The organism is Limimaricola cinnabarinus LL-001 (assembly GCF_000466965.1).
GTDB classification, from domain to species: domain Bacteria; phylum Pseudomonadota; class Alphaproteobacteria; order Rhodobacterales; family Rhodobacteraceae; genus Limimaricola; species Limimaricola cinnabarinus.
Window position 1 is genome coordinate 1 of record NZ_BATB01000021.1, and the last position, 48,492, is coordinate 48,492.

Genomic DNA, 48,492 nt, shown 5'->3' on the forward strand with positions numbered 1-48,492 from the left:
GGAAGCCGAGGGCGAAGGTGGAGGCACCGTGGAAGCCGAGGGCGAAGGTGAGGGCGAAGCTGCTGCTGCCGGCGAAGGTGAGTCCGAGGGCGGCAGTTCGGCGCTCGAGCCGGCTCTGGCCCATGCGCGCAGCCTGCTGGTGATCGACGGGCTGCTGCGCGCCGCCGAGGCGCAGCGCGGGAGCGGCGAGGACGCAGCCGAGCTGATCGAGGAGGCCGCCGAACTGGCCGAGCACGGGCTCGAAGGGGCGCTCGCGGGCGAGCTTTATGAACGCATCGAAGAACTCGAAGCGGCCGCGGACGACCAAGGCTTTGCCGAACTGCACGAGCGTCTGGCTGCCGCCCGGGCCGAGGCCACGGCCGCGGATCGGCTGGAAGCGATCTCCTTGGGGCTGCGCGCGGCCGGCGAGCACTACGCCGAGGCGGTCACGGACGGCGCCGTGAGCGATCGGACGGAATACCTTGAAGCCTTCGGGATCTATGAGGCGGTGAAGGCGGAGGCCGATGCACTTGCGGCATCGGATGAGGCCGCGGTGGCCGAGGTCGGCGCGGAAGTGCGCGCCCAGATCGAGGAAGCCGGTGCCGCGTTCGGCGGATCGGCCGGTGAAGACATCACCACGCCGGAAGCCAGCCTGCTTCATGCCGCCGCCGCGCGGGTCGAGCTCTCCGCCCTGAGCTGCGCTGATCCCATGGTCCATGTGATCGGAGGCGTCCTCGATTCCCACGAGGTCGCCGCGTTGCGCGAGGCGATCGAGGCGCTTGAGTTCGAAGACGGCCGGCGCACCGCCGGCCGCTATGCGAAGGGTGTGAAGAGCAACGAGCAGGCGGCGGACACACCGGCCCGCGAGGCGATCTTCGCCAAGGTGCGCAAGGCGCTCAGTGCCAACGAGGTGTTCACCAGCGTGGCCCGGCCCCGCAAGTTCGCGCGGATGCTGGTCTCGCGCTATGGACCCGGCATGGCATACGGCACCCATGTCGACGACCCGATCATGAAGGGCAGCCGGACTGACATGTCCTTCACCCTCTTCCTGAGCGAGACCGACAGCTACGAGGGCGGCGGTCTCGTCATGGAAGACGCGATCGAGGAGCGGGTGATCCGGCTGGAGCCCGGCGACCTCGTGCTTTACCCGACCAGCGCCCTGCACCGGGTGGAGCCGGTCGAACAAGGCACGCGCGTGGCCGTGGTCGGCTGGGTCACCAGCTGGGTGCGGTCGGCAGAGCGGCGCGAGGTCCTGCACGATCTCGATGTTGCCGCGCGCGCGTCTTCGACAGCCAGGGCAAGTCGCCGGCCTTCGATCGACTGCTCAAGGCCAAGAGCAACCTCTACCGGATGTGGGCTGCCGACTGAGGGCATCTCCGCCGCGGTTCGCTGCGGAGCGGCGGCTCCGTGCTTCGCGTTTGGCGATGGCTATGGTTCCTGCCGGAGCCAGACCATCGCCAGCAGCGCGGCCCCGAGTATCCAGATACCGATCACAGCCGCAGCGGCGATGGCGCTGCGCGGTCGTGCTCGCGACAGGGCGGCCTCCCGGAATTCCTGCATGAGCGGAGCCGGGATTAGCCGTTGCGCCAGCATGATTCCGAGCGGCACGATCAGCAGATCGTCCAACTGACCCAGCACCGGAATGACGTCGGGGATCAGGTCGATCGGGCTCAGAGCGTAGGCCGCAACGGCTCCGGCCACCAGTTTCGCGGCCAAGGGGGTGCGTCGGTCGCGCGACGCGATCCACAGCGCCACGACATCCCGCTTCAGGCTGCGGGCCCAAGAGCCGATCTTTTCCGTCAGAGCGGTCATGGCTGCGCACCTCCCTCCGTTCCATTGCTTCCGCATCTGTCTTGGCATTCGCGAATGACAAATACCGCCCCTCAAGATGGAAAACCTGTAAAACAGGTTGCCCTCGACCAACTTCCCGCCAGTGATCCAACTGATCACACCGAACCCACCTCTTGCCTCGAATGCTCCTCGTCACTGGAGTTTTCGGCAAGGCGTCCGTAGATCGACACTCCGATACTGGCGGACATGCCATGCAACACAACGGAGGCTGTCACGGCGGCGCTGGTGATGGTCCATGTCCGTGGGTCATGCAGCATCTCCTGCGCGTGCAGCGCGTAGTAGATTGCCGCCACGCCCACGGGGCCGAACCAGCCGAAGAAGACGGCATCGCGTCGCTTCACCCCCATGAAGGGCGCCAGCATCAGGAGGGTCAGCGGTCGGCGTAGCGCAAGAACAGCAAGCGCGAAGAGCCCGAGCGCCCAGCCCTGCGCCGTCCACGCGCTCCACGGCAGGAGCGCGCCGGTCAGCACGAACACCGGTAGGGTGAACAGCTTGGATACCGCCTCCTGGACGTTCTCGTCCTCCATCTCGGCCTTGCGGTCCACCAGCGCGTTGAAGGCGATGCCGGCGGCGAAGGACGCGAGGATTCCGTCCGAACCCACGGCACGGGCAGCGCTCACCGCCAGCAGCGACAGCGCCACCGTCATCCCGAGGATCGAGCTTTCTGCCACCCAGCCCCGACGGTCGCCGACCCGCAGAATGATAGCGGCCGCGCCGCCAAGCGCAGCGCCGATGGCAACAGCCAGAAGAACCCCCACCGGAATGGTGTGGGACAGGAAACGGCCCAGCCCCGCCTTGGTGCCTTCCGTCAGAAGCAGCAGCGGCAGGAGCACGAGCAGGTAGGCAAGCCCGTCATTGGCCCCGGATTCCGTCGACAGGATGGTTCTCGTATCCCGTGGCAAGGTGCTCTTGGCGACGTGCCCGGTCACGATCGAGGCCGCGACCACGGGATCGGTCGGAGTGATCGCCGCACCCACCGCGAGGGCCATCAGCGGCGCCAGCCCGAAGGCGAGCCAGGCCAAGCCGCTGGACACGGCCCACATCAGGAGAAGGCCTGGTCCGAGGAGAAGTAGCAACGGTCGCCGCAAGCGCGGCAGGTCCTGTGCCGGAATCCGCAGCGCCACACCCATGACCGAAATGGCCAGCGTCACCCGGGCGGCTTCCTTGAGGACAAGGTGCGGATCGCCCCAGTTCTCGGGCCGTATCAACCCGAGCCCCACCGGGCCCGCAGCCACCCCGATCGCGAGCGCCAGCAGGGGCCGGGACAGCGGCAGCTTCTGCAAGAGACCGGAGGTCAGGCCGAGCCCCATAACCGTCAAGGCCGCGAGCGCCATTGTCAGGTAGAGTTGCTGCATGATCGTCCTTTCGCCACCTCCATCGAAAGGCCAAACGGAAAGCCGCATGAGGGTTCCGTAACTTCACGAGCGGGCTCGCTGCGCACCCCGAGATCCGGGAAGCCGGGGCATTTTAGAACCAGCGGTTCAAGGTTGGGCCCCAAAGCAAGATCACCGTCTTTGTATGGGGCCGCATGGCGGAATGGACGGCACCGTGGAGCTGTCCTGATCCTCGGATAGCCCTGCGCTGGCGCCTTCATTCTGACCGATGGGGTGTCTTGTTGAGACTTCTGCTCAAAGTATCGCACCCGCCCTTCCGCGCGTGGTGGAGCTGCGGAAATCGCGGATCTTGCGAAGACCGCGGGTTGCCCGGTCCGCATCCGAGCCTTCGTGATGCCAGCGTTGCCCCAATGTGCGGATTGCCCACCTCGGCAAGGCGATCCGGGGCCAGGGATCACGAGGAATGAATGCTCCCACCGAGGGACATCAACACGGATGAGAGCTGGCGCTCGGAGAAGGGTTTTTGCAAGCGGGGCTTATTCTCGAAAGCGGGTTCGACCACCGAGTAGCCCGTGGAGAAGAAGTAGGGAATGCCCAAGGCCGCCAACCGCTCGGCAATGGGATAGCTGGTCTCGCGGCCGAGGTTGATGTCGAGCATGGCGAGATCGATAGGCTCCCCTTCGACGATCCTCAGGGCCTGCTGCACCCGAGCCGCCGGTCCGACCACGATACAGCCAAGCTCCGAAAGCATATCCATGAGATCCATGCAGACGAGCATCTCGTCCTCCACCACGAGAACACGCAACCCGTTCAGAGCAACCCCGTTCATTGAAGCTGCCCGTGTTCTGGGACGAAGATGTCCCAACTCACCCCGGAGCGGTCCGCCCTCATCTGCACGTCGCCCCCCAACTCATGCGCCAGCCCATACCGGAGCAGATAGGAACCGAAGCCGGACGCGTCGAACGCTTCGACCGGCGGACCGTCCTTTTCGGTCCAGGATATATGCAAGGTGCCGTCTTCCATGGTTCTCCAGCACAGATCGATGTAGCCGGTATCGCCGCGCAGAGCACCATGCCGGGCTGCGTTGGCGACCAGTTCGTGAAATCCCATGCCCAGAGCCAGAGCGACTTTCGGCTCAAGACAAACAGGGGGGCCGTCGAGCCGGGCGCGTGCCTCCCCCTTTGCCTCGCCCAGAAATGGCGCCAAGGCGGTGTGGGCCAGATCCTTCAGATCGACGGCTTGCCAGTTCTGGCGCATGATCAAGCTGTGGCTGTGCGACAGGGCATGCAGCCGTTCCTGGAACGACCGCATGGCCGCTTCCTCTGCACGTCCCCGGAGGGTGCGGCGCGCGATGGACTGCACGGTCGCAAGCATGTTCTTCACACGGTGATTGAGTTCCTGGATCAGGAGTTTCTGGTGCGCCTCCGCCTTTTGCCGGTCCGCGATCTCCCGCTGCGAGGCCTCGAACAGGGCAGCATTGTCGATCGCCGCGGCCGCCTGCGCGGCAATCGCGGTCACGATGCCCTCGCTCCGCTCGGTGAATACCCCGACATCCTCATGACCGAAAATCAACGCACCATGGATTGTCCCGTTGCACGCCAGGACCGGCACCGAGAGATAGCTTGAAACGGGCAGGTGGCTCTCCGGCATGCCGCGGAACGGGGGGGTTGCGCCCGTAGCGCGGATCGCGCCGGATATCCGGAGAACGAACCACGCGACCCTGCGCGAAAGTCGGTTCGAACACGGCCGTATGCCGCGGCTGCGGAAAGGCCGCGAAGGCGTCGCGAGATGCGCCGGACAGTGTATAGAGCTGGAGTGCCTCGCCGTCTCGGATCACGTTGTAGAAAAACGCACCGAATTGAGCGCCCGCCAACTCGGTGGCCGCCTCCGTGACAGCCTGGACGATCTCCTCGAGATCCAGCTTGCTGGCCAGCATGCTGCCGGTCCGATTGAGGATCTCGAGCATGCGGGTTTCTTCTTTCAGCGCCGCGATGGCCGCCAGATCACCTCCTGTCGGGCGCAGCTCCAGCACCGTGCCCACTACCCCGCCGCCTTCGCACACCGAACTGGCGGTATAAATGATCGGGTGGGCCTGACCGCTCCTGTCCACCAGGACATCGTGCTGTGGCTGCCCGCTGGCGATCGGGAAGCGATCGTGAAGCGACAGATCGGCGCCATCCTGCCCGATCACGTCCCACAGCGACCGGCCAAGCATTTCATCTTGCCCGTAGCCGGTCAGCGCCTCAGCCGCCCGGTTCATGAAGACGCAGCAATTCTGGGCATCGAGAAGCAAGAGTGCCTCGCTCGCACGATCGCAGAGCGCCGCCAGGAGCTGGCCCGAAGGAGTATGAGTTGTTGTTGTTGTCAAGAATGAACTCTGCCCGTTCTTGTTGTTATGGCCCAGTAGACCCCAAGCGCGGGTGAAACTAAGGCCGATGCTGTTCGTTTCCAATGGCTGTAGACATTCCCGCACATGTGAAGCTTGGCCCCCTCGACTGCCCGCCATTCGTCGCATTGCTGTCGGTAATTCCAGCTTGCACCGTTCTTCCTCGAAATGAGATGGTATCTCCGATAACGCTCGGTAGAAGTGGACCGGGTGCTGACAGCCTTGAGCTGTCCGGGATAGGCGATGATCGAGAAAGATCCCGATATGGACAAAGTCCTCGACCGGATTGCAGGCTGCGGAACCTATGAGTGGCATGTCCTCGAGAACCGGCTGGTCTGGTCCGAAGGACTGACAAAGCTCTATGGCCTTCGCCGACCGCCTTCCGCGGAGCGGGGCTTCCTGCAACTCGTGCACCCCGAGGATCGGATACGGATCGAGGCCGAGATATCGAGCTATCTGGAGACCGGAGACAGCTACGAGCACGAATTCCGGATTGTCCGTCCCGACGGGCATGTGCGCTACATTCACGACCGTGGCACCATCGAGCGCGACGCCGAGGGGCGGGCCCGACTTCTGCATGGCCTCAATGTCGATGTCACCCGGGCGCGGGAAATCCAGGCCATGGAACAGGAGGCCCGTCTCGGCACAGCGCGGGGCATCGGTTTCTACGAGTATGATGTGGCGCAGGCGAAGCCCTGGTGGTCCGAGGAGATGTTTCGGGTTCTCGATCTGCCGCCTGAGCGGGACCTCGATCTGGACCGTATCACTGAAGAGCGGGTTCACCCCGAGGACCGTGATCGCCTACGCGACTTGCAGGATACGGCGTATCGCAGGCTGGGCCCCTTCGAGATCGAGTATCGCTTTTTCCAGCAGGACGGCGGAGTTCGGTGGATCAGGGACCGGGGAGAGGCCGTGGGTCCACTGGACCCGGCCAGCGGTCTGGCTTGGCGCATTCGCGGCACGATCACCGACATCACCGAGAGCAAGCGGACCCATCCCGCAACCCCGGCAGGCTCGGTTACCTTTCGACAGGTGATTGAACGGGCGCCCTTCGGCATCTGCGTGATCGATGAGGACTTTCGGCTGGTGCAGGTCAGCGCGGGCGCCGCGAAAGCCTTCGGCGGGATCACTCCACTGGTCGGTCGCGATCACCGCGAATTGCTGCGCGCGATCTGGTCCGAGCCCTTCGTGTCGGATGTTGTCGCCCGCATCCGGAACACCCTCGATACGGGGAAGACGTATCGCGACCTGCTGGCGCAGGAGCATCGACGCGACCGCGATGCCGATGAAACCTACGCATGGGCCCTGGAGCAGATCCGGTTGCCGGACGGCCGGCCCGGGGTGGCCTGCTACTTCTACGACCTCTCCGGCCGCACCGCCCAGGAAGCGGCACTGCGCGAGAGCGAGGAGCGGCTGCACCTCTCCCATGAGGCGGCCAACATGGGGGCATGGGATTTCGATCTCGCCTCAGGCGATGTCGTCTGGACTCCGACGCTCTATAAGCTTCTGGGGCTCGACCCCGCCACGCCGTGCTCGACGGATCTGTTTTTCAGGATGATCCATCCCGGTGACAGGGAGACGGTTCAGGCAGAACTCGAGCGCTCCATTGAAACCGGCAAAAACTTCGATGCCGTGTTCCAGGTCCGGCGGGCCGACGGGGACATTCGCCATATCGCCGGACGCGGCCGGGTCATCCGGTATGAGGGCGGTCGTCCCATCAGGATGATCGGCGTCGTCTTCGATGTCACCGAGCGGCATCGCATGGAACGGCAGACCCGCGACAGCGCCGAGCGGCTGCGCCTGGTGCTCGACAACGCCGTCGCCTTCATCGGCACGCTCGATCTCGACGGGCGGATCGTGGAAGCGAACGCGATGGCGCTCGAGGCAGGCGGCGTCGGGCGGAGCGAGGTCATCGGACAGCTGGCCTGGGAGACATACGGATGGTCTTACGATCCAGAGGTAGTGGAGCAACTGCGCGCGGCTGTCGCGCGGGCGGCCACCGGTGAGGTCGTGCGCTACGACGCTGTGGTGCGCGTTCCGGACGACGGGCGCATGACAATCGACATGCTGCTGTCGCCCATCCTCAACGACGATGGAAGCGTTCGAGAAATCGTCGCCTCCGGTTTTGATGTGACCGCTCGAGAGAAGGCGAAGGAGCACGCTGAGTTCCTGATGCGGGAGATCAATCATCGGGCCAAGAACACGCTCTCGCTGGTTCAGGCGATTGCCCGGCAGATCTGGCAGACCGATCCCGAGGACTTCATGTCTCGCTTTGAGAGCCGGTTGCAGGCGCTCGCGCATTCGCACGACCTGCTCGTCAATGACGACTGGAACGGCGTTCGGCTCGAGGATCTGGTGCGCGGTCAGCTGGCGCATTTCGGCGACCTGATCGGGACGCGCATCCATCTGCAAGGGCCGGAGACCGCGATCACCGCAAAGGCCGCCCAGACACTCGGCATGGCGTTCCACGAACTGGCCACGAATGCCGGCAAGTATGGTGCGCTCTCGCAGGAAACCGGTCACGTCGATATCGTCTGGGATGTCTCCAAGACGGAGCATGGAGACAGGCAGCTGACCGTATGCTGGGCCGAGCGCGACGGACCGCCGGTCGAGGCCCCCACCCGCAAGGCTTCGGAAGCATCGTGCTCGACCGGCTGGTGCAGGGGGCGTTCTCGGGCGAAGTTGAACTCGCCTATCCGCCTGAAGGCTTTCGCTGGCGCTTCACCTGCTCGGACGAGTGCCTGTTGTTTTGACCTCGCCGCTGAAGCCGGCAGATCCGCTGAGCTGCCCCAACTGAGTGCTCCAAGTTAATTGTTAATGCATGGTTGGCCTCCGGTCGACGGGCACGATGCTTTCTGGTGCTGGCGGGCGATAGCCAAGGGCGCTGTGGGGCCGGACGGTGTTGTAGTGCCTCCGCCATCTCTCGATCAGGATCTGTGCCTCGCGCAGCGTGTAGAAGATCTCCCGTCGAGCAGCTCGGTCTTAGGTAGCAGATGCACCAGTTTGCCGGATGGACCGGGCCGGCGAAGTTCGCTGCAATGGCGGCATGGCCGAGCCCCTGATCATCCAGACATTGACGCAGAAGCGCGCCGAGATTCTTGGACAGATCAAGGCCTACGAGACGCAGATCGCCCATGCGAAGCATGACCTTGCGCATGTGAACGCGACGATCGAGCTGTTCGCAGTGCCCGAACGCCGGCGTGCGCGCTACATCGTGAGCCACGGCTTCTTCAAGAAGGGCGAGATTGCCGACATCTGCGTGCAGCATCTGGGGGTGGACGCCGAGCTGACCACCCGGGAACTGGCGGAGCGGGTGATGATCGAGCGCGGCCTCGAGGTGTCGGACACGGCGTTGCGGAACTCGGTCGTGTTCAAGGTCGTCCAGGCGCTGCGGCACGCCAGGCACCGGCGGCTCGTCCGGCTGGTGGAAAAGCGCAAAGGCATGTGCGTCTGGAGCGCCGGAGACGCCGTCACGCTGCGCGTCGTTGCCAATACCCCTTCCACGCCCGGCTGACAGGCGCCGCCATCGCGCCGCCGATGAGACGGTCCGCGAGGCCGCCGTTGCTGTCGAAGCGGTGATCCTCGAGCCAGGCGGCGTGCGCGGCATAGGCATCGAGGTAGTGCCCCTCCACCCGAAGGTGCTGGCCGCCGATCATGCGCCGCAGCCGCGAGAAGTAGCTCTCGGCCAGGTTGGTATGAACGCCCTCGCGGCTGTAGGCCTCGGAATGATTGACGCGTTTCATCTCGAAGTCGGGCTCGAGGACGTCCCAGTGCGCTACCTCGTCGGCCGAGATGACGCTGCCGGAGGCAATCCGTTCCCGGGCGAAATCGAGAGCCTGGCTTCGCGCAGGAAGCTCCGGGGCAGCGTCCTGCCACCGTGCTGGCGCAGAACGACAACCACCCTGCGCTTGCCGCTGCGGTTGGCGAGCAGGCGGCGGTCGACCCGGTCGTCGCGCGCGTTGGCGGGCCGGACCTGGCCACCGAACACGGCCCCGTCCACTTCCACCTCACCCTCGAGCCGGGTCTCCCGGGTCTCGAGTGTCATCGTCTCCCGCAGCTTGTGCATCAGCACGAAGGCCGTCTTGTGCTGCACGTCCAGATCCCGCGAAAGCTGGACCGCGGACAGACCCTTGGCGGCGTTCACGAACAGGCAGACCGCCCCGAGCAGATCGACGAAGGCCAGCTTGCGCGAGGCGAAAACGGTGCCGGAGGTGACGCTGAACTGCCGATGGCAGGCCGCGCATTTGAACCGGCGCCGGGTGCTCAGGTCGTAGATGTCGAGGCAACCGCAGAGCGGGCAGACCGGAGCGCCCTCCGTCCCAGGCCATCGCAGCCGACAGAACCGCCGATACGCGGCGTCCTCCCCTTCCTCGTAGATCGTCCTGAGCGACAGGGTCCGGGCGGCGGCGGAAAGCAGGAAATGCTGGGACATGGTCGCCTCGCTACGCGAAACATGTTCCCATCCTGTTCCCATCCAAGATCCAAAGCAAGGGCTTGGTGCATCTGCTACCTAAGACCGGAGCAGCTCGTTGCGGAAGCGGGCGTGAAACTCTCGCAATAGCCGTTCTCCCAGGGTGATCCCGGTTCGATGAAGGCGGTCCTGGCACCGACGGCCTCGATCCAGTCCCGCACCTTCGTGGCCACGAATTCGGGCCCGTTGTCGGAGCGAATGAACTCGGGCGGCCCGCGCAGGATGAACAGGTCGGTCAGGGCGTCCACCACGTCGGTGGAGTTGAGCTTCCGATCGACACGGATCATCAGCGCCTCCTTCGTGAACTCGTCGATGATGTTGAGGATGCGGTAGGCTCGGCCATCATGCGTCCGGTCCTGGACGAAGTCGTAGGACCAGACGTGGTTCGGCCGCTCCGGCCGCAGCCGGACGCACGAGCCGTCGCTCAGCCACAGCCGGCTTCGCTTTTTCTGCTTCTGCGGGACTTTCAGCCCCTCGCGTTTCCAGATGCGCTCGACCCGCTTGAGGTTCACCTGCCAGCCGGACTGTTTCAGCAGCGCAGTGATGGGACGGTATCCGTAGCGACCATACTGGCGCGCCAGCTCGATGATGTCCGCCGTCAGGCGCGCTTCGTCTGGCCGGCCGCGCGGCACCTTTCTCTGCGTGGAGCGATGCTGGCCGAGTGTGCGGCAAGCGCGGCGCTCGGATACGCCCAGTTCCTGCCGCACATGGTCGATGCACTGGCGTCGGCGCGAGGGGCTCAGAAGTTTCCCCGCGCCGCCTCAGCCAAGATGAGCTTGTCGAGCGTCAAGTCGGAGACCGCCCGCCGGAGCCGCTGGTTCTCCTTCTCCAGCTCCTTCAGCCGCTTCAGCTGAGACCGGCTCATGCCGCCGTATTGCCGCCGCCACCTGTAGTAGCTCTGCTGCGTGATCCCGACCTGGCGCACCGCATCGGCGACCGGCATGCCTTGGCTGTGCAGCACCTCAATCTGCCGCAGCTTCAGCACGATGTCCTCGGGCTTCTCGCGCTTTCCACCCATCGCTTCGTCCTCCTCCTGACGAGATAAATCTATCTCAGTGGGCGGAGCACTTCAGTGGGGGCAGCTCAGGGCGATCATGTATCTTCGGGGCGTGTGATCCGCCCGGTGGGCCCTCCTACACAAACGATATTCTGTGTAGGAAACCTGCCCGGCGCGATTGCTTGACCTCCAGTAAGATTTTTAAAATTTCTGCGTTTTTGGTTTTTCCGGGGTCTTTAAGAAAACTAAATCCAATCTGTGAGGCGATGGCGCCTACATTGATTGGAGAATACGATGAAGAAAGAAATCGCCGCCGCACCAACATTTGGCCTCTATGATCTCAGTAAGTATAAGCTGGACTTCTTCGATGCAAGTGACGGCCACTTCTGCTGCGATGCATTTAACGAATATGGCAAGCAGATCACATGGATCCCCGTGAAGGGTGAGCCTGAAAGCCTATCCGCCGCAGCAATGGCCGCTTGCCGTGAGTGTGGCATATCCAATCATGATCAGCCCGAGATATTGGCCCTCATCGGCTCCAACGATGATACTCCGATGGATGAGCTGGGCACCTATGACTATCTCAATACGACAGGCATCTACTCCGGCATATGGCAGGCTCAATACGTCGAAAAAATGGAGGGCCCGCGTGCTCTGCGTGCGATGGGCGCGGAGGCCTGATCCGATGAAACACTCCCTCCCCCACGCCGTCGAGACGTTCTCGGCTCTGTATCGTCACCTCGAAGACGTCACCCTCCATCTCCATCACTTCGACGATGAGGACGGCATCGCCCGGACTCCGGCATTCGAGGCGGCCGATCTCCGCGTCATTGATGCCGAGCTTATGCTTGCGCGGTTTGCGCTCTCTTTCGACAACGCAGATCTCGACGCGATCCTCGTCTATATCTGTGAAGAGGAAATCAGCATCGGTGATCGCCGAGAGGAGTTTGACCTCGACCGTGGCCTGATCCCATGGGAGCTGTATGACGATCTCTCGGAGGACATCGAGGTCGATTACTTCCAACTCCAGACCGCCCGTTCTGCCGCTTGTGCCGAGATCGCTCGGCGTGAGGCCCTCTCCAATCATCAGCGCCTCGCCGAGTGCGCTAAGCGTCTTGAAGTGGCAGCATGAAGCACCCCATCCCGGATATCGTCGAGACGATTTGCGAGCTGAGCGAGAATATCGAACGTGCCCGAATGGGCTTCGATTGCTTCGACAATGAGGAAATCCTCGCCCAAGCAGATGGGTATGAGTCTGCTGAGCTTCAGGTCGTCATCGCCGAGGCCGCGCTCTCCAATTATGCCTTCGCTCTCGAAGGCGCCGATTTCGATGAGGTCATCGAATATCTGAGCAAAGAGGAGAATCTAAGCAATGATGCGCGCCGAGATTTTTATCTCAAGTATGACGGTACCCTGTGGGCGCAGTATGACCAATACATCGAGGGCCTCGAGTATGATCATGATAGAGTGACGATCGCCCTCCGTGAAACCATCTCCGAGATCAGCCGCCGCGCTAAGCTCTCAGCCCATCAGCGCCTCTCTGAGTGTGCTAAGCGTCTCGAAGCCGCATGACCCTTGGCCTGCCTCCTGAAAAGTGGTCCTCCCTGAAGCAGGCTTTCGAGCCAGTTCGGGCTTCACCCCATTCTTGGTTCAAGAGCAATGCGACCTTTCGGCCTTCTGGCCCCACCCCGAAATCTGGACCGCCTCATCTGAGAAATTCCGGCGGTTGGACGATCGGGAGGTCCACTCCCGGCCTTGGTAGCATGGCGCTCGGCGGCCTATCACCAATTGCGCCATGCGGTCTCACTTCGTTGTATTCCTGACGCCAAGTTTCGAGCTTTTCGCGGGCGTCGTCCAGATCCATGAACCAATGCTGTCCCAAGCACTCCATGCGCACGATGGCGTTGAAACTCTCGGCATACGCATTGTCGGTTGGCTTCCCGGGCCGACTGAAGTCCAGCACGACCCCATTTCCGTAAGCCCATAGATCGAGCTCTTTCGAGGTGAACTGACAGCCTTGATCGACCCGGATCGACCTTGGAAAGCCGTGGCGCTGGCAGGCCTCATCGAGGGCCTCGACGACCTCCATCGCCGTGGCGGAGCGGCAAACCCGTATGCCTGGCGAGACCCGGCTCCAGGTGTCGATCATGGTCAGGACCCAAAGTCGTTTCCCGTCGAAGGTCTCGTCGAACATCCAGTCCATCGCCCAGACTTCATTCGGACCCATGGCATCGCTGCGATCACTTCTGAGCTTGGCCATCACCCGCCGTCGTGGCGGCTTCAGTCGCACCTGAAGGCCTTCGAGGTTGTAGAGGCGCCTGACCCGCTTCACGTTCACGCGCCAGCCCTCCCGGCACAGAAGGATGTGGATGCGCCGGTAGCCATAACGGACATGGGTTTCGGCCAACTCGCGGATACGCTTTCTCAGCATCTCCTGCGGCGGCCGCCGCGCCACGTAATGATAGGTGGAGCGCGGCGCCTGCACCGCCCGGCACGCCCGTCGGATGGATACCCCGAACACGGTCTTCACGAAGTCGATCATCTCTCGACACCGCGTCGGGGTCAGATCTTTTTTCGTATGACCTCGGTCAACATTTCCTTGTCGAGCGACAGATCGGCGACGAGCCGACGCAACCGGGCGTTCTCTTCCTCGAGCTGCTTGAGACGCCGCACCTCGGACGGCATCAGTCCTCCGTAGACCTTTTTCCACCGGTAGAAGGTCGCCTGGCTGACCCCCATCTTCCGGCACACCTCCTCGACGGCGGTGCCTTGCTCCGCCTGTTGCAGCGCAAAGGCGATCTGCTGGTCATTGAACTTGGATTTCTTCATCAGCTCCGACCTCCTCATGTGGGCCATCGTAGCCGGAAACCTCTCACGCAACCTGGTCCAAGAAGTTGGGAGGGGACCAGCGCCTCGCCGCGGGCGGTCCGCGGCGCGGGCGACTTTCTTGCTCATGAACCGAGTTGGTTTGCGGTGCATTCAATTTGAAATAGTCCGCTGCCCTTTGTGACGGACCAGCCAGTTCATGGTGCAGTCACAACCGGCCTCCCGTCCTTGCGCCATTCCGGCAGGCCTCCGTCGAGCCGCCGGGCGTTGAGGCCACGCTTACGAAGCGCCGCAACCGCTTGGTGGGCGTAAACACAGTATGGCCCACGGCAATAGGCGACGATCTCCGCATCGTTCGGGAGCATGATGAGCACCTGCTCGAGATCCGCCAGGGTCGCGTTCAGCGCGCCGGGGATGTGGCCGGCGGCAAATTCGTCTGCCGGTCTGATATCCAGCACCGTCACGGAGCCCTCTGCGAGCCGGGCCGCAAGGTCGGCGCGGCTGACTGGATCAGGGGCTTCTTCGCCCCCCGAAAGGCCGCGCAGGATGCGCTCGACCTGGGCCAGGTTCCGCTCGGCCACGATGCGCAGGAGGTCCATCAGATCGAGCGTCTTCGCGTCGGTCAGCCGGTAGATCACGGCCTTGCCCTCGCGCCGGCTGGTGACCAGCGCGGCACGCCGCAGCTGTTGCAGATGCTGCGAGCAGTTCGCCAGCGTAAGGCCGGTCTTATCGGCCAACGCCTCCACGCCCCGCTCTCCCTGCGCCAGTTGCTCGAGGATCGAAAGCCGCGCCGGCGCCGACAGCGCGCGTGCCACCAAGGCGTATTCCTCAAGAAGGGCTATCTTCGGACTGATTGACATCTGGCACCTCCTGACGATACATCATTCAAGCGTATGATTGAAGCATAGCACTTCTATCGCGTCCCACAAGCCGGAAGGTCGCCTCATGTCCGAGAGCATTCTCGCTGCGGAGCCCGCGATCCGCCTTGCCGCCTTCCTGGGCGTTCTGGTGGCTATGGCACTGTGGGAGTTGGCAGCACCACGCAGGCGGCGCGAGATCCCCAGAGTGATCCGCTGGACTAACAACCTTGGGCTCGTTGTGGTCGATACTGCGATCTTGCGGCTGACCTTCCCGATCATCGCCGTCGGCCTTGCCGCCATGGCCGAGGAGCGCGGCTGGGGGCTGCTCAACAACATCGACGCGCCTTTCTGGGTGGCGGTCGTCGTCTCGATGCTGCTGCTCGATCTCATGATCTACCTTCAGCACGTGATGTTCCACACAATTCCCGGTCTCTGGCGGCTGCACCGGATGCACCATGCCGATCTCGACTTCGACGCCACCACCGGCCTGCGGTTCCATCCCGTCGAGATCCTGATCTCGATGGGGATCAAGCTCGCTGTTGTGGCGGTCCTCGGCCCCCCCGCCGTTGCAGTGCTGCTGTTCGAGGTGATCCTGAACGCCACCGCGCTGTTCAACCATGCCAATATCGACTTGCCGCGCCCCGTCGACCGGGTTCTGCGCCTGTTCGTCGTGACGCCCGACATGCACCGTGTTCATCATTCCATCGACCCGCGCGAGACCAACTCGAACTACGGCTTCAACCTGCCGTGGTGGGACCGTTTGCTGGGCACCTACATCGCCCAGCCTACCAAGGGACATGAGGGGATGGAGATTGGGATCGAGCAGTTCCGCACACGCCGCGATCTCTGGCTCGACAGAATGTTGATCCAGCCCCTGCGCGGGCCAGCATCGGGCCATGCGCTCGATCCCCAGAACACGAAGAAGGAGCCCACCGAATGACCGCAAGCGAGTTCACGCGCGGCATCCGCGAGAACAGGACCCAAGTCGCGCATCAACTGATCCAGGTGATGCTGGTGGGCTTTGCCATCGGCATGACCCGAACGGTGGTTCCCGCGCTGGCCGAGAGCGAGTTCGGGCTGGAGCGCGGCTCGTTTCTGCTGCTCGCCTCCTTCGTGGTGGCCTTCGGCGCGGTGAAGGCGGTGATGAACTTCGTCGCCGGGCGGTGGTCGGAACGCATCGGGCGCAAGCGGGTGCTGTTCTGGGGCTGGGTCGTGGCGCTGCCGATCCCGGTGATGATCTGGTATGCGCCCGACTGGAACTGGATCGTCGCGGCGACCGTGTTTCTGGGCGTCAACCAAGGCCTCTGCTGGTCGATGACGCAGACCGCGAAGCTCGACATCACCAAGGCCGAAGAACGCGGCCTCACCATGGGGCTGAATGAGTTCGCGGGCTACGTCGGCGTGGCGATTGCGGGCATCCTGACCGCCTATGCCGCCGAGTGGCTGGGCACGCGGACGGGGCTTCTGGTCTTCGGGATGGCCGTTGTCCTGCTGGCGCTGCTGCTCACCGTGGTCTGGGTGAAGGACACGCTCTCTTGGGCCAAGGCGGAGACCGCAGCGCACAAGGCTGCGCCGCCGAAGTTCCTGCCGCGCTATCCGCAGGGCGTGTCCGAGCACCCCACCACGGGTGAGGTCTTCGCGCTGATGAGCTGGCGTGACCGCCGCCTCTTCGCGATCTCCCAGGCGGGCCTCGTGGAGAAGTTCGTCGATGCGCTGGTCTGGACGCTCTTCCCGGTCTTCCTCGTGGGAGAGGGGGCCAGCCTCACCGAAGTCGGCTGGATCGTCGGTGTCTATGGCTTTGTCTGGGGCGGCTCGCAGCTGTTCACCGGGCGGCTGTCGGACCATGTCGGCCGCTTTTGGCCCAACCTGCTGGGCATGTGGATATGCGGCGCGGGCGTGGCGATGGTGGTGATGGGCACGGGCGCGCTCTGGTGGTCGGTCTCGGCCGGGGTGGCGGGCTTCGGGATGGCGCTGCTTTACCCCAACCTCTCAGCGGCGGTCGCGGACATCACTCCACCCGCTTGGCGTGGCTCGGCTATCGGCATCTACCGCTTCTGGCGCGACCTCGGCTATGCCCTCGGCGCGCTCGGCCTCGGGCTTGCCGCCAGCCTGACGGGCGCGGCGGAGGCCGCCTTCTGGTTCGTGGCGATCTCAATGTTTCTGTCCGGCGCCGTGCTGCTGTGGCTGGCCGAGGAGACCCACCCGCGGCTGAACCCCGCCAATCCTCGGGGGATCGCAGGTGCCTGACACCCTTGCCCGCCGTCTGGGTCTGCTTTCGATCCTTCTGTTGCCGTGGCTCGCCGCCGCTGCGCTGTGCCTGCTCTGGCACCGTCGATGGTCCGTGAGAGCGGCATGATGCCGGACCATTCGTCTGACGAAGCGGCCTCTGCGTTTGTCCGGTTATCCGCTGATCAGATCGGACGACTGCGCAGGTGCAGCGTGAAGTGAGCAACCGCTGCGAACGGCAGATAGGTTCGCTGAGTGTAAGTTCATACGCCGCGCAGCAAACGGCCGTTTGAGGTAGGATTTGGCACGTAGTCCGACAATCCGCTTCTATGGCTGATAAGACGGGTTATCGGATACGACCGGGAGCAGCTGCGAAAAGAGTTCGTAGCAGAACCGCCCGGACATTCTCCCTCCACGGACCAAACACCGGCGTGGCTCATCTGCCCGGCGCTTTGTCATGCCCTCGACCGCCGAACTCGGAGAGTGCGTCGCAGGAATACCGGGCACATTCCAGCTTCAGCGTCGTGTGCACGGGGTCGAAGCGGTTAGAGACCGCTGCCTTATAGACCCCGATACAGCTCCGCTGCCCATCTGCACGACCGTCGGGCCTAAGCTCACTCCGATTGCGGCAAAGACCCGGCAGTCGCGCAGATGGGGATCGACATGATGGTGATGGCCTATGAAGGTTCCTTCTTCTGATCTGCCTATCACAGCCGCAGCACCGCGCGGTGATACGGAAATCCTCTTCGTAGGATGAAGGTAACGCGACTTAGAACGAGATATTGGAGCTATTCCCCGAATCCGACTTCTGCCGCACGCAACCTGAGCGCGTTTCCCACTACCGAGACCGAGGACAGACTCATTGCAGCGGCGGCGATGATCGGGGAGAGCATCATTCCGGTGAAGGGGTAGAGCACGCCTGCCGCGACCGGCACGCCGAGGCCATTGTAGAGGAAGGCGAGGAGCAGGTTCTGTCGAATGTTGCGGATTGTTGCGCGGCTCAGGCGGCGGGCGGTCACCAGCGCCGTCAGATCGCCGCGCACCAGCGTGATACCGGCGCTCTCGACCGCGACGTCTGCGCCGGTGCCCATGGCGATGCCGACATCCGCCGCCGCCAATGCGGGCGCATCGTTTACCCCGTCGCCGGCCATCGCCACGACGCGCCCCTCCGATTGCAGCCGACGGATCGCGGCCTGCTTGTCGGCGGGCAGCACCTCGGCGATCACCTCATCTATGTCGAGATCGGAGGCCACGGCGCGGGCCGTCACCTCGTTGTCGCCGGTCAGCATGACGATGCGCAGGCCCTCGTCATGCAGCGCCGCGATGGCCCTGGGCGTCGTCTCCTTGATCCGGTCGGCTACGGCGACGAGCCCGGCGGCGTGCCCGTCCACGGCAACGAGGATCGCTGTCTGCCCCTTGCGCCGCGCGGCATCCGCTCGCTCGGACAGGGCGGCGGTGTCGGCGCCCGTCTCCTGCATCATCGCGACGTTGCCGATGGCCACGTGGCGGCCCGCGACGCGGCCCGAGATGCCCTTGCCGGTGGTGCTGTCGAAGCTCTCGACCTCCGGCAGGGTGATGCCGCGCGCGGAGGCGCCCTCGACGATGGCGCGGGCCAGCGGGTGTTCGGACTGCGCCTCGAGCGCGGCGACGAGGCCCAGAAGCTCATCCTCGGCCAGACCTTCGGCCACCACCTCGACCAGCGCCGGGCGCCCTTCGGTCAGCGTGCCCGTCTTGTCCACCACCAGCGTGTCTACGGCGGCGAAGCGTTCGAGCGCCGCGGCGTTCTTGATCAGCACACCGTGGGCAGCACCCTTGCCGACGCCGACCATGATCGACATCGGCGTCGCGAGGCCGAGCGCGCAGGGGCAGGCGATGATCAGCACCGAGACCGCCGAGACCAGCGCGAAGGCCATGGCCGGGTCAGGGCCGAACAGGCTCCAGACCACGAAGGCGAGGATCGCCACGCCGACCACCGCCGGAACGAAGTAGCCGGATACCTTGTCGGCGAGCTTCTGGATCGGCGCCTGGCTGCGCTGCGCCTCGGCCACCATGGCGACAATGCGGTTGAGCATGGTCTCGGCGCCGACCTTCTCGGCACGCATCACGAAACTGCCGGTCTGGTTCAGTGACCCACCGGTGACCGGATCGCGATCGGCCTTCTCAACCGGGATCGGCTCGCCGGTGATCATGCTCTCGTCGATCGTGGAGCGGCCCTCAACTACCACGCCATCCACTGGCACGCTCTCGCCCGGGCGCACTCGTAGCCGGTCGCCGGAGCGGACCATGTCGAGCGGCACGTCACGCTCGCCTTGGTCGTCCACGAGCCGCGCCGTCTTGGGCGCGAGGTCCAGAAGCGCGCGGATCGCGCCGCCGGTGCGCTCGCGGGCGCGTAGCTCCAGAAGCTGGCCCAGCAGGACCAGCGTCACGATCACCGCCGCCGCTTCGAAGTAAACGCCGACCTCGCCCTCGTGGCCGCGAAACTGCGGCGGGAAGAGCTGCGGCGCGACGGTGGCCACGACCGAGTAGACATAGGCCATGCCGACCCCGAGCGCGATCAGCGTGAACATGTTGAGATTGCGGCTCCTGACCGAGGCCCAGCCGCGCTCGAAGAACGGCAGCGCCGCCCACAGCACTACCGGCGTGGCGAGGATTAGCTCGAGCCAGTCGAGGAAAGGTGCCGATATGATGGCGAAGGCTTGGGGCGCGAAATGTCGTCCCATGGCAATCGCAGCAAGTGGGATCGTCAGGGCCGCGCCCAGCACGAACCGGCGGCGGAAGTCGATGTATTCCTCGCTCGGCCCCTCGGTCATGGGGATGCCCTTGGGCTCCAGCGCCATGCCGCAGATCGGGCAGGTGCCGGGACCGACCTGCTCGATTTCGGGATGCATCGGGCAGGTGTAGATCTCGTCCTCGCGTTCGGGCGGCGCGGCCTTCAGCGCCGGGTCGAGGAATATCTCGGGCCTTGTGTCGAACTTCTCGCGGCACTTGGCCGAGCAGAAGTAGAAGGTTTCCCCCTCATGCTCGGAGACGTGCTTCGCGGTCTCGACGTCGACTGACATGCCGCAGACCGGGTCGGTCGCGGTGCGATCGCCGGGCAGGTCGTGCTCCGTATGGTCGTCATGTCTCATCATGCATCTCCATGATTCTGAAATCTTGCGCGGGTCATCCGATCTGGCCCAGAAAAGGCACGGTCTCGAGCAACCAGTAGGAAAAGACGGTCAGCTGGCCGGTCATCATCGCGAGCCCCATCAGCACCATGACCGCTCCGGCAATCCTGTGCAGCCTGCGCCCCATGCCGCGGACCTGCGCAGCCTCGTGCCGGCCTGCTGGATGAAGGCGGCGACAAGCACGAAGGGCACGCCAAGCCCGGCCGAGTAGACCGCCAGAAGCGCCACGCCTTCCCCCATGGTGGCCTGCATGGCGCTCGCCGTAAGGATCGCGCCGAGGATCGGCCCGATGCAGGGGGTCCAGCCGAAGCCGAAGGCAAGGCCGAGGACATAGGACGCCATGGGCTGCCCGCCGGGAATGTCGAGATCGAAGCGCAGGTCGCGCTCCAGCGCACGGATACGGGCCGCACCCAGCATGAACAGACCGAACAGCGCGACGATTGCCCCACCGAGGATGTTCAGCTCAAAGCGCCAGCGCAGCAGAGCCTGCCCGAGCGCGGTGGCGGAGGCGCCAAGCGCGATGAAGATCGTCGAGAACCCCAGCACGAAGCAGACGCTCAGCCAGATCATGGCGGCTCGGCTTGGCGCCTTGCCCGGTCCCGTGCGCCCGGCAATGTAGGAAACATAGCCGGGCACCAGCGGCAGGACGCAAGGCGAGAGGAAGGACACCGTGCCGGCCAGAAGGGCCGCAAGAAGGCCGAGAGTCTGGATGTCAGGCATGGCTCATCTCCACCACGCGCGCGGGGACGTGGCGCCGAGATAGGCCGCCGTGGGCACGACGAGCCATTGCAGGAACGGCGTCAGGCCCGCGTCGATGACCGGGATCACCGGCATGATGTCGCGATAGGCCCACGCCTCCCGCACGACGATATTCAGCCACTCGCTGAAGATGGTGTAGCCCACCCCCATCGCTACGGCGGCCAGAAGCACCGGCATCGACCGCTGTCGTGGCCACTCTGACCGTCCAAACAGGAACAGCGCCACGAGCAGGGTGCTGAAGGCGATCATCAGATCGCCGCCCGTGCAGAGCACGATGGCGAAAATGATCTCGCCGGCGCTGCCCTCGGTCCAGATCGTGTAGAGCGGGATGTGGGCCACCTCCCAGAGCAGATGGCCGATGAGAGAAAACAGGAAATAGCGCCGCAGAACCCCCAGCCAGTCCGGGGTTGCCGCGATGCGCGCCGACGTCGCCACCGTCATTCGAACCACCCCAATACCTTGTCGAGGAAGCCTGCGGGCTCCGGATGCGGATGCGCGTTGGTCAGCCCGTTGATATGCATGAGGAGATTGAGCGGCTCGAAATCAGTCCCATGAAAGATGCCGACATGGCGGCCCTGCCGGTCAAAGATATGGAGCATCGGAGCGTCGCTCGAGCGCTCGGAGACCGCAGCGAGCCGCGCCTCGAGATCCTCGAGGCTGCCCTGCGACCGCACAATCGACCAGTTCTCGGCATCGAGCGTGTCGATGTCCGCCGCATCCTCGGCCACGGTCACGAAGCCGACCATATCGCGCATGGGGCTCGCATTAAGCGAGGTAACGGTCTTCTCCAGCTGCCGGTGTTGGGCGTCACAGGCCTCGGTGCAGGAGGCCGGGCGGAGATTGACCACGAGAATGCGCCCGGCGAAGTCTTCCAGGTCGAGTGTTTCCCCGTCCATGGTGACGAGGTCGAGATCGGGGCCGGGGCGGGAGACCGCCTCGAAGCCCGGTTCCTCTTCCGCCGTAACCTCGTTCAGCCGCTCCCCGGGGTGATCGGCCAAGGCTGGCGAGCCAAGCATGGTAGCCATCATGAAGATGAGGATTGCATGTCGCATCAGCTGCGCCCCTCCTGGTCCAGACGCATCTCGATTTCCTCGGCGAGATCTTCAGGCGGCTGATCCCCCTCGAGGAAAACGGCCTCGAACCGGCCATCGGGGCGCATCAGGTAGATGTGCCCGGCATGAGCCATGGTGTATCCGTCCGGTGCCTGCGCGTCCGCCATGTGCTCGTGATAGACCTTGAAGCTCTGCGCGGCCGCCGCGGCTTGGGTCGGGCTTCCCGTCAGCCCCACCAGTCGTGGGTGAAAGTTCGCGACGTAATCCGCCATGACCTCCGGCGTGTCCCGTTCGGGGTCGACGGTGATGAAGAGCGGCGCGACCCGGTCCGCGTCCTCGCCCAGCAGGTCGAGGGTGGTGGCCATGTAGGCCAGCGTCGTCGGGCAGACATCGGGGCAGTTGGTGAAGCCGAAGAACACGAGCTGCCAGCGGTCGGCATAATCCGCCTCGGTGACCGGGTGTCCCGTGTGGTCGACAAGCTCGAAGTCGGACCGGATGTCCGCCTCGCCGCTGTAGACGACTGTGGGCGCGGCCTGATCTCGCAGGACCAGCAGCCCGGCAGTTGTAACGGTGAGGACGGCGGCTCCGCTCCAAAGGAGGACGCGCAGCCGCTTGTGAAATCTATCGGGAGAGGAAGGGGGCATCTGTCTGTCTTTCTGTTTGGCGCGCCCGGGCCGAAACCCGGGCGCGCCTTCGGTCAGCCCTGACCGGCCTGATCGTGATGGTCCTGCATGTGGGTGTTCATCGTCTCCATCATCTCCATACAGGCCTGCATGTGCTTCATCATCATCGGCATCATGCCTTCCATGCCTTCCATGCCTTCCATGCCTTCCATGCCCTGCATTCCGGCCATATCGCCGCCCATGTGGCCGCCTTCCTTCGTTGTTTCCTGCGGCTCTGCCGGGGTGGTGTCCTGGGCGTAGGCCATCGGCGCGAAAGCGATCAGGGAGAGAGCGATGGCGCCGCCGAGCTTGGTGCTGGTCTTCATCTCTTGTCCTTTCGGAGTGGGGTTCAGTCAGTCGAAACGTCCGGCTTGCTTGCCGGATCGGTGTTGTTGGCGCAGGCGGACGAGCCCCCGCGCATGCAGAGCCCCAGCGCACACATCGCGGCGCAGGGGGCCAAGCTCAGGATCAAGGGGGCTGCGCCGATGGCGGTGAGCCAGCCCCAGTTCAGGGCCATGCCGGTGCCGATGATGGCCAGCGCCACCAGCATCCATCCACGCCTGCCCAGGCCGGAAAACCGGCGTGCGGGGAATGCCTCGATCGCGTTCGTCGATCGCTCGCTCATTTTCTGTTCTCCGTTTGAAGCCGGCCCACGACCGGCAGGATCTCTTCTTCCAGCGCGCGGCGGTCGAACGGACCGACATGCTTGTAGGCAACGCGACCGCGTGCATCGATGACGAAGGTTTCCGGAAGCCCGTAGACCCCCCAGTCGAGCGAGGCGCGCCCGGAGCGGTCGGCTCCGATGCGGGTGTAGGGATCGCCCGTCTCGTCGAGAAAACGAAGCGCCGCATCCGGCGCATCCTTGTAGTTGATGCCGTGGATCGGGACCGTATCCCGCGCGGCCAGCTCGACCAGAAGCGGCATCTCGACCCGGCAAGGCACGCACCAGGAGGCCCAGACGTTGACGATCGACACCTCGCCTTGCAGGTCCGCCGTGGACAGGCCCTCTTCGCGGCCTTCGATGGGAGGCAGGTCGAACTTGGGGACCGCCCTGCCGGTCAGGGCCGAGGGCAGCCGGTCGTCGGAGTTCATCAGGCCCCAGTAGAACGCCGCCGCGAGTGTTGCGAACAGCGCTGCCGGAAGGAGCACTAATACCCGACCACGGGGCCGCTTGCGCGGTTCCTGTTCCGCCGCGCTCATGGCTTGCCCTCGGCACCGGCGGAGACCTCGGCCTGGAAGGCGCGTTCGCGCTCGGACCAGCTGGTCTTGAGATAGGCCAGCACGGCCCTGATCTCGTCGTCGCTCAGCAGCCCCTCGAAGGCGGGCATGTCGCTTTCGTAGCCCGGCACCACCGCGCCGACGCCATGCTTGGTGATCGTGAACAGGTCCCGGTCGGCATGGTGCCAGGTATGGCCGCTGTCGTCGTGCGGCGGCGCGGGCATGCGCCCGTCCTCCGTCCGGCGGCGCCAGTCCGGCTGACCCTCGAGCTTTGCGCCATGACAGGCGGCGCAGCTCTCGGCATAAATCTTGCCCCCTTGGTCGACCATGTCGGACGTGACCGGCTCTCCGAGGATGGAGAGCCCTGCGACTTCCTGCGAGGTCGCGGCCGTGTCTTGCCCGTCTTCCTCCATCAGCCCCTGCGCCACCGCCGCGATCGCGGCGGCGCCGAGCAGAGCCGAGGCCACGCCGATGACCAGCCCGCGTTTCATCGCGGGCTCCTGAGGAATTTGACCAGTGCCATCAGGCTCAGCACGATCAGGGTCAGCACCAGCAGGAGAATGAGCCCGCCTCCGGCCATCATGGCGCCCATCATCGGCCCGCTCATCATCGACATCATGCCCTCCATGCATTCACTCATCCGAGAACACGGTGATGTCGTCGCCTGCGAAGGCGTAGGTCTTGAGCGTGCCGCTCTTGCCGGCCATGCCCGGGGCGTTCATCGGCATGCCGGGCAGGGTGATGCCGGTGATTTCGGGACGCTCCGTGGTCAGGCGTTCCACGATCTCGGCCGGGACCAGCCCGCTGACATAGTAGCCGTCCACTTGCGCCAGGTGGCAGCCAAGGCCCTGCTCGGGCACACCCACCTCGATCGAGCGCTTGTCGAAGTCGCGGTCGTCGATCCGCGTCACGTGGTAGCCGTTCTCCTCCATGTAATCGGCATAGGCATCGCAGCAGCCGCAGTTCGGATCGCGCCAGATCGTCATCTGTCGCGCGGCAGGGACCGTGGCTTCGGTGGCTTCGCTCGGCGTGTCGGCCACGACGTCGGTTTCGGCGGTGGTGAAGGTCGCGATGCCGATGGCGGAAGCGGCGACCAGGGCGAGGGCGGAGCCCGTAAGAAGTTTGCGGTTCATGTCAGCTGTCCTTGGATTGATCGAAGGAGGTCCAGGTGGTTCCGCCGTCGCGTGAGACGCGCAGCCCGGTGGCATCGGTAGTCAGCACGTGCAGCGGGTCGACGGGATCGACGGCCAGAGCGGTGACGGGGTCAGGGGTGGCCTGCGCCCAGTTCACGCCGGCATCCGTCGACAGCCACAGCCCGGAGGGCAGGGCGGCGAGAAGGCGCTCGGGTGTATCGGGTGTTAGGGCGAGGATCGTGACCGGCTCGCCCACGGGCAGCGTTTCGGCATTGGCAGGCGCGTCGCCCGCGACCAATGCATCCATCGCGTCACCCGCGACGACGTCCTGCCAGCGGCAGAAACAGTCCGGCACCCGCGTCAGTCCGGCCTGCGTGCCCGCATAGAGCCAGATGCCGCCCATACCGGTTTCGTTGGCGACCGAGACAAGGCTGAGCACGTCATGTTCCGCGCCGTCGAGATAGGGGCGGTCCATGACGAACGCCCACGTCGCGCCGTCATCCTCGCTGCGCCACAGCCCGTCGCCTTTGATGGAGGCATACAGGGTGCCGGGTGCATGCGCAGCCATGGTGAGGGACAGGATCGGCGCACCGGGTAGTCCGGCATCCGCCGCGGTCCAGCTTGCGCCACCGTCATCGCTGCGGCGCAGGCTGCCGTCCTGCCATCCGGCGTAGATCACGCCCGGGCGGGACGGGTGGGTCGAAAGGCTGTTGGGCGGCCCCACGTCGCCGAGCTTCGTCCAGCTTTTGCCGTCGTGCCGCAGCAGCCCGTCGGGCGTGGCGGCAAGGATGGTGGAGCCATCGAAGGCCAGGGCATTAGCGGAGTCGAGTGCCAGCGACGGGCCTGATCGGGCAAAGCCGGGGGCAAGGATCGTCGCGCCCAGCACGGCCAGGCCGGAGGACAGGACGCGACGACGCGAGAGCGCGCGTGCGGTAAAGGCAGTCATGGAAGGTATCCTGAGAAGGGATCGGTCGGTTGAGGGCCTGCCAGTCCAGATCGGACAGGCATGGCATCACCGGGCCGTCACCTATGCGGTGCGGCCGGTCAGCTCAGGATGGTGGTTCGTGGGGGGGCGGGATCGAAACCCGGTCGACGGGTTCGCAGCGCCGTATCGTCCGAACGTGTCATGCTGCGGGCGGCAACGGTCTGCGGCAGGATCTCGGATGACCCTTCGGTCGACAACAGGGGCGCGGTGCAGTCGAGATCGCAGACCAGTTGCTCACTCGCATTCTGATCACAAGCAGGGCAGAGATCGTCCTGCGCGTCGGCAACCGCCGAGGCCGCCATGTCGAACGACATCCGGGCGCCGGCCGTGTCATGCATCATTACCCCGCCCAGAAGAGCAAGCGAGAGGCAGAGCGAGACAAGGCGAAGCCAGAGGCGCATGGCACAGATCTATGAACGGACGGGGCGCCTGTCTACCGTGCTCGGGGGAAAATCACTCACGAGTCCGTCGACCCGCGGTCCGTCGCCGACGCCGAGGCAACCACGGAACGTCGCCTTGGCCGTAATGGTTTGTCCCGGCACTCAGCCAGAGGAGCAAGACATGCAAGTTCAGGACATCATGACGAGCAACCCCACCTGCTGTGGGGGGAACACCACCATCCAGGACGCGGCGAAGCTGATGGCCGAGCAGTCCATCGGGGCCTTGCCCGTCGTCAACGATACTGGCGAACCGATCGGGGTCGTCACGGATCGGGACATCTGCTGCGGGGCCGTCGCCGAAGGCAAATCCGGTGAGACCGCCGTTTCGGACGTCATGTCCACGGACGTGCTCACCACGACGGCAAACGAGGAGGTCTCGTCCTGCTGCAACAAGATGGAGAAGCGCCAGGTGCGCCGTGCCGTCGTGATCGACAGTGAGGGTAAGTGCTGCGGGGTGGTAGCGCAGGCCGATGTGGCACGCGAAGCAGAAGGGGCAGAGACGGCGGATCTCGTCCAGAAAGTTTCCGAGCCCGAGAGCCGTTCCGGTTGCTGCTGATGAAAAAGGGCGGAGCCTCTCGATGGGGCTTCGTCCTTTTTTCACCTGCCGAACGCTTGAACCTATCGCCTATCCCGGAAGTTGGTGGGCCAGTGGTTTTTACAAGTATTGGTAAGGCTTAGGCACGAGGAAAAAGACATGATGGACGGCGGCATGATGGTCGGCATGGGAATCTGGTGGCTGGTGATCCTCGTTCTGGTGATCCTCGCGATTCTGGCGCTGGTGAAATATCTACGCAAATAGTGCGTCCATCTCTGGCTCCACTTTCCACATTCGGTGCGGTGCGACGATGAAAGCTTTACCCGCCTGAGCCGAAGGGCTGCACCCAGACGACAAGCAGGACAAGGTAGAGCACGTAGACCATCGGCAGGGTAAGGACCTGCCAGAGCCGGAAGCCCTTGCGCCCGCACCAGATGAAGGCGGCATAGAGGGCGGGCATCAGAGCCACGAAACTTAGCGTGACCCAGAACAGCTGGAAATCATTGATCGTCATCCCGACAATCGTCAGCGGTATGAAGGCCAGGGTCATGGTCACGGCATGATCGCCGATGACACTGGTGACGCCCGACGTGATCTGTCCGCTGCGGGCGACATACCAAGTCGCGAAGATCTCCGGCAGTGCCGCCACTGGAGCGGTGATGAAAAGGCCGCCGATGATCTTCGACAGCCCGAACGCGCCAACGATCTTCTCGGTCGAGAAGACGGTGAAGTAGGCGCCAATGGCCAAGGACGCGACACCGGCCGCCGCCAGCCGCTTTTCCTTTGAACTCCACTCGACCTCTTCGCCATCGCTCCGCCCGCGCAACAGGGCCTGCGTGACATAGGCGAGATAGCCCAGCAACAGGAGCCAGCCGTCGAGGGGCTGGAGGCCACGCCAGGGCGCAGGCAGCGTCAGCAGGGCGAAGAGCGCGATGATCCCCCAATAGGGTAGGGCCTGCACCGTGACGGCCCGGCGATCGATCTCCAGAAAATGCGCCTGCCGCTGTTTTGTGTGGTCGTCATGGCCTTCGATGCGCTTCTTGCGAGTGGCGGCGTAGGCCGTCAGCACCATCAGGGGAATGGCGAGCACGTTCGACCCCAGAAGCGCGCCCAGACCGATATCGCCGACACCACGCAGGGCACTCGTGGTGTTGATGCCGATCTCCGGAGAGGCTGCGGCGAGGCCGACGAAAACACCGCCAGCGGCCACCGAGAAACCCCATTGCTGACGTAGCTTCTTCAAAGGCTCCGCCAGATGCTCCGCGCCCCAATGAGCGGCCCAGACGGCGGCCAATAGCACCGGCATCCAGATCAGAAGACCGCCACTCATACCACGTTCTGCGCTTTTCGGGAGGCAATACCCTCGGCCTCACAGGCAGTTCCGTCGGCTCGGAACATCTCTTGGTCGGGATGTCCTGTTGCAACGTTCTCCTTGTCCGGCCGGAAGAACAACAGCCGTAGCGCGTTCAGTGTCACGAGCACTGTCGCGCCCGTATCGGCGAGAATGGCAATCCACAGGCCGGTGATTCCGAGGATCGTGGTCAGGAGAAAGACCATCTTCAGCCCGAGAGCGATGACGATGTTCTGACGGATGTTCGACATGGTCGCGCGCGCGAGCCGGATCGTGCCCGGGACGTCTGTCACCCGGTCGCGCAGGATCGCGGCATCGGCGGTCTCAAGCGCCACGTCGGTGCCCGAGCCCATGGCTACGCCTACATGCGCGGCCGCAAGCGCTGGCGCGTCGTTGATACCGTCGCCAACCATCATCACCCGTGCGTCGGAGGTCAGGTCGCGTATGGCGGCGACCTTGTCTTCGGGCATGAGGCCGGCCTGATGCCCGATGCCGAGCTGGCCCGCGATGGCCTGCGCGGTGCGGGGATTGTCACCCGTGAGCATGACCGGCTCGATTCCGAGCCTCTGGAGTTCGGCGACCGCCCAAGAGGCATCGGGCCGCGGCTCGTCGCGCAAGGCAATGATTCCCAGCGGCATCGTATCGTCGAGCACAAGCACCACTGTCTTGCCCTCAGCCTCGAGGGCCGAGACCCGGGCGCGCACTGCGTCGGTCATCGCGCTTCGTTCTTCGGCCAGCCGGGGCGAGCCGACCGAGATCGCCCTGCCATCGATCACGGCCTCTGCGCCCTTACCGGGAAGCGCCTTGGCGGCGCTGGTCATGGCAGCGTCGATGCCGCGCTCCTCGGTCATGGCGCAGATCGCCCGGCCAAGCGGGTGGCTGGCCCCGCTTTCGACGCCGGCCGCGCGCGCCAGCAACTCCGCTTCGCTTCCAGACAGGGCAATCACATCCGTCACGCGGGGCCGTCCTTGCGTGAGCGTGCCGGTCTTGTCGAAGGCGACATGCGTCGTGCGCGCCACTGCCTCGATCACGGCGCCACCCTTCATCAACAGGCCTTGGCGGGCCCCGGTCGACAGGGCCGAGGATATCGAGGCCGGCACCGAGATGACCAGCGCGCAGGGGCAGCCGATGAGCAGCAGGGCAAGGGCACGATAGACCCAGTCCTGCCACGCCGCGCCGAAGGCGAGGGGTGGCACCAGGGCGACCAGAATTGCCGCGCCCACCACGGCGGGCATGTAAACCCTGCTGAAGCGGTCGATGAAACGCTCGGTCGGGGCCCGCGCGCTTTCGGCTTCCTCGACGAGACGCACGATGCGCGCGATGGTGTTGTCCTGGGCCGCCTTCGTCACCCGCACGCGTAAGGCCGCCTCGGTGTTGATCGATCCGGCAAAAACCGCTGTGCCCGGCTCCTTGAGACGCGGCACGCTTTCGCCGGTCACGGGGCTTTCGTCGACCCCCGAGGTCCCTTCGATCACCTCGCCGTCGCAGGGGACGCGGTCTCCCGGGCGGACCAGCACGGTCTGGCCCACCCGGAGCGCCTGTGCCGGCACCTCCCGCATGCGCCCCCCGGTCTCAAGCAGTGCCACTTTCGGCACGAGCCGCGATAGCGCGCGAATGCCTTCCCGCGCCTTGTTGGCGGAGAGACCTTCGAGCATCTCGCCCACCGCGAAGAGAAACACGACAAGCGCGGCCTCTTCCGCTTCGCCGATCACGAGGGCTCCCGTGGCGGCGATCGTCATGAGCATCTCGATGGTAAAGGGCATGCCCGTCCGAAGCATGGCGACGGCCCGCCGCGTGATCGGTGCGAGGCCGATGAGCGTTGCGAGGATGAAGGCCCATTTGGAAACGTGGGTCGGCATGATCAGGTGCGAGGCCGCGGCGACAGCCAGCAGCCCGCCGGTGCCGATCACCAGCCGTCCCTTCGACGTCTGATACCAGGATGTGCCGCCGGGTCCCGCGGTCTCGTCGCGAACGTCGTCCTCCTGCACCATGTCAGGAAAAGCTTTATTCGGAAGGACGAAGCCGCCTTCGGGCCTCTCGGGCGCCGCACCCTTGGGCGCGATCCCGAAGCCGACGGCTCGCACCGCCGTCTCGACTTGTGCCGGAAGGGTCTCTCCCTCGTCGAGGGTCAATCGCAGTCGCTCGGCCATCAGGGCGATATCGACATCAGACACGCCCGGAAGGCGCCCAACGGCTCCGCGCACCTTTGCGGCGCAGGAGCCGCAATCCATGCCCGTCACCCGCCACTCGTAGTGTCGCAAATCGTCGTCCGCCATGGCGTTCTCCCCGCCGTGATTCCCAGTTTGCGTCCGATATACGACCTACAGCGGCTGTAGCTTCAAGCCTCTCGGCCCGTTTTGGTCAGCCAAGCCAGACATCGAGGAAAAGCATGAGGACGAGCCCGATCGACAAGCCGAATGTCGCCTTGTTCTGATGCCCTCGGCGGTGGGTCTCGGGGATGATCTCGTGGCTGATGACATAGATCATTGCGCCCGCCGCGAATGCCAGACCCCAGGGAAGGAGCGGCTGGGCCAGCGAGACCACGCCCGCGCCGAGGGCACCACCGATCGGTTCCACGAGGCCGGTCAGCGCGGCGATGGTCCAGGCCCGGCCCTTGTCATACCCTTCGCCGAGAAGAGAGACCGCCACGGCAAGCCCTTCGGGGGCGTTTTGGAGACCGATGCCCAAGGCGAGCGGCAGTCCTCCCGAGAGGCCATCAGCCCCGAAGCCCACGCCGACTGCGAGGCCTTCCGGGATATTGTGGATCGTGATCGCGAAGATGAAGAGCCAGACCCGCCTGAGGGATGCGGCTTCGGGCCCCTCCCGTCCGCTGCTGAAATGTTCATGCGGCAAACGCTCGTTCATCCATGCCACGGCGCCGATTCCCAACAGGATTGCCGCGCAGACGATAGCCGCCGGTGCCGCGTCGTTCTCGAAGCGGGTCCGGCCGCATCAAGCGCCGGGATGATCAGCGAGAAGAACGATGCCGCGAGCATGACGCCTGCGGCGAAGCCGAGTGCGAGGTCGCGCGTGGCGCGCGACGGGATCTGGCCAAGCAGCACTGGGCTTGCACCGACCGCAGTCATGGCGCCGGCCAGAAGGCTGCCCACGACGCCGAGGGCGAGCGGGGACATCTCCTCCATCATCGAGTTCCTTGTTCGAGCGGGAATGGAGACAGTCAGAGGCTACCGGTCGCGACGTGTTCAGGCTGTTGCAGCAAGCGGGCTTCGAGCCGGGACCGCGCGTTCAGGAGGCGGGTCAGCGCCTCGCCAGCATCGTCGGCCCCATCGGTCGCTTGAGCCAGGCGCTCGTCCGACAACGGATCTGTGGGGCGGCCGTTCACACGCACTTCGTAATGCAGGTTCGGACCGGTTGCCGTGCCGGTGGCACCTACGAGGCCGATGGTATCGCCTGCGGCGACGCGCTGCCCCCGCGCCAACCCGTTCGGCACCTCGCTGAGATGGGCGTAGCGGGTCAGGGTGTCCGAGCCATGCGCGATCTCGACGACCCGGCCATAGCCGCCGCGCCAGCCTACATAGGCGATGCGTCCGGGGGCCGTGGCATTCACGGGTGTCCCCCGAGCGGCGGCAAAGTCGACGCCGGTGTGCATGCGCACATTGCCATAGACCGGATGGGTGCGCTTTCCGAAGACGGAGGAAAGTCGCGCGCCTTGCACGGGCGGGGCGAAAACCCGCAGCACCTCTCCATCAAGATAAATGGTGGCACGGCCGCTTTCATCGTCGGGCCAGACCACCTCAAAGAGAGCGTCTCCGACATCCAGTGATGCGAAGGCCAGCCGAGGTTCGCCGATGACAGCGTCCTCCACCCTCGACTCTCGCCAAAGCAGGCGCAGGGTCTCGCCGCCACTGAGCTCACGGCGGAAATCCACCGTGCCGCCAAGTATCTGCGCGAGATCGACGGCAAAACGGGCCGGAATGCCCGCCTCCCCAAGCGCCGAGGAAATCGAGGTCACGACTTCGGCTTGCCCGGCCACGATCTCGACCTTGGGCTCCGGTGAGACGACACGGGTGGCCAATCGATCCCCGAAGGTTGCCTCGATACGGGTGCCGTCATCGACCTCCAGCGTGACCCGCTGCGGGGCGCCAAGATCGGTCGTCATGACGGAAACGACGTGACCGGGGCGGAGCTTGCGCAGGTCGTATTCGACGCCCATCGCAAGGGCGACCTCTGCGCGGTCCGCTGCCTCGAGACCAGCGTCCATCAGGACCGCGTCCAGCGTCTCGCCCGCAGCAATCTCACGCGACCATACAGCACGTGACGGCGCCACCTCTGGCGGGGCAGTTTCGGCCACCAATACCTCGGGGAGAGCCAACGGCATGGCGACGGGTGCAACATCGTGCTCCGCAGAGACTTCGACCGGGTTGTCCTGAGCCATCGGCGGTGACGCGATGGGGGCAGGCGCCCAGTCACCGATCACAGTCAGGGCCGGCGGCACCGCCTCCGTCGAAACCAGGGTCGGTATACGAGGATACCCGTCGAAACACCGAGTGCCGCAGCCCCCGCGGCCCAATAGCGCAACCTCATGCCGGACCCTTGCTGACGTAGCTCGAAACCACGGGAATGTCGGTCGCGTTGAGCTGCCCCAGCAGGGAAAAGCGAGCGTAAACGACAGAAGGGTCCGTTGTCTCGGACAGGTCGTCATGTTCCATATGGTTGGTCATGTGCTGTCTTGTTCCTGCGAAGGGCCAATGCGGGGTGCTATCGGCCCGTGGCGGACCGATTCCGGAAGTGTCAGCGCACTGCTAAAACCTCGACCTACTGGAGGTTCAACCCCTATTCGCGTGAACTTTGCAAAGCATTTTGTGATCCTGCGGCACCAGCTTGCCAAACCGCCGCCCCAAACCTACGAAGAGTATAGGTTTGGAGTGCGACGATGCTGACGATCGGTTATCTGGCGAAGAAGACGGGCACAAAAGTGCAGACGATCCGCTATTACGAGCAAGTCGGCCTGATGCCCGAACCGGGGCGGACCGATGGCGGCCAGCGCCGCTATGGCGATGCCGAACTCGACCGCCTGTCCTTCATACGTCACGCCCGGCAGCTTGGCTTCTCGCTCGATGCGATCCGCGAGCTGCTCGACCTCAGCGATCATCCTGCTCGCTCCTGCGAGGAGGCGGATGCCATCGCCCGGCGCCAACTCAAGCAGGTCGAGCAGCGCGTGGCCCGGCTCGAGGTGCTGCGGTTGGAGCTGGAACGCATGATCGAGGAATGCAGCGGCGGGCGAGCGGCCGATTGCCGCGTGCTCGAAGTTCTGCGCGATCACTCGGAGTGCCTGACGGACCACGAGGGCATTGGCGCTTGAGTGCCGGCATCGCCTATCCGCTGGCCGCCATCGCCGAGATCGCGGGATGCTTTGCCGTCTGGGCTTGGTGGCGGCTTGGCGCTTCGCCACTTTGGCTCTTGCCCGGCATAGTCTCATTGGCGCTATTCGGTTGGTTGCTCGCACAGGTCGAGACGTCCACGGCGGGGCGGGCCTTCGCGGCATATGGCGGCATTTACATCGCCGCATCGGTGCTCTGGATGTGGATGGCCGAGGGGCACCGTCCCGATCGGTGGGATCTCCTCGGGACGATGGTGAGCCTGACAGGGGCAATGATCATTCTCGCGGCGCCACGCGGCACGTGAGCGAAAAAGCCTTGAAGCTACAGTCACTGTAGGAGCTACCTCTCCTCCCAACGATTCGTGGAGAGAGTTCGTGCAAACTGTCACCTGCTTGACGGCAACCACCCCGATGTTGGATTTCGAAGTGCCTGCCATCGCCGCCCTGATCGAGGAGCGGGGTTGGGCAAGTTTGCCGCAAACCGATCGGATCGGCGCCATCTACGATTTCGTGCGCGACGACATTCTCTTCGGCTACAATCGAGCAGATGACGTTTCGGCCAGCGACGTGCTGCGGGACGGCTTTGGCCAGTGTAATACCAAGGCCACCTTGTTGATGGCACTCCTACGCGGTGTGGGAGTGCCATGCAGGCTGCACGGATTCACGATTCACAAGACGCTTCAGCGTGGCGTGGTGCCGGAGGCGGTCTATCCATGGGCTCCCGCAGAAATCCTTCATTCCTGGGTGGAAGTCGAACTGGATGGCGATTGGCTGAACCTCGAAGGGTTCATTCTCGACAGTCCATATCTTCAGGCGATCCGAGCCGCTTTCCCGGATCAGGATAATCTGTGCGGCTATGGTGTCGGCACGGATCGCCTTGGCGCGCCGCAAGTCCGGTGGACCGGTAAGGATACCTACATCCAGAAAACCGGTATTGCCCGCGATCTTGGAACCTTCGCTTCACCCGACGATTTTTTCGAGAACCGCAAACAGGCGATCGGCCGTTTCAAAGAGATGCTGTATCGCCATGCGATCCGCTATTGGATGAACGCGCGGGTCCGCAAAATCCGGAATGGCGATGTTCCCCCGGTGCCTGGCCTTGGTGCCAAGAGGAAAGTTTTACGGAAGGAGCATGGACATGCCGCATGATCACAGTCACGCGCATCTCGACCCCGAATCCGGGGATCGGCGTGTTTCCATAGCCATATGGGCCAATGCCCTGCTGACCGTGGCGCAGATCGTGGGTGGCATATTCGCCGGCAGCCTCGCGCTGATCGCGGATGCGCTGCACAACTTCTCGGACATGGCCTCGCTCGTCATCGCTTTCGCCGCCCGAAAGATCGCGCGCCGGCCTGCGGATTCAACGATGACCTTCGGCTATGGGCGGATCGAGATCGTGGCCGCCCTCATCAACTACACAACTCTCATTCTCGTCGGTTTCTACCTGATCTACGAAGGCGGCATGCGGATGATCGATCCGCCCGAGGTGCGCGGCTGGACGGTCGTCATCCTCGGCGGGATCGCATTGATCATCGATGCGCTGACAGCGGGTCTCACCTACTCGATGCAGAAGGGCAGCGTGAACATCCGGGCACTGTTCCTGCACAATCTTTCGGATGCGCTCGCTTCTGTCGCGGTCATCATCGGCGGCACGCTGATCCTCCTTTACGACCTGCGCTGGGTCGATCCTGCCATCACCATCGGCATCGCGTTGTATATTCTCTATCTGGCGCTGACCGAGATCGGCGGCCCGATCCGGACCCTGATGCTCGGCAGTCCGCCCGATCTCGACAGCGACGCCGTCGTTCAAACGATGCGAGACGCTGATGGTGTTCTGGATGTCCATCATGTGCATCTTTGGCAGATGCAGGAGCATGAGGTTGCGCTTGATTGTCACGTGGTGCTGAACGATCAGGGCTGGGCACGTATCGAGATCGTGAAAGCTGACATTAAGAACCGTCTGAAGGATGGTTTTGGCATTTCCCATTCGAGTCTGGAGTTCGAACACGAGGAGCATGCCCACCAGAATGCCGAGCTATATGGGCACGGATCAGTGAAGTCGGCCAGTCATGGAAACGGATCATCCGGTTGATGGTGGTCGACCGGATATTTCGGCATTCAGAGGCACGCTTTCCCGATCTGCCTTGCCGCCTTCCCGCAATGCAAAGCAGTCCCAATGGCCGCAATATTAGCGCGTGACATTCATAGCCGTCGCCATCACCGTCGCGTTGCCATAGTCAGGCATAGATGTCGATGGGCGTCCCGTTCCGCACCATGGCATAGATTTCTTCGATCTGACGGTCCGACACCGAGATGCAGCCTGCCGTCCAGTCGCGGACATTCATGGGGTCGACGCCGGGTCTCGGGCCGCCATGGATGAAGATGTCTTTCCCGGGAGACCGACCAAGCGCCGCCGCAAAAGCAATGTCGGCCTGATTTGGATAGGAAATCCCAATGGAGAGATGGAAGAGACTTTTCGGATTCCTCCGATCTATCAGATACGAGCCCTCCGGCGTCCGCCCATCCCCTTCGAACTGCTTAGGGCCTTCGGGTGCGAAACCCAGACCGATGGGGTAGGTCTTCAAGACACCATCCGCGCCGTCAAGCAGCAGTAGCCGCTGCTCCTTGTAAATCCGCAACCGGGTTACAGGGGGTCCGTCATATGACCGAAACTTCCCGGCACAGCCAGACAGGAAAGCGGCCAGCCGCTCAATAATATGGCACGTCGCGCGGATCTGGTGGCTGCCATCGTTCGTGGCCTATCCTGTGAGGTCTGTTCGACTTCTGGCACTACCTTGGCAAATGTGATGGCTCAAGGCCTGTGGGTTGTACGTCCGGGTTGAGCCACGCCGTCGATCTTCGCCGCGCAGGACACGAAGGTCGGCTGATGCAGGCATAATAGCGGTATACCGGATCGACCATCCGGCTGGTGCTGGTAAAATAATGTAAAGGACAACACGATGCAGCGAAGAAGATTTCTTGCCACGGCAGCTGGTTTCAGCGTGGCGGCTGGGGTGCCGAGCTAGGAGTGGCCCACGAGTTGCCCGAGAAATTCATGCCGCGTGAGGTCGAGATCGCGCCGGGCATCGCCCCAGGGGAGATCCACGTCATGCCGGACGAGTTCGCGCTCTACTGGACGCAGCCGGAAGGCCGAGCAATACGCTACAGCGTCGGAGTCGGACGCGACGATCTCTACCATGCCGGCAGTTACATCGTGCGGGTGAAGCGGGAGTGGCCGAGTTGGAAGCCGACCCCAGCCATGATCCGGCGAGAGCCCGAGAAATACGAGCAATACGAGGAGGAAGGGATGCCCGGCGGCCTCGACAATCCGCTCGGCGCGCGAGCGCTCTATCTCTTCATCAATGGCCGTGACACTTACCTGCGTATCCATGGCACCAACCAGCCCTCGACGATCGGACAGGCGGTTTCAAACGGCTGCGCGCGTCTGGTGAACGATCACATCATCGAGCTCTACGAGAAAGTGCCTGTGGGAACGAAGGTCTATCTCTATCCGAAGGCAGGAAATCCCTACAATCCAGACCGGAATGGGATGGACCCTCATAGCTGAGCGGGTTTTGCCGTAGACAGCGCCAAGCACCGGCGCGTTGCCCTTAGCCACCTGCGGCCTCGCAGGCCGCTCTTGATAGGTGCGCTCGCGCTTGGGTCATGCGGACTTCAGGCAGTCGAGAATCGCTTCGGCCTCGGCCTTGTCCAGCATGCCTGCGAAGCCCGACATGCTACTCTTGTAGCCGATGCCGACCATGCCGATGGTGTCGGCAAGATGATCTCGCGCACCACCCGATCCGGATGGTGCCAGTCATTGGCGCGTGGTTCTATGCGCGAGCGAACCGAATAGCATCGAGTCAGAACTGTCGTTCGCTGCGGCAAGCTTAAAGGTCCGTTCCGGTGGAAAATGCCGACAGACATAGTGGACGGTTTGACAGTGATTTCAAACCAGATGGCCATCTTCCTCCATTGGGGGGGTATGCATCCCATAAGGCAGACCCTCCCAAAAACGGCCGTTTTTGGCCAATGGGTTCTGTCAGGGGGTTTGTGTCCGGTGTGCGGACATTTGAGCCGGGTGCAGCGAATGACGGCTCTCCGCCCTCTTATGTTTGGCCTCCGTCCCCTGAAGCGCTGGGTCGCTGAGGCTGGTCGATACTGATGCTTACGGTTGAGCACACCTCAAGTCCGGACATACCCCGAAGCCGTGCCGGCGGTGGGGCATCACTTTGCGAGAATGCTGGGTGGCCAGACTGGCAAAGGGGCTTTCTGTCTCTTCAGCCCTCTGGCTGGTTCCTCGGGCGAGAGTTGTAAAGAGATAGATAGCTGCCGCTGCGTTATTGGCGTCGTTCTCCAAGTCGGGGCTGGCAAGCACGCCGGGCGATGACTTCAAACTTATCCGTACCTCATTCCTCGACGGTCTTCAGAATGACCTCTGCGGCCTCCGTCGGGCGGTCCCATTGTGGGAAGTGGCCGCATCGCTCGAACCAATGTAGCTGGGCGGTAGGGAAGACTGCTTGAGCACGTTCCGCTTGCCTGGGCAGCAGGAGGCGGTCTTTACGACCCCATCCAATTGTCACGCGGCCCGGAGGTGTGGCCGTCCCCTCCTGCAACGGACCGTTCGCCAACTCGCGCAGCATCGCGTCGAATACTTCGGTCCCGGCTATGGCCGTCAGCTCTTTCTGGACCAACTGGGGATCGAGGGTGCCGGGTCTCGCCGACAGTTGCATCAGAAGCGCTGTCCGCGCGGCCCTGTTCTGCGACAATGCCGAAATGCGCGTGCGCAAGCGGCGTACCAGCCGAACCGAGGCGGACAGTGTGTAGCGGAACCAAGCCGTTTCCCAGCCCCGCCAGAAACCGCCCGGATCATAGGCAACCGTGTGGCCGCCGACGCCCCGCCGCGACAATTCCAAAACCAAGCGTGCGCCGACGGAACTGCCGACCGTGTCAACTCCTGTAAGCCCATTCAGGTCGATGAACTGCTCGAGCGCGTCCGCATAGGCCGCTATTGTCTGGCGCCCCAAAAGCGCCGGAGATTTTCCGTGCCCCGGCAGATCGATCAGCACGATCTCGCGCGCATGGGATAGCATCGGGACGATGCTGTCCCATGACCGGACACTTCCCCCGAGCCCGTGAACCATAAGCAAGGGTCGTCCCGCACCATGACGTTCGCAATTCAACTCCATGCTGCAACAACGGCCAGAACTTCCTTTAGTTTCACTGTCAGCTGTCAGGACATTGCATCGGCGTCGCATTCCGTCGGACGACTCCGTGTAGCTCCCTCGAATCTGCGACGGCTTTGTGGGCACCGCTCGCTCTTGTGACAGGTGCGGCGAACGACCGCTTCCCGCTTGTCTTCGACGGATGCTGCGATTGTCACCGATGTCGCGGAAGGGCTCGGAGCGGACCTCCTCGACACCGCAGGATGTGACAAAACTCAACCATTTCTGTCACCGGCGATAACGGCCGTTTGTGGAGGAGTGGCATTGCTTGGAGGTCGGCAGGAGCAGGACCCTCCAGTAACCCCATTCAGAACTATGGAAGTTGTTGAAGGTTTCTGGAGACAGGGCGCTCAAAGGCCTCTGGACTTCTACAGCCCCGCGGCCCTCGTCAAGTTCACCCGGAACCGGTCCCGACGGCGCTGGTAGCGCCGGGTCATCTCGGCCGAGGCGTGACCGAGCTGCTTCTGCACGTGGCGCTCGTCGACCTCCGCGGACGACGCCAGCCCGGCACGTAGCGAATGCCCGCCGAAGAGGGTTCGGCGCTCGGCCTCCGGCAGATCCGCCCGCAGCCCGGCGCCCATTGCCGTGCGCTGCACCAGCCGCGCCACGTGGCGGTCGTTCAGGCGGCGCTCCAGCGCGCGTTGACCATCGCGGCTGATACCGGTGAAGATCGGGCCGAAATCGATCTTCGCGAAACGCAGCCAGCGCTCCAATGCATGGACCGGGCAAGTGGCGTCGCTGGATCCCCGCGCGATCTCGACCGCGCGCCAGCCGGTCTTGCCGCGCAGCGTGACGAGGGCGCCGGCCTCGAGGATCTCGACCCAGCCGGTCCCGTCGAGGGTGTCGTTCTTGTTATGGTCGAGCCCGACCAGCTCGGAGCGTCGCAGCGCGCCCGCGAAGCCCACCAGCAGCATCGCCCGATCGCGCAGCCCGCGCAGGTCATGGCCGAGGGTCGCCAGCATCGCCCGCAGGTCGTCGGGCCCGATCGCTTCCTTCTGCACCGGTGGCCGCGCATGGCGGCGACGGATGCCAGCGAGAACGGCGGCGATGTGCCGGTCGCGGCGGTTGAGCCGCATACCGCGCTGCGCGTAGCCCCAGGACAGTCCCGCCAGCCGCCGTTCGATCGAGGCCACCGACAGCGCCCGGGCCGGGCCCGACGGCGCCGCGAGATCGGTGATGTAGAGCCCGACCAGCTCGGGCGCGGGGGGCAGGGGGTCGGCGCCCTTCAATCGGCACCAGCGCGCGAAAGCCGACCAGTCACGCGCGTAGGCCCTACGGGTGTTCTCGGCCAGCGCATGGTCGGCGTAGCCACGGGCGGTGTCGACGAGGCGGTCGAGCCGGCCGGAGCCCACGACATGATCAGGCAGGGCGATTTGGGCGGGGTTTCCGGGCGTGTTCGGCATGGCGACGGGCATAGCACACTCATGTCCGATAAGTGAAAATTATCGGACATAACATAGGACCACACAGTGCGGCGCTTGTAGCGCCATGGAATGGACAAAAGCGCCGCGACCTGGTAGCGCGGGGCATGTCCGTCCTCCCGCATTCTTCTCTTCCCGCGTCCGCCTGGCCCGCCGCGCCGCGCTGGTCCGTCACGGGCCGTGCCACCGATCTTGAGGAGGCGGCGTTCCGCGCCGGGGCGGCACTGGCGCATCTGCACGGCGTGAGAACCCAACCTGGCTTGCCTCTGGCGCTGTGGCGCGCCCGGCTGGCGCTCGAAGCCGCCGCGGCAAGTGTGAGGTTTTCGGGGCGGTCGGAGGGCTTGGCGGAGCTGCGCGACGCGCTGTGTCTGGCGCGGCCCGGCGATCCGCTCGGGCCAGCGGGGGAGATCGGCCAGGCGTGGCACTACGCAGTGACGCGACCGCTGACGACGCGCGGCTTGGCACCGGTGCTGCCCGGCGTCGCGCCGGATCTGGTCCAGCGGTGCCTGGCGATGCCGGGGGCACCCGTCGCGCGAGCCGCGCAGGTGCTGGAGGCCGTGCTCGCCGAGGCCCCCCGCGCCGAAACGGAGGTGCTGATCCTCGCCGACGCGGCACTGGCCAGAGCACTTGGCTGGGACCGGATCGTGCCGCTGCTGGCAATCGGGCTGGCGCCGCGGGACCTGCGACGCAAGGGGGAGGATCTGCGGCGGGCCTGCCATCATGCCGTAGCCCAGGCCGCAGCCCGGGCGGCCGGTCTGGTGCAGGATCTGGCCCCGCGCGCCGCGCGGCTGCACGCCGTGGCGCCGAAACTGCGGGCCAAGGGCGCGGAAGCGGCCCTCGCGCTGTTTCTCGCGCAGGACGCGTTGGCGCCGGTGGCGCTGACCCCCTTGATGTCGGACCGCGCCGCACGGCGGCTCTGCGACCGCTTGGTAACCCTGGGCGCGCTGCGCGAGCTGACCGGGCGCGACAGCTTTCGCCTGTATGGGCTCTGACCATGGCGAAGCACGACGACATTGATCGCGAGCTGGCCGACCTGCCGCCCGAGCTGCGCTGGCGCGAATGGATGCGGCGGATCGAGGCGGTGCTGTTCGCCTCCGCCACGCCGGTGCCGCGTGCCGGTCTCGCGCGCGTCGTGGGGCAGGGGGCGACGCTCGACCTGCTGCTCGATGACCTCGCCGCGGAGCTGGCCGACCGGCCCTACGAGATCGCGCGTGTCGGCGACGCCTGGATGCTGCGCACCCGGCCCGCCTACGGCGCGGTGATCCGCGCCGTAGGCGATGTCGGGGACCGGGAGGTCGACCTCTCCGAGCGCGACCTCGCGGTGCTCGCCGCCATTGCCTATCACCAGCCGGTCACCCGCGACGGCCTCAAGGACATCTTCGGATGCGAGATCTCCCGTGATCTGATCGGGCGGTTGGTCGCACGCGCGCTGATCGCGCCGGGGCCGCGCGCGCCGCGGCGGGGCGCGCCCTATACCTATGTCACGACGCGTGGTTTCCTCGCCGCCTTCGGACTGGCGGATCTGCGCGACCTGCCCGATGCCGAAGCGCTGCGCGATGCGGGGCTGGCGGGGGGATAGTGTGGGGCAACGGCGGGATCGTTAGTCGCCTAACATTCTCAGTTACCGGCCAATGGCTGTGTTCGCTCTCTATCTGTCTTATCGGCAGTCCCGGGCGTGGCCGATATCGGTCAGCACATGCGGCGGCTCGAGGTGCTCCTCATCATGCGTGATCGATCGGCAGCCCTGGCCGGCCAGCCCCGCAGGCCGGACAGCGTCGCTGAAAGATGTCCGAGCCGTTCGCCCCGTAGCATTCGCCGCAGCGCTGGCATCGAAGGATGTAGACGAGCTGGTTGTGGTCGTTGCCGTGAAGGTCGGTCTTCCGCAGGACTTCCTGTTCGTTGCGATTGACGAAGCCCGGCCGTGTCGTCCTGGCCGGGGCCGCGCCTTGCATGGACGGCTTCTGCTTTTGCTTCGACTTCGACTTTTTGGCCGGCGGCCAGGTGGCTCCGAGGATCCACCCCTCGACCTGTCCCGTCATGGCGACCGGTTCGGGCTCAGGCGCTGCGAAGGCGCCTGACAGGTCTCCGCTGCGATCGGCCTCCTGGAGCCATCGCGCGATGACGTAGGCGTCGTGCTGGTCGGGCGTGCGCGCGTCTCTTGGATAGGTCGCGCTCCAGAGCCGCGGATACGCCTCGACGACCACCGAGGCCCCCGGGGTTGGCGTCCACTCGTCGAACGGCCAGAAGTGGAGTTCCGGTCTCGCCCTGCGCAACGCTCGAAGCCAGGGGATCCCCGAATGGGTGGACTTCGCCACGGAGCCCTGCACGTCGAAATGAAACACCGACTTCGCCGATCCGGTGGCCTCCTCGGTCAGGCGGCGCCAGGTTCGCTCGCCCATTCGGGCCGCCCCGCTTCCGACCTGGCCATTCCGCACGAAGTCGACATAGGTGTGCGGCTCGTCCGTCGGCCAATGCGCGCAGAAGTCGTTCAGGAAACTCACCCAGTCCGGTGCCAGGCGGTGGCGTTCGAAGTAGCGCATCGGGAAGGAGAACGCGTGATCGATGCCGACGATCGTTGGCACGCGGTTGTCCAGCTCCTGCACCAGCCATGCCGCCAGCCCGCGCCGGGTCCAGTATTGCTTCGGCCCGGCCGGCGGGGGGACTTCCTGCGCCTCCTCGTCACCGAGGGTCTGGTAAACCCGCAATCCCTTGAGGCTCGCCTCTGCGGTCTCGGCCCCTGAATAATCGATGCCGATGGTGCGGGCGAAGCCGCGCAGCGTATCGGTCATTGGAAGCTCGCCCGAAAGCTCGTTGCGGTCAGCGAGACATGCGCGTCCAGAGGGGGACGCAGCTCGAACGCCTTCGGCGCGCGTGCGAAGTTGTAGAGACGAAAGAGGTGCCAATCGTCGCGGCGCTCGTTCGCGATCTCGAGCTCGTTGCGCGAGATGTGGAAAGGAGTGCGCTCCCACCCGTTGGTGGTCTTCACCTCGATGAGGCGCTCCCGGCCTTGGGGCGTGAAGCTGGCGATATCGTAGCCCGCGCCGTCGCCATCCTCCTGCGAGACCCAGCGGACCCGCCCCGCCAGATCCTCGCGGCCGTTTTGTCGCAGGACATGGATCTCATGGCGAAACACGCGCTCTTCGCCGGCATGGCCCAGGGCGCGGTTGCGCTCATCCCGGCCGGCCGCGTCGAAACGTCGTGCAATACGCTGTGTGTGCTCGAGATCCTCCGAGGGCGGTGCGTTGCGCAGGGTCGGTGCGACGCCAACTTGGAGCATGGCGGCCTCGACTATCTGCGGGACGGCCTTGCCATGCAGGGCCGCTTCCCATTCCGGGTGCCGCGCGAGCCATCGGGAGGCGGCCTCTGCGAGCGACATCTGTGCGTTGAACCGGGGCAGGTAGCCCTTGATGATCGGCAGTCCGAGGCCGAGACAGGCCGCGGACACGTTGCACAGCTTGAACTCGATCGAACCGCGGCTGCGCCCGATCTGCTGCTGCAAGGCCTTGTTCTGGGCCGCCTTGTTGTAGGGTCGTCCGGACAGCTCATCACTGAGCATTGCGAAGTAAGCCACTACAACGGCGTCGTTCTCGGCGTCTGACCAATCGCTCGGGTTCATGCCGACACGCTACGGCGGGGCAGATCGGGTGTCATCAGGGCTCGTAATTTTAAGAGATGCCATCGGGTATCCAACCGATCGAAGGGGGCCTTAGAAGCTGTAGCGAACGGCCCTCAGCTGCCATTGAGCATCTCGTGAACCGATGACGGCATTGTGGCCTCATGCCCTTCGCGAGATTACTTATAGTGCTTTGCCGCTTGGCGCAGGCCACTGGTTGCCGTCCTCAACCAGGCGCACGCCGCTATCTCCCGTACGCAAACCTTGGGGTCCAGGTCTCAATCAATGAGGCTTCTTCTTCGTATGCCTCGTCATCAAGGTCGCCGGCAAGTTCTTCGCTGGAAAGGACGGTAAGGGTGAAGCCGTAAGCGCCGAGACCAATGACTTCTTCATCCAACGCAAGCCGTCGCCCGCAAGAGAACCATTCAGCAAGACTGGTTTGTCCACAAATCGAGCGTGCGGACCGGATGTTTTGGGTATCAGCATTGAACCGCAGGGTATGGGTTCGTGGCAGCGGAGTACCCTTTTTGAGGAATGTGAGCTTGTCGAGCTTTTTGAAGCTTTCAGACAAGAACGCATATGCGACCTTGTCGCCGGAACTGACGACGACCGCCATCGGATAGTCGCAACATTCGGCGGCTCTGATGGCAGAGGCCGTGAGCGAGCACTCGGCCAGCTGGCTTAGCGCAATGATCCCATCCAGACCGACACGGCTTCCCCCGATAACCTCGCCCACGAGTTTCGACGGCATGAGCAGCCCAGACGCAAAATGATCCGCCTCAAGCTCTATCGAACTCGTCCCTTGTGAAAACCCGGCCCTGGACATGTGGATCGGAGCAGTCTTCAGAATTTCCTCGGGATGCCCCTCAAGAAAATAGTGGCCAAGTTCGTGAGCCACGGTGAACCTGCGAAACCCATCGCTCTTGATATCGGTCGCATAGAAGATGCCAACGCTCTCATCATGGAAGATGATCCCGCCGCTCACGCCAACCCGGCCGGGATCCTTTGGCTCGACAAAGATGTCTTCGGTCTCCGCAACCGCAAACGGATCAACGGGGAAGGCATCGTAGCCTTTTTCTTTTGCTTTGAGTTCACCTTGGCGCCGCGCCATATGAATTCGGAATTTGCTCAACGACCTGACTTTCTTTGGTTCATGAGATCGATCATCATTTGGATGTGTTCCCGGTCGTCATCCGATAAATTTTCTTCACCACGAAAAGCCGTTGTTGCCCCGGCCATGTCGCTGGTCCTGCCGAGCAAGTAGTCTGACGTAACGCTCAATGCCTTCGCGAGGGCACGAATGTTTGCAAACGAAGGCTTGCGCCGTTCCTTCTCGAAATGGCCGATTGCTGATGGCTGTAACCCCGTCTTCGCCGCAAGCTCCGTTTGGTTAATCCCTCGCGCCACTCTGGCTTGACGCAACCTGTCACCGAACCCACCATTGGAATCCGTAGAATTTGACATGACGCTCCCGCATGTGTTAGTATGACGATATCGTAGGATACCCGCCGCTTGCTCGCGGCTTCTTTTTTCGCTTTCCATCCTACGAAAACGTCAAGAACTGTAAGACGGATCAGCGAATCCGTCAAGCCTGAGGGGGCAGAAGAAGATGAATATCAGGACGAGCCTCGAAGACTTCGCCCGCAGCTTGGAGGTCGACCCTGTAGAAGCTGCGCTGATGGACGTTGCACGTGCCATCCAGATCACCCGCAGTATGCACGACGAAGCCGACCGCCATTTTCGCGGGCTGGCTCAACATGTCGATCGCCCTGGAAGCCCTCTCGAAGACTTGGTCCTTGAGATCTACCCTTCTGGCAGCTTTGCAATTCACGCCCCGACTCGGTCACGCCTGAAGGCCGACCAGCACGACGTTGATGCAGTACTTGAGATCGCGATCGCTCCTGGCACTGACCCGGCGTGGGTGCTCGAACAATTGTACAAAGCGATCAAGGGCGAAAAAGGCAGCAAGTATTTCGACTATTTGATTGAGAAAAACAGTCGCTGTGTCACGGTTACATACCCGGACGGCGTCACGGTCGATCTGATGCCGGTCGTTCGCATCGATGGGGCACCAGAACGTGTGGCGACCCTGTTTCACTACAAGCCTGAGACGGACGAGCGGTACCACAAGGAGATCAATCCGAAGGGGTTTGCCGATCACTTCAATGCTCGCGTCGAGATCAGCGAGGCGTTTCAAAAGCGCTTCGATGCGCGTCGTTACCTCGTCGAGGGCGAAACCTACGCCGAACTGGCCACACGGCTTTTAAATGAGACGTCTGGTCTGGCGTTGCAAAAGGCAGATACCCAACCGCTGCCGGTGCATGTCCCGCACGACCAGAAATCGCCTCGCGTGGTTGCCTTACAACTGATCAAGAGGTTCCGCGACAAGCGATATCGCAAGCACGACGATCACCGCGGCAAACGCAAACCTCCGGCCGTCATCATCGCAGCGGTCGCAATCGATGCCGGACCTGCAAACGACAGCTTGGTCGATGAAGTGATTGCGATTGCCAAGCGTATGCGCTGGCAAATTCGCAATGCCGAGCAGAGCCTGCGGTTGCTGGAAGTTCGCAATCCAGCGCATTACCCGGACCTCTTTACGGATCGCTGGCCTGCTCAGCGGGGCGATCAGCAACTTTGGGCGGCAGACTTGCTGACCCTCATAGAGCGCCTCGAAAACCTGAAGCGGGTTGGCTTCGATCCGGCGGTCATCCAATCGACGTTCGACGATCTGTTCGGCGAAAAGGCCGGTGAGACCGCGCTGCAGGCCTATCATCATGCGCAGACTATCCAGCTCGAACATGGCGCGCTCGGCATGACACCGAGCGGGCATTTGAAACCTGCGGCACCAGTTTCGTCCCTGGCCGCTCCAGCTCTGGGTGCTGGGATCGCATCCGCACCAGGCCTTGTGAGGCCTGCGCGTGCGAATACGAACATGGGGGGTACTGTACCTGATGATAACTGTTGGTGATCAAATTGCGGACATGGTCGATGTCTATCCCGAATGGTCATGCGACCGGCTGAGCCAGCGAACTTGCGTTTGGGAAGGGCATCTGCAGCCACACAGAACGATGTACCGGCTGCGGGTAGACTATACGGAACCCCTGCTGCTCGAAGGCAGATCAAACCTGTACCTGCAGCCACTGGTTGAGGTTCTTGAACCGACATTGCAAAGGCGTTTCGGCAACGAAGAAGGGTCCTACCGCATGTTTACGTGTCACATCCGCGAACAGAGCGTACGGGGCCATTCCTCTGCCTCTTCGACGACGAAGCGGATCAGTGGTCGCCAGATGACCTGATCAGCAATACGACCATTCCCTGGGCGTCCAACTGGCTGAGCTGCTACGAAAGCTGGCTCGCTTCGGGAAAATGGTTTGGGACCGGGAAACACATCAGAAGTCAGTCAGGCGGGCGATCCAGGTTGGCGGTACTTATGGAGAGATTTTATGGCACAACCTCAATCCCGTCGCTCGCAGGGCACCATCTTTCACCGTCGAGATCAACTCGAATGGCCCGCAGATGATCTTCGCATACTGTCCATTGATGGCGGTGGCATAAAAGGCATTCTGCCTGCGGCGGTGCTGGCGGAATGCGAGCGTCGTTTCTTGAAGGGTGATTCGGCAGCCAGCTACTTCGACATGATCGCCGGCACTTCAACCGGAGGAATAATCGCGCTCGGCATAGCTGCAGGAATGCGCGCCGAGGAGGTTCTCGAAATCTATATGCGCCACGGGTCGGAAATATTTCCTCGGCCTTGGATTCCGCCAACTCGAATTGGTCGCGCGATGCGATCCGCTTACCAGTTTGCTCGCGATCTTGCCGTTTATCGATACGACCGCGAACCGTTGGAACGAGCGCTTCGAGATCGATTTGGCAACAGGACACTGGGCTCGGTCAATGTGCGTTTGAACATTCCCGCCTTCGATGGTTTCAACGAGGTCAACGTCCTCAAGACCCCGCATCACCCTGACTTCCGCCTGGACTGGCAGGAAGAACTGGTCAAGGTGGCCTTGGCGACGTCTGCCGCGCCGACATTCTTCTCGACCTACCGAAACGGCACCCGGCACTATGCCGATGGCGGTGTTTGGGCGAACAATCCCGTCATGGTGGCGCTGGTGGATGCCATGAGCTGTTTCGACATCGACAGACACAAAATCGAAATCCTGAGCCTTGGCTGTGGTGATCAAGACCTTCGTATGACTGATGGTCAAATCAAGCGCGGCGGCATGTTCAACTGGAGAACTATTATCGAAAGCGCGATGCACCTGCAAAGTCAGAACGCCCTCGGACAGGCAGGACTATTGATCGGGCGAGACCGCATGCTTCGTCTGACATCCGCCCCGACGCTTGAACCAATCGGTTTGGATGATTTTGTGCGGGCGAATCGTGAACTGCCAGCGCAAGCGAAGAGGCTGGTTGAAGAAAACGCTGAACGCCTTGAAGCGTTTTTCGATGCTAAGCGGTTTCAAGCGACTTTCTATCATGGCAAGCGGAAATAGCGGTACTCGCGGCGTAGATTTTGGCATCACTTGCTGCCTATAGCTGAGGTGCTCCCCGGTTTCAGGGCACTGACGTAAGCTACGATTTGCTGTCTGCTGATCTTCACCGACGAGGAGATCAGAGATGTCGAAACGCAAGCAGCACGCGCCTGCTTTCAAGG

Annotated in this window: 48 protein-coding genes and 6 pseudogenes; 19 read left to right on the forward strand and 35 right to left on the reverse strand. The window is 63.8% G+C overall.

The genetic code is table 11. From position 1 onward, the window contains the following. Window positions 1–1,609, forward strand: a 1,609-nt coding sequence (locus MBELCI_RS21575; protein WP_052512701.1) for a Fe2+-dependent dioxygenase, incomplete at its 5' end; no start/stop codon positions are given. A gap of 20 nt (window positions 1,610–1,629) precedes the next feature. Here MBELCI_RS21575 and MBELCI_RS22550 read toward each other — a convergent pair. From MBELCI_RS22550 to MBELCI_RS21010, 5 genes and pseudogenes are all read right to left on the reverse strand, one after another. Next, window positions 1,630–1,839, reverse strand: a pseudogene (locus MBELCI_RS22550) (YkvA family protein); the annotation flags it as partial. Between the two features lie 86 nt (window positions 1,840–1,925). After that, window positions 1,926–3,185, reverse strand: a complete 1,260-nt coding sequence (locus tag MBELCI_RS09040; RefSeq protein WP_021693885.1) for a cation:proton antiporter domain-containing protein — start codon at window positions 3,183–3,185, stop codon at window positions 1,926–1,928. A gap of 433 nt (window positions 3,186–3,618) precedes the next feature. Beyond that, the gene (locus MBELCI_RS09045; RefSeq protein WP_045319923.1) at window positions 3,619–3,993 is read right to left on the reverse strand and encodes a response regulator; all 375 of its coding nucleotides are present in this window, start codon (window positions 3,991–3,993) and stop codon (window positions 3,619–3,621) included. Continuing rightward, window positions 3,990–4,814 (reverse strand): sensor histidine kinase, encoded by an 825-nt coding sequence (locus tag MBELCI_RS19290; RefSeq protein ID WP_081698525.1) that lies wholly within the window; start codon window positions 4,812–4,814, stop codon window positions 3,990–3,992. Before MBELCI_RS19290 ends, MBELCI_RS09045 begins: the two co-directional genes overlap by 4 nt. Then, the gene (locus MBELCI_RS21010; RefSeq protein WP_131505522.1) at window positions 4,720–5,865 is read right to left on the reverse strand and encodes a PAS domain-containing protein; all 1,146 of its coding nucleotides are present in this window, start codon (window positions 5,863–5,865) and stop codon (window positions 4,720–4,722) included. The genes MBELCI_RS19290 and MBELCI_RS21010 overlap by 95 nt, the downstream gene beginning before the upstream one ends. Between MBELCI_RS21010 and MBELCI_RS09055 the strand changes: the two genes are divergently transcribed. Then, a complete protein-coding gene (locus MBELCI_RS09055) occupies window positions 5,794–8,361 on the forward strand; it encodes a PAS domain-containing protein (protein ID WP_021693889.1) in 2,568 nt (855 codons plus the stop codon). The genes MBELCI_RS21010 and MBELCI_RS09055 overlap by 72 nt on opposite strands. 3 nt (window positions 8,362–8,364) lie before the next feature. Here MBELCI_RS09055 and MBELCI_RS19865 read toward each other — a convergent pair. After that, window positions 8,365–8,517, reverse strand: a pseudogene (locus MBELCI_RS19865) (integrase core domain-containing protein); the annotation flags it as partial. Between the two features lie 79 nt (window positions 8,518–8,596). On the opposite strand from MBELCI_RS19865, the gene MBELCI_RS09060 reads away from it, so the two are divergent. Next, on the forward strand, window positions 8,597–9,064 hold the full coding sequence (locus tag MBELCI_RS09060) for a hypothetical protein (RefSeq protein WP_045319935.1): 468 nt from the start codon (window positions 8,597–8,599) through the stop codon (window positions 9,062–9,064). Here MBELCI_RS09060 and MBELCI_RS09065 read toward each other — a convergent pair. Both MBELCI_RS09065 and MBELCI_RS09070 read right to left on the reverse strand, forming a co-directional pair. Then, window positions 9,021–9,982: pseudogene (locus MBELCI_RS09065) on the reverse strand (IS1595 family transposase). The gene MBELCI_RS09060 and the pseudogene MBELCI_RS09065 sit on opposite strands and share 44 nt — an antisense overlap. A gap of 113 nt (window positions 9,983–10,095) precedes the next feature. Beyond that, window positions 10,096–11,039: pseudogene (locus MBELCI_RS09070) on the reverse strand (IS3 family transposase); the annotation flags it as partial. A gap of 273 nt (window positions 11,040–11,312) precedes the next feature. On the opposite strand from MBELCI_RS09070, the gene MBELCI_RS09080 reads away from it, so the two are divergent. The 3 genes from MBELCI_RS09080 to MBELCI_RS09090 are packed head-to-tail and all read left to right on the forward strand — an operon-like array spanning window position 11,313 to window position 12,590. Beyond that, window positions 11,313–11,699, forward strand: a complete 387-nt coding sequence (locus MBELCI_RS09080; RefSeq protein ID WP_045319924.1) for a hypothetical protein — start codon at window positions 11,313–11,315, stop codon at window positions 11,697–11,699. Between the two features lie 4 nt (window positions 11,700–11,703). After that, window positions 11,704–12,150: a hypothetical protein gene (locus MBELCI_RS09085; protein ID WP_045319925.1), complete on the forward strand. Its 447-nt coding sequence runs from the start codon at window positions 11,704–11,706 to the stop codon at window positions 12,148–12,150. Continuing rightward, window positions 12,147–12,590, forward strand: coding sequence for a hypothetical protein (locus MBELCI_RS09090; RefSeq protein ID WP_021693896.1), 444 nt, complete (start codon window positions 12,147–12,149; stop codon window positions 12,588–12,590). Before MBELCI_RS09085 ends, MBELCI_RS09090 begins: the two co-directional genes overlap by 4 nt. Before the next feature lie 133 nt (window positions 12,591–12,723). Here the strand turns inward: MBELCI_RS09090 and MBELCI_RS09095 are convergent. Further along, a protein-coding gene (locus MBELCI_RS09095; RefSeq protein ID WP_110546419.1) for an IS3 family transposase occupies window positions 12,724–13,847 on the reverse strand; the annotation gives its coding sequence in 2 pieces (ribosomal slippage) (window positions 12,724–13,586 and window positions 13,586–13,847; 1,125 coding nt in all). Between the two features lie 194 nt (window positions 13,848–14,041). Next, entirely contained in the window at window positions 14,042–14,704 is a 663-nt protein-coding gene (locus MBELCI_RS09105; RefSeq protein ID WP_045319927.1) for an ArsR/SmtB family transcription factor, read from the reverse strand. Between the two features lie 85 nt (window positions 14,705–14,789). Here MBELCI_RS09105 and MBELCI_RS09110 point away from each other — a divergent pair, with 85 nt between their 5' ends. Together MBELCI_RS09110 and MBELCI_RS09115 are read left to right on the forward strand one after the other, a co-directional pair. Then, window positions 14,790–15,644, forward strand: a complete 855-nt coding sequence (locus MBELCI_RS09110) for a sterol desaturase family protein (RefSeq protein WP_021693900.1) — start codon at window positions 14,790–14,792, stop codon at window positions 15,642–15,644. Further along, window positions 15,641–16,951, forward strand: coding sequence for an MFS transporter (locus MBELCI_RS09115; protein ID WP_021693901.1), 1,311 nt, complete (start codon window positions 15,641–15,643; stop codon window positions 16,949–16,951). Before MBELCI_RS09110 ends, MBELCI_RS09115 begins: the two co-directional genes overlap by 4 nt. 767 nt (window positions 16,952–17,718) lie before the next feature. Here the strand turns inward: MBELCI_RS09115 and MBELCI_RS09120 are convergent. The 13 genes and pseudogenes from MBELCI_RS09120 to MBELCI_RS09175 all read right to left on the reverse strand — a co-directional run bounded on the left by MBELCI_RS09120 (window position 17,719) and on the right by MBELCI_RS09175 (window position 26,244). Further along, window positions 17,719–20,061 carry a heavy metal translocating P-type ATPase gene (locus MBELCI_RS09120; RefSeq protein WP_021693902.1) on the reverse strand — a complete coding sequence of 781 codons (2,343 nt, stop codon included), beginning with the start codon at window positions 20,059–20,061 and terminating at the stop codon, window positions 17,719–17,721. Between the two features lie 31 nt (window positions 20,062–20,092). Then, window positions 20,093–20,817, reverse strand: a pseudogene (locus MBELCI_RS09125) (cytochrome c biogenesis CcdA family protein). 3 nt (window positions 20,818–20,820) lie between these two features. Continuing rightward, window positions 20,821–21,297 carry a hypothetical protein gene (locus MBELCI_RS09130; RefSeq protein WP_021693904.1) on the reverse strand — a complete coding sequence of 159 codons (477 nt, stop codon included), beginning with the start codon at window positions 21,295–21,297 and terminating at the stop codon, window positions 20,821–20,823. Continuing rightward, window positions 21,294–21,854, reverse strand: coding sequence for a redoxin family protein (locus tag MBELCI_RS09135; protein ID WP_235047602.1), 561 nt, complete (start codon window positions 21,852–21,854; stop codon window positions 21,294–21,296). Before MBELCI_RS09135 ends, MBELCI_RS09130 begins: the two co-directional genes overlap by 4 nt. 53 nt (window positions 21,855–21,907) lie before the next feature. Continuing rightward, the gene (locus tag MBELCI_RS09140) at window positions 21,908–22,552 is read right to left on the reverse strand and encodes an SCO family protein (protein ID WP_021693906.1); all 645 of its coding nucleotides are present in this window, start codon (window positions 22,550–22,552) and stop codon (window positions 21,908–21,910) included. Between the two features lie 53 nt (window positions 22,553–22,605). Next, on the reverse strand, window positions 22,606–22,896 hold the full coding sequence (locus MBELCI_RS09145) for a hypothetical protein (protein ID WP_021693907.1): 291 nt from the start codon (window positions 22,894–22,896) through the stop codon (window positions 22,606–22,608). 23 nt (window positions 22,897–22,919) lie between these two features. Next, window positions 22,920–23,195: a hypothetical protein gene (locus tag MBELCI_RS09150; RefSeq protein WP_021693908.1), complete on the reverse strand. Its 276-nt coding sequence runs from the start codon at window positions 23,193–23,195 to the stop codon at window positions 22,920–22,922. After that, window positions 23,192–23,770, reverse strand: coding sequence for a DsbE family thiol:disulfide interchange protein (locus tag MBELCI_RS09155; RefSeq protein ID WP_200861260.1), 579 nt, complete (start codon window positions 23,768–23,770; stop codon window positions 23,192–23,194). The genes MBELCI_RS09150 and MBELCI_RS09155 overlap by 4 nt, the downstream gene beginning before the upstream one ends. Further along, the gene (locus MBELCI_RS09160; protein WP_021693910.1) at window positions 23,767–24,279 is read right to left on the reverse strand and encodes a c-type cytochrome; all 513 of its coding nucleotides are present in this window, start codon (window positions 24,277–24,279) and stop codon (window positions 23,767–23,769) included. Before MBELCI_RS09160 ends, MBELCI_RS09155 begins: the two co-directional genes overlap by 4 nt. Then, the gene (locus MBELCI_RS22275) at window positions 24,276–24,404 is read right to left on the reverse strand and encodes a hypothetical protein (RefSeq protein WP_268744182.1); all 129 of its coding nucleotides are present in this window, start codon (window positions 24,402–24,404) and stop codon (window positions 24,276–24,278) included. The genes MBELCI_RS09160 and MBELCI_RS22275 overlap by 4 nt, the downstream gene beginning before the upstream one ends. Before the next feature lie 16 nt (window positions 24,405–24,420). Then, on the reverse strand, window positions 24,421–24,921 hold the full coding sequence (locus MBELCI_RS09165) for a DUF411 domain-containing protein (protein ID WP_021693912.1): 501 nt from the start codon (window positions 24,919–24,921) through the stop codon (window positions 24,421–24,423). 1 nt (window position 24,922) lies between these two features. After that, window positions 24,923–25,867 (reverse strand): beta propeller repeat protein, encoded by a 945-nt coding sequence (locus tag MBELCI_RS09170; protein WP_021693913.1) that lies wholly within the window; start codon window positions 25,865–25,867, stop codon window positions 24,923–24,925. A 98-nt stretch (window positions 25,868–25,965) separates the two neighbouring features. Then, window positions 25,966–26,244 (reverse strand): hypothetical protein, encoded by a 279-nt coding sequence (locus MBELCI_RS09175; protein ID WP_235047603.1) that lies wholly within the window; start codon window positions 26,242–26,244, stop codon window positions 25,966–25,968. A gap of 223 nt (window positions 26,245–26,467) precedes the next feature. Here MBELCI_RS09175 and MBELCI_RS09180 point away from each other — a divergent pair, with 223 nt between their 5' ends. After that, window positions 26,468–26,902, forward strand: coding sequence for a CBS domain-containing protein (locus MBELCI_RS09180; protein WP_021693915.1), 435 nt, complete (start codon window positions 26,468–26,470; stop codon window positions 26,900–26,902). 298 nt (window positions 26,903–27,200) lie between these two features. On the opposite strand, the gene MBELCI_RS09185 is transcribed toward MBELCI_RS09180, so the two are convergent. The 5 genes and pseudogenes from MBELCI_RS09185 to MBELCI_RS21015 all read right to left on the reverse strand — a co-directional run bounded on the left by MBELCI_RS09185 (window position 27,201) and on the right by MBELCI_RS21015 (window position 32,914). After that, window positions 27,201–28,211: a sodium:calcium antiporter gene (locus tag MBELCI_RS09185; RefSeq protein ID WP_021693917.1), complete on the reverse strand. Its 1,011-nt coding sequence runs from the start codon at window positions 28,209–28,211 to the stop codon at window positions 27,201–27,203. Continuing rightward, the gene (locus MBELCI_RS09190; RefSeq protein ID WP_021693918.1) at window positions 28,208–30,508 is read right to left on the reverse strand and encodes a heavy metal translocating P-type ATPase; all 2,301 of its coding nucleotides are present in this window, start codon (window positions 30,506–30,508) and stop codon (window positions 28,208–28,210) included. Before MBELCI_RS09190 ends, MBELCI_RS09185 begins: the two co-directional genes overlap by 4 nt. Window positions 30,509–30,593: 85 nt before the next feature. After that, window positions 30,594–31,375: pseudogene (locus MBELCI_RS09195) on the reverse strand (ZIP family metal transporter). Window positions 31,376–31,410: 35 nt separating this feature from the next. Then, window positions 31,411–32,628 (reverse strand): M23 family metallopeptidase, encoded by a 1,218-nt coding sequence (locus tag MBELCI_RS09200; protein WP_052512708.1) that lies wholly within the window; start codon window positions 32,626–32,628, stop codon window positions 31,411–31,413. Between the two features lie 145 nt (window positions 32,629–32,773). Continuing rightward, a complete protein-coding gene (locus MBELCI_RS21015; protein WP_158497376.1) occupies window positions 32,774–32,914 on the reverse strand; it encodes a hypothetical protein in 141 nt (46 codons plus the stop codon). A gap of 212 nt (window positions 32,915–33,126) precedes the next feature. Here MBELCI_RS21015 and MBELCI_RS09205 point away from each other — a divergent pair, with 212 nt between their 5' ends. The 4 genes from MBELCI_RS09205 (at window position 33,127) to MBELCI_RS09220 (ending at window position 35,665) form a co-directional block, all read left to right on the forward strand. Then, window positions 33,127–33,555, forward strand: a complete 429-nt coding sequence (locus MBELCI_RS09205; protein WP_021693922.1) for a MerR family transcriptional regulator — start codon at window positions 33,127–33,129, stop codon at window positions 33,553–33,555. Further along, a complete protein-coding gene (locus tag MBELCI_RS09210; protein ID WP_021693923.1) occupies window positions 33,552–33,878 on the forward strand; it encodes a YnfA family protein in 327 nt (108 codons plus the stop codon). The genes MBELCI_RS09205 and MBELCI_RS09210 overlap by 4 nt, the downstream gene beginning before the upstream one ends. 106 nt (window positions 33,879–33,984) lie before the next feature. After that, on the forward strand, window positions 33,985–34,722 hold the full coding sequence (locus MBELCI_RS09215; protein WP_021693924.1) for a transglutaminase-like domain-containing protein: 738 nt from the start codon (window positions 33,985–33,987) through the stop codon (window positions 34,720–34,722). Further along, on the forward strand, window positions 34,712–35,665 hold the full coding sequence (locus MBELCI_RS09220; RefSeq protein WP_021693925.1) for a cation diffusion facilitator family transporter: 954 nt from the start codon (window positions 34,712–34,714) through the stop codon (window positions 35,663–35,665). The genes MBELCI_RS09215 and MBELCI_RS09220 overlap by 11 nt, the downstream gene beginning before the upstream one ends. A 145-nt stretch (window positions 35,666–35,810) precedes the next feature. On the opposite strand, the gene MBELCI_RS09225 is transcribed toward MBELCI_RS09220, so the two are convergent. After that, window positions 35,811–36,287 (reverse strand): L,D-transpeptidase family protein, encoded by a 477-nt coding sequence (locus MBELCI_RS09225; RefSeq protein WP_110546428.1) that lies wholly within the window; start codon window positions 36,285–36,287, stop codon window positions 35,811–35,813. 326 nt (window positions 36,288–36,613) lie between these two features. On the opposite strand from MBELCI_RS09225, the gene MBELCI_RS09230 reads away from it, so the two are divergent. Beyond that, window positions 36,614–37,141 (forward strand): L,D-transpeptidase, encoded by a 528-nt coding sequence (locus MBELCI_RS09230; RefSeq protein ID WP_369385417.1) that lies wholly within the window; start codon window positions 36,614–36,616, stop codon window positions 37,139–37,141. Between the two features lie 841 nt (window positions 37,142–37,982). On the opposite strand, the gene MBELCI_RS09235 is transcribed toward MBELCI_RS09230, so the two are convergent. Both MBELCI_RS09235 and MBELCI_RS09240 read right to left on the reverse strand, forming a co-directional pair. Further along, window positions 37,983–38,831: an alpha/beta fold hydrolase gene (locus tag MBELCI_RS09235; RefSeq protein WP_369385419.1), complete on the reverse strand. Its 849-nt coding sequence runs from the start codon at window positions 38,829–38,831 to the stop codon at window positions 37,983–37,985. 335 nt (window positions 38,832–39,166) lie between these two features. Next, window positions 39,167–40,213 carry a tyrosine-type recombinase/integrase gene (locus MBELCI_RS09240; protein ID WP_021693928.1) on the reverse strand — a complete coding sequence of 349 codons (1,047 nt, stop codon included), beginning with the start codon at window positions 40,211–40,213 and terminating at the stop codon, window positions 39,167–39,169. Window positions 40,214–40,326: 113 nt separating this feature from the next. Here MBELCI_RS09240 and MBELCI_RS09245 point away from each other — a divergent pair, with 113 nt between their 5' ends. Then, entirely contained in the window at window positions 40,327–41,211 is an 885-nt protein-coding gene (locus MBELCI_RS09245; protein ID WP_021693929.1) for a DUF1403 family protein, read from the forward strand. A 2-nt stretch (window positions 41,212–41,213) separates the two neighbouring features. Continuing rightward, the gene (gene scpB, locus MBELCI_RS09250) at window positions 41,214–41,798 is read left to right on the forward strand and encodes an SMC-Scp complex subunit ScpB (RefSeq protein ID WP_021693930.1); all 585 of its coding nucleotides are present in this window, start codon (window positions 41,214–41,216) and stop codon (window positions 41,796–41,798) included. 142 nt (window positions 41,799–41,940) lie between these two features. Here scpB and MBELCI_RS09255 read toward each other — a convergent pair whose 3' ends face one another. The 4 genes from MBELCI_RS09255 to MBELCI_RS19875 form a co-directional block, all read right to left on the reverse strand. Then, window positions 41,941–43,008 carry a hypothetical protein gene (locus MBELCI_RS09255; RefSeq protein ID WP_021693931.1) on the reverse strand — a complete coding sequence of 356 codons (1,068 nt, stop codon included), beginning with the start codon at window positions 43,006–43,008 and terminating at the stop codon, window positions 41,941–41,943. Then, complete coding sequence (locus MBELCI_RS09260; RefSeq protein ID WP_045319931.1) at window positions 43,005–43,835, reverse strand: protein NO VEIN domain-containing protein; 831 nt, start codon at window positions 43,833–43,835, stop codon at window positions 43,005–43,007. Before MBELCI_RS09260 ends, MBELCI_RS09255 begins: the two co-directional genes overlap by 4 nt. 241 nt (window positions 43,836–44,076) lie before the next feature. Further along, a complete protein-coding gene (locus MBELCI_RS09265) occupies window positions 44,077–44,964 on the reverse strand; it encodes an ImmA/IrrE family metallo-endopeptidase (RefSeq protein WP_052512707.1) in 888 nt (295 codons plus the stop codon). After that, window positions 44,961–45,296 (reverse strand): helix-turn-helix domain-containing protein, encoded by a 336-nt coding sequence (locus tag MBELCI_RS19875; protein ID WP_045319933.1) that lies wholly within the window; start codon window positions 45,294–45,296, stop codon window positions 44,961–44,963. The genes MBELCI_RS09265 and MBELCI_RS19875 overlap by 4 nt, the downstream gene beginning before the upstream one ends. Before the next feature lie 145 nt (window positions 45,297–45,441). Between MBELCI_RS19875 and MBELCI_RS09275 the strand changes: the two genes are divergently transcribed. The 3 genes from MBELCI_RS09275 (at window position 45,442) to MBELCI_RS09280 (ending at window position 48,331) form a co-directional block, all read left to right on the forward strand. Next, a complete protein-coding gene (locus MBELCI_RS09275) occupies window positions 45,442–46,803 on the forward strand; it encodes a nucleotidyltransferase domain-containing protein (protein WP_021693933.1) in 1,362 nt (453 codons plus the stop codon). A 195-nt stretch (window positions 46,804–46,998) separates the two neighbouring features. After that, window positions 46,999–47,355: a type II CBASS E2 protein gene (locus MBELCI_RS22990; protein WP_500778221.1), complete on the forward strand. Its 357-nt coding sequence runs from the start codon at window positions 46,999–47,001 to the stop codon at window positions 47,353–47,355. Then, on the forward strand, window positions 47,279–48,331 hold the full coding sequence (locus MBELCI_RS09280) for a CBASS cGAMP-activated phospholipase (RefSeq protein ID WP_045319934.1): 1,053 nt from the start codon (window positions 47,279–47,281) through the stop codon (window positions 48,329–48,331). The genes MBELCI_RS22990 and MBELCI_RS09280 overlap by 77 nt, the downstream gene beginning before the upstream one ends. Window positions 48,332–48,492 lie beyond the last annotated feature (161 nt).

What these genes read in the sequence shown, in the direction of transcription:
- MBELCI_RS09235 (WP_369385419.1), bottom strand. Translation starts at nt 38,831, where the DNA reads ATGCGACGCCGATGCAATGTCCTGACAGCTGACAGTGAAACTAAAGGA.
- MBELCI_RS09200 (WP_052512708.1), bottom strand. Translation starts at nt 32,628, where the DNA reads ATGGCTCAGGACAACCCGGTCGAAGTCTCTGCGGAGCACGATGTTGCA.
- MBELCI_RS09055 (WP_021693889.1), top strand. Translation starts at nt 5,794, where the DNA reads ATGATCGAGAAAGATCCCGATATGGACAAAGTCCTCGACCGGATTGCA.
- MBELCI_RS09280 (WP_045319934.1), top strand. Translation starts at nt 47,279, where the DNA reads ATGGCACAACCTCAATCCCGTCGCTCGCAGGGCACCATCTTTCACCGT.
- MBELCI_RS22275 (WP_268744182.1), bottom strand. Translation starts at nt 24,404, where the DNA reads ATGTCGATGATGAGCGGGCCGATGATGGGCGCCATGATGGCCGGAGGC.
- MBELCI_RS09165 (WP_021693912.1), bottom strand. Translation starts at nt 24,921, where the DNA reads ATGAACCGCAAACTTCTTACGGGCTCCGCCCTCGCCCTGGTCGCCGCT.
- MBELCI_RS09090 (WP_021693896.1), top strand. Translation starts at nt 12,147, where the DNA reads ATGAAGCACCCCATCCCGGATATCGTCGAGACGATTTGCGAGCTGAGC.
- MBELCI_RS09275 (WP_021693933.1), top strand. Translation starts at nt 45,442, where the DNA reads ATGAATATCAGGACGAGCCTCGAAGACTTCGCCCGCAGCTTGGAGGTC.
- MBELCI_RS09205 (WP_021693922.1), top strand. Translation starts at nt 33,127, where the DNA reads ATGCTGACGATCGGTTATCTGGCGAAGAAGACGGGCACAAAAGTGCAG.
- MBELCI_RS09105 (WP_045319927.1), bottom strand. Translation starts at nt 14,704, where the DNA reads ATGTCAATCAGTCCGAAGATAGCCCTTCTTGAGGAATACGCCTTGGTG.
- MBELCI_RS09260 (WP_045319931.1), bottom strand. Translation starts at nt 43,835, where the DNA reads ATGAACCCGAGCGATTGGTCAGACGCCGAGAACGACGCCGTTGTAGTG.
- MBELCI_RS19875 (WP_045319933.1), bottom strand. Translation starts at nt 45,296, where the DNA reads ATGTCAAATTCTACGGATTCCAATGGTGGGTTCGGTGACAGGTTGCGT.
- MBELCI_RS09220 (WP_021693925.1), top strand. Translation starts at nt 34,712, where the DNA reads ATGCCGCATGATCACAGTCACGCGCATCTCGACCCCGAATCCGGGGAT.
- MBELCI_RS09145 (WP_021693907.1), bottom strand. Translation starts at nt 22,896, where the DNA reads ATGAAGACCAGCACCAAGCTCGGCGGCGCCATCGCTCTCTCCCTGATC.
- MBELCI_RS09170 (WP_021693913.1), bottom strand. Translation starts at nt 25,867, where the DNA reads ATGACTGCCTTTACCGCACGCGCGCTCTCGCGTCGTCGCGTCCTGTCC.
- MBELCI_RS09255 (WP_021693931.1), bottom strand. Translation starts at nt 43,008, where the DNA reads ATGACCGATACGCTGCGCGGCTTCGCCCGCACCATCGGCATCGATTAT.
- MBELCI_RS09060 (WP_045319935.1), top strand. Translation starts at nt 8,597, where the DNA reads ATGGCCGAGCCCCTGATCATCCAGACATTGACGCAGAAGCGCGCCGAG.
- MBELCI_RS09155 (WP_200861260.1), bottom strand. Translation starts at nt 23,770, where the DNA reads ATGAGCGCGGCGGAACAGGAACCGCGCAAGCGGCCCCGTGGTCGGGTA.
- MBELCI_RS09190 (WP_021693918.1), bottom strand. Translation starts at nt 30,508, where the DNA reads ATGGCGGACGACGATTTGCGACACTACGAGTGGCGGGTGACGGGCATG.
- MBELCI_RS09085 (WP_045319925.1), top strand. Translation starts at nt 11,704, where the DNA reads ATGAAACACTCCCTCCCCCACGCCGTCGAGACGTTCTCGGCTCTGTAT.
- MBELCI_RS09150 (WP_021693908.1), bottom strand. Translation starts at nt 23,195, where the DNA reads ATGAGCGAGCGATCGACGAACGCGATCGAGGCATTCCCCGCACGCCGG.
- MBELCI_RS09080 (WP_045319924.1), top strand. Translation starts at nt 11,313, where the DNA reads ATGAAGAAAGAAATCGCCGCCGCACCAACATTTGGCCTCTATGATCTC.
- scpB (WP_021693930.1), top strand. Translation starts at nt 41,214, where the DNA reads ATGGCGAAGCACGACGACATTGATCGCGAGCTGGCCGACCTGCCGCCC.
- MBELCI_RS09040 (WP_021693885.1), bottom strand. Translation starts at nt 3,185, where the DNA reads ATGCAGCAACTCTACCTGACAATGGCGCTCGCGGCCTTGACGGTTATG.
- MBELCI_RS09140 (WP_021693906.1), bottom strand. Translation starts at nt 22,552, where the DNA reads ATGCCCCCTTCCTCTCCCGATAGATTTCACAAGCGGCTGCGCGTCCTC.
- MBELCI_RS09215 (WP_021693924.1), top strand. Translation starts at nt 33,985, where the DNA reads ATGTTGGATTTCGAAGTGCCTGCCATCGCCGCCCTGATCGAGGAGCGG.
- MBELCI_RS09110 (WP_021693900.1), top strand. Translation starts at nt 14,790, where the DNA reads ATGTCCGAGAGCATTCTCGCTGCGGAGCCCGCGATCCGCCTTGCCGCC.
- MBELCI_RS09115 (WP_021693901.1), top strand. Translation starts at nt 15,641, where the DNA reads ATGACCGCAAGCGAGTTCACGCGCGGCATCCGCGAGAACAGGACCCAA.
- MBELCI_RS09245 (WP_021693929.1), top strand. Translation starts at nt 40,327, where the DNA reads ATGTCCGTCCTCCCGCATTCTTCTCTTCCCGCGTCCGCCTGGCCCGCC.
- MBELCI_RS09160 (WP_021693910.1), bottom strand. Translation starts at nt 24,279, where the DNA reads ATGAAACGCGGGCTGGTCATCGGCGTGGCCTCGGCTCTGCTCGGCGCC.
- MBELCI_RS09180 (WP_021693915.1), top strand. Translation starts at nt 26,468, where the DNA reads ATGCAAGTTCAGGACATCATGACGAGCAACCCCACCTGCTGTGGGGGG.
- MBELCI_RS09185 (WP_021693917.1), bottom strand. Translation starts at nt 28,211, where the DNA reads ATGAGTGGCGGTCTTCTGATCTGGATGCCGGTGCTATTGGCCGCCGTC.
- MBELCI_RS09175 (WP_235047603.1), bottom strand. Translation starts at nt 26,244, where the DNA reads ATGCATGACACGGCCGGCGCCCGGATGTCGTTCGACATGGCGGCCTCG.
- MBELCI_RS21010 (WP_131505522.1), bottom strand. Translation starts at nt 5,865, where the DNA reads ATGCCACTCATAGGTTCCGCAGCCTGCAATCCGGTCGAGGACTTTGTC.
- MBELCI_RS09130 (WP_021693904.1), bottom strand. Translation starts at nt 21,297, where the DNA reads ATGACGGTGGCGACGTCGGCGCGCATCGCGGCAACCCCGGACTGGCTG.
- MBELCI_RS09045 (WP_045319923.1), bottom strand. Translation starts at nt 3,993, where the DNA reads ATGAACGGGGTTGCTCTGAACGGGTTGCGTGTTCTCGTGGTGGAGGAC.
- MBELCI_RS19290 (WP_081698525.1), bottom strand. Translation starts at nt 4,814, where the DNA reads ATGCCGGAGAGCCACCTGCCCGTTTCAAGCTATCTCTCGGTGCCGGTC.
- MBELCI_RS21015 (WP_158497376.1), bottom strand. Translation starts at nt 32,914, where the DNA reads ATGACCAACCATATGGAACATGACGACCTGTCCGAGACAACGGACCCT.
- MBELCI_RS09240 (WP_021693928.1), bottom strand. Translation starts at nt 40,213, where the DNA reads ATGCCCGTCGCCATGCCGAACACGCCCGGAAACCCCGCCCAAATCGCC.
- MBELCI_RS09120 (WP_021693902.1), bottom strand. Translation starts at nt 20,061, where the DNA reads ATGATGAGACATGACGACCATACGGAGCACGACCTGCCCGGCGATCGC.